A 56,609-nucleotide genomic window follows, 5' to 3' on the forward strand; every position below is an offset into this window, starting at 1 on the left:
GCACGAAGATCAAGGCGGAGCTCGTCGGCGTCGACAAGAAGACCGATCTTGCGGTGTTGAAGTTCAAGCCGCCGAAGACGCTGGTCTCGGTGAAGTTCGGCGACTCCGACAAGCTGCGTCTCGGCGACTGGGTGGTCGCGATTGGCAACCCCTTCAGCCTCGGCGGCACGGTGACGGCCGGCATCGTCTCGGCCAAGAACCGCGACATCTCGTCGGGCCCCTATGACAGCTATATCCAGACCGACGCCGCCATTAACCGCGGCAATTCCGGTGGCCCGCTGTTCAACCTCGAAGGCGAGGTCATCGGCGTCAACACGCTGATCATCTCGCCCTCTGGCGGCTCGATCGGCATCGGCTTCGCCGTACCGTCGAAGACGGTGGCTGGTGTCGTCGACCAGCTTCGCCAGTTCGGTGAACTGCGCCGCGGCTGGCTCGGTGTGCGCATCCAGAGCGTGACGGACGAGATCGCGGAGAGCCTCAACATCAAGCCGGCGCGCGGCGCGCTGGTCGCAGGCGTCGACGAGAAGGGCCCGGCCAAGCCCGCCGGCATCGAGCCCGGCGACGTCGTCGTCAAGTTCGACGGCAAGGACATCAAGGACCCGAAGGATCTCTCCCGTGTCGTCGCCGATACGGCAGTCGACAAGGAGGTCGACGTCGTCGTCATCCGCAAGGGCCAGGAGGAGACCAAGCGCGTCAAGCTCGGCCGCTTGCAGGATCCCGACAAGGTCCAGGCCGCAGTGAAGACCGACGAGCCGGTGCCGGAGAAGCCGGTGACGCAGAAGGCGCTTGGCCTTGATCTGGCGACGCTGAACAAGGACCTGCGCGCCCGCTACAAGATCAAGGACACCGTCAAGGGCGCGGTCGTCACCAATGTCGACGCCAATTCCGACGCTGCCGAGAAGCGGCTCTCCGCCGGCGACGTCATCGTCGAGGTGGCGCAGGAGGCCGTCAGCAGTGGCGCCGACGTCCAGAAGCGCATCGACCAGCTCAAGAAGGACGGCAAGAAGTCGGTGCTGCTGCTCGTCTCCAACGGTGATGGCGAGTTGCGCTTCGTGGCGCTGAGCGTGCAGTAATATTGCTGTCATTCCGGGGCGATGCGAAGCATCGAGCCCGGAATCTCGAGGTTCCGGGTTCGGTCCTGCGGACCGCCCCGGAACGACGCGCGCTTCAGGTCTCCACAAACTCCTCGCGCCGGTACCCTTGCGCATAGAGCAGCGCGGTGAGATCGCCGTGGTCGATCCGCGCGGCCGCCGCAGCTGCCACGGCAGGCTTGGCGTGGTAGGCGACACCCAGCCCTGCAGCCTGGATCATCGCGAGATCATTGGCGCCATCGCCGACGGCCAGCGTATCGATCTCGTCGAGATCGAACGACTCCATCAGGTCGACCAGCGTCGCGAGTTTCGCCGCGCGACCCAAGATCGGTTCCTTCACTTCGCCGGTGAACTTGCCGTCGCGCACGATCAGCTCGTTGGCGCGGTTCTCCTGGAAGCCGATCTTGGCGGCGACCGCACTCGTGAACAGCGTGAAGCCGCCGGAGACGAGACAGGTATAGGCGCCGTGCGCGCGCATGGTCGCGATCAGTTCGCGGCCGCCCGGCGTCAGCGTGATGTGCTTGGCGAGGACATCGTCGACGACGCCGACGGGCAGGTCCTTCAGCAGCGCGACACGCTCGCGCAGGGCGGGTTCGAACTCGATCTCGCCGCGCATCGCGCGCTCGGTGATGCCTGCGACATGCGCCTTGAGTCCGACGACATCGGCGAGCTCGTCGATGCATTCCTGGCCGATCATGGTGGAATCCATGTCGGCGAGAAAAAGTCTCTTGCGCCGGAAGCCGACAGGCTGCACGACGATGTCGATCGGCAGGTCGCCGCGGAGCTCGCGCAACCGTTGTTCAATGGCGTGACGATCGCCTTCGAGGTTATCCTGCGCGCCGAAGGGGATATCGACCGCGACGCCGTCGAACAGCCAATGCGCGGGCGCGGCCGAGGGAAGCACGGCGCGCGCGCCGTCGACGATGGTAGAGTCGAGCGCGGGACTATCGGGGTTGCAGATCAGCGTGGCGACGAGGGACATTTGAGGTTTTCGTGGGCGAGGGGCAAGTGAGCAAGGCCGTGCTTATCGCAGGCCCGACCGCCAGCGGCAAGTCGGCGCTGGCGCTTGAGCTTGCGCTGAGCGCTGGCGGTGTCGTGATCAACGCCGATTCCATGCAGGTCTATCGCGATTTGCGTGTCATCACGGCGCGCCCCACGCGGGACGACGAGGCGCAGGTCCCGCACCGTCTCTATGGCCATGTCGACGCGGCCGTGAATTTTTCGGCCGGCGCCTGGCTCGCGGATGCGGCGGTAGAGCTGACCGAGGCGAGGGCGCAAGGCCGCCTGCCGATCTTCATCGGCGGCACCGGGCTCTATTTCAAGGCGCTGACGAGTGGTCTCTCGACGGTGCCGCCGGTCCCGCCGGAGGTGCGCGAGGGCGTGCGCGCGCGGCTCGAGCAGGGCGGCGTCGAGGCGCTGCATGCGGAACTCGTACGGCGCGATCCGGCCGCTGCCGGACGGCTGAATGTGCGCGACCGCACCCGCATCGCACGCGCTCTGGAAGTCGTCGAGGCGACCGGCCGCTCGCTGCTCGACTGGCATCGCGAAGGCCAGCCGCCGCTGTTGCCGAAAGACAGTTTCAGCGCGCTGTTTCTCGCTCCCGATCGCGATGAACTCTACGCCCGGATCGATGCCCGGTTCGACGCCATGCTCGGCGCCGGCGCGCTCCAAGAGGTCGAGCAGCTCGCCGCGCGCGATCTCGATCCGCTGGTGCCGGCGATGAAGGCCCATGGCGTGCCCGTGCTGATCCGGCACCTCCGCGGCGAGATCAGCCTCGACGAGGCGGCGGAGATCGGCCGGGCGGACACCCGCCACTACGCCAAGCGCCAGTTCACCTGGTTCCGGCACCAATTGCCCGAGTTCGAATGGGTGAAGCCGGAGCAGGCAAGGGGGTGGCTTGCCGCTGCCGTGAGGGCTGCGCGGGAGCACGATTGAGCCTCTCGCCGTCATTCCGGGGCGCCCGAAGGGCGAACCCGGAATCTCGAGATTCCGGGTTCTCGCTTCGCGAGCCCCGGAATGACGTCAGAGTGGGGCGAATGACGACCTTTTGCGCGTCAGCCGCAAGTTCCCTCTCGCCGAACCGCGGGAACGCCGCTACACTTCCTGAAATCGCGCGAAAACGGCCGCATTGCCTTGACATCCGGGCTTTGGCCGCTATGGTTCGCGCAACCTTTGGGAAGTCGGGCCGACCTCATGCGTAACATTATTACCAAACTCCTTATCGTCGTCGTACCCAGGCGCATCGCCGGGGATGGCTAGCGGCCATCCAAAACCGAGCGGTGCGCATGGGGCCTCTTGGGGCCCTTTTTTATTTCCCGAACCAGACCTCAAAGAAGCCGCTGACAACAGCGCATCCGGAGCAAGACAATGACCGAGAACAGCCACGATCCGAACCAGATGACCGGCGCCGCGATGATCGTGCGCGCGCTCATCGATCACGGCGTGACGGATCTTTTCGGCTATCCCGGCGGCGCGGTGCTTCCGATCTATGACGAGATTTTCCAGCAGAGCGAGATCCAGCACATCCTGGTCCGGCATGAGCAGGGCGCGGGCCACGCCGCCGAAGGCTACGCGCGCTCGACCGGCAAGCCGGGCGTCGTGCTGGTGACCTCCGGGCCGGGCGCAACCAACATGGTGACGCCGCTGACGGATGCGCTGATGGACTCGATCCCGCTGGTCTGCATCACCGGCCAGGTGCCCACCCATCTGATCGGCAACGACGCGTTCCAGGAATGCGACACCGTCGGCATCACGCGGCCCTGCACCAAGCACAACTGGCTGGTGCGCGACGTCAACGATCTCGCCAAGGTGTTGCACGAGGCGTTCTATGTCGCCACCTCGGGCCGGCCTGGCCCGGTGCTGGTCGACGTGCCGAAGGATGTGCAGTTCGCGACCGGCACCTACCATCCGCCGCGCAAGTCCGACGTGCACGTCTCCTACGCGCCGCGCGTCAAGGGCGACGCGATGCAGATCCGCAAAGCCGTTTCGCTGCTCGCCAATGCCAAGCGCCCGGTGATCTATTCCGGCGGTGGCGTGATCAATTCCGGGCTCGAGGCCTCAAAACTGTTGCGCGAGCTGGTCGAGGTCACCGGCTTCCCGATCACCTCGACGCTGATGGGCCTGGGCGCCTATCCGGCGTCGGGCAAGAACTGGCTCGGCATGCTCGGCATGCACGGCACTTACGAAGCCAACATGACCATGCATGACTGCGACGTCATGCTGTGCGTCGGCGCGCGCTTCGACGACCGCATCACCGGTCGGGTCGATGCGTTCTCCCCCAACTCGAAGAAGATCCACATCGACATCGATCCGTCCTCGATCAATAAGAACATCCGCGTCGATATTCCGATCATCGGAGACTGCGGCAACATCCTCGGCGACATCCTCCAGGTGTTCAAGGCGGAGGCGAAGAAGCCCGACATCAAGCCGTGGTGGCAACAGATCGCGCAATGGCGTGCGCGCAATTCGCTGTACTTCAAGAAGAACAACGACGTCATCCTGCCGCAGCACGCGATCCAGCGCCTGTTCGAGCTGACGCGCGGCAAGGACGTCTACATCACCACCGAGGTCGGCCAGCACCAGATGTGGGCGGCGCAGTTCTTCGGCTTCGAGGAGCCGCATCGCTGGATGACGTCGGGCGGTCTCGGCACCATGGGTTATGGCCTGCCGGCCGCGGTTGGCGTGCAGGTGGCCCACCCGGACAGCCTCGTCATCGACATCGCGGGTGATGCCTCGGTGCAGATGACGATCCAGGAGATGTCGACGGCCGTGCAGTACGAGCTGCCGATCAAGATCTTCATCCTGAACAACCAGTACATGGGCATGGTGCGGCAGTGGCAGCAGCTGCTGCACGGCAACCGGCTGTCGCATTCCTACTCGGAAGCGCTGCCGGACTTCGTCAAGCTCGCGGAAGCCTATGGCGGCGTCGGCATCCAGGCGCACAAGCCCGCCGATCTCGACGGCGCGATCAAGGAGATGATCTCCGTCAAGCGCCCGGTGCTGTTCGACTGCCGCGTCGCGGCGCTCGAGAACTGCTTCCCAATGATCCCCTCCGGCAAGGCGCACAACGAGATGCTGTTGCCGGAGCAGGCCAATGACGAGGCCACCGCGACCGCGTTCGCCGGCGGCAAGGCGCTGGTGTGATGCGATGTTCGACCTGAAGGAGCTCGAGCGCGCACATGAGATCGTGGGGCAGGCGGTGCCGGCGACGCCGGCACACGCCTGGCCGCTGCTGGCGGAGCGGCTCGGGACGGCGGTGATCGTCAAGCATGAGAACCACACGCCGACCGCCGCGTTCAAGGTGCGCGGGGGGCTCGTCTATTTCGACCGTCTGAAGCGCGAGAGGCCGGGCACCGTCGGACTGATCTCGGCCACGCGCGGCAATCACGGTCAGAGCCTGGCATTTGCCGGACGCCGCTATCGACTGCCCGTGACGATCTATGTCCCGCACGGCAATTCGGTCGAGCAGAATCGCGCGATCCGCGGATTTGGCGCCGAGCTCGTCGAGCACGGCGAAGATTTCCAGGCGGCGCGCGAGGAGGCCTATCGTTGCGCGGCGACCAATGGACTCGAAATCGTGCCGGCGTTCCATCCCGATCTCGTTCTGGGCGTCGCGACCTACGCCCTCGAATTGTTGCGAAAGGCGCCGGATATCGACGTGCTCTACGTTCCGATCGGGCAGGGCTCGGGCATTTGCGGCTGCATCCTCGCGCGTGATCTGCTTGGGCTGAAGACCGAAATCGTTGGTGTGCAGTCCACCGAAGCGCCCTCTTACGCACTGTCGTTTGCGGCCGGGGCGGTCGTGACGACCAAAACCAGCAATACGCGCGCCGACGGCGTGGCGACGCGGATTCCCGATGCCGACGCCGTCGCCATCATCTGCAAGGGCGCCTCCCGTGTCGTGCAGGTCACGGACAACGAAATCGCCTCGGCGATGCGGGCCTACTGGACCGATACGCACAATCTCGCGGAAGGTGCCGGCGCCGCCGCGCTTGCCGCGGCACTGCAAGAAAAGAGCAAGTTGCAGGGCCGGCGCGTCGGTCTCGTGCTTTCCGGCGGCAATATCGATTTCGACCGGTTCCGCCATTGGGTCGGGACGGATGCGCCGATCGCCCAACCGGCGGTGGCTTGACCAGGATTTGAGGGGACGACAATGAACCAGCCTGCATCCGCTTATTTCCTCGAGGACCGCCACGATCCCAACGAGACGCACACGCTGTCCGTGCTCGTGCAGAACGAGCCGGGTGTGCTCGCGCGCGTCATCGGCCTGTTCTCGGGACGCGGCTACAACATCGAGAGCCTCACGGTCTCGGAGACGGAGAGCCAGAAGCATCTCTCGCGCATCACCATCGTCACGACAGGCACGCCGATGGTGATCCAGCAGATCAAGCACCAGCTCGATCGCATGATCCCGGTCTATCGCGTGGTCGACATGACGCAGACCCGGCGCTCGATCGAGCGCGAGCTCGCGATGGTGAAGGTGCGCGGGGAGGGCGAGCATCGCGTCGAGGCGCTGCGGCTGGCGGACGCCTTTCGTGCTCGCGTGATCGACGCCACCACCGAGAGCTTTGTGTTCGAGATCACCGGCAATACGGACAAGATCAACCAGTTTATCGACCTGATGCGTCCCATCGGCCTTGTCGAGGTGTCGCGTACCGGCGTTGCCGCGATCGGTCGCGGGCCTGAAGGGATGTGAACCATGCTGGCGCGCGACTGGTACTACAACGAACGCAACCGGATGGGCATCGCGCCCGCGGTCGCTTCGATCTACGACAACCACGATGACGCCGATCTGCGCGCGCGCGCCGCGCTGAAGATGCTCGGCGTACAGCGCGGCTGGCGCATCGCCGACATCGGCTGCGGCAACGGCGTGCTCGCGACCGAGGCCGCGTTGATGGGTGCCGAGGTCGATGCCATCGACATCTCGCCGGCGATGCTGGCGCTCGCCGAGATCTATGCCCGCGACCGCAAGGCGCCTGTGCGCACGCAGTCGGCGGGCCTGCTCAGCTTCTCCTATCAGCCGGACTCCTATGACCTGATCGTCAGCGAATTCACGCTGCATCACCTGCCGGATTTCTGGAAGGCGGTGGCGCTGTCGCGCATCTATCGCGCGCTGAAGCCGGGCGCGAGCTTCTATTTGCGCGACATCGTCTTCGTCTCGATGCCGGATGCGGCCGAGCGCGACGTCGAGCAATGGGCCGACTTTCAGATCAAGAACCACGATTTTACGCGCGAGAGTGTCGTCACGCATATGCGCGACGAATACTCCACCTTCGGCTGGGTCATGGAGCGGATGCTGACCGACGTCGGCTTCACGCTGGTCTCGGCCGACTACCACGCCCCCATGCACGGCACCTATCTGCTGCGCAAACCCAACCCCTCCACGTAAGCGCCGGCGAGCAAGGCTGAACGACAAGAACACGCAAGCAGAGCAGAGCCCGAAGAAGAACACAATGAAGCCGGCCGACATCCTCATCGCCGTCATGGTGGCGATCGTCTGGGGACTTGCCTTCGTGGCGAGCCGGCTGGCGCTCGACGAATTGTCACCGGAGCTGATGACGGCGCTGCGCTTTTCGATTGCCGCGGTGCCCTGTCTGTTCATCCGCAAGCCAAAGATCGCCTGGCCGCTCCTGATCGCGATCAGCTTCACGCTGTTCCTCGGCCAGTTCCTGTCGCAGGCCTATGGCATCGCCCATGGCGTGCCGGTGGGACTCACGAGCGTCGTCGTGCAGAGCCAGGCGCTGTTCACCATCGGCTTCGCCGTGCTTGCCTTCGGCGAGCGGCCTGCTCCGGTGCAGACGCTCGGCATTGCCGTTGCCGCGGTCGGCCTTCTCTTGATCTGCGGCACCGTCGGCTATGATTTCAGCGTCGGCGCCTTTGCGGTGCTGATGATCTCGCCGATCTCTTTCGCGATCGGCAATCTCCTGCTGCGTGGCGCCCGCGGCGTGCCGATGTTCGACCTGTTCGCCTGGCTGTGCCTGACGTCGGCGGTGCCGCTGTTCGCGCTGGCGCTGATCGCCAATGGTCCCGCGCCGACCTGGCAAGCGCTGACGCAGATGTCGCTGACGTCAGCCCTCTGCATGCTGGCGCTCGGCGGCGTCTCGACCAGCATCGCCTATTGGCTGTGGGGCCGGCTGCTGCGTGACTATCCGGCTGCGCAGATCGTGCCGTTCGCGTTGCTGGTGCCCTTCGTCGGCTCGGCCGCCTCCAGCATCGTGTTCGGCGAGCGGTTCGGACCCTTGCGGTTCGCTGGCATGCTGACCGTGATCGGTGGTATCGCGGTGATGCTGCTGGCCAAGCGCCCGCAAGTCCTGCCTAAGACAGCGTGAGGTGAAGATGTCGCTCCTCTATGCCTTTATTGTCTTTGCGGTCGTGATGTACTTCACCCCCGGACCGAACAACATCATGCTGCTGTCGTCGGGCCTGACCTACGGCTTCCGCCGCACCATTCCGCACATCGCCGGAATCACCATCGGCTTTGCGTTCATGGTCGCAACCGTCGGCCTGGGGCTGGGGACGGTCTTCCTGGCCTATCCGATCCTCCAGACCATCCTGAAATATGCGGGCGCCGCCTATTTGGTCTATCTGGCCGCCGCGATCGCCCTTTCCGGCCCGGCCAAGCCGGGCGAGGAGACGGGCAGGGGCCCGATGACCTTCTGGGGCGCGGCCATGTTCCAGTGGATCAACGCCAAGGGCTGGGTGATCGTGATTGGCACCATAACCGCCTACGCGGCGATTGCCCAATTTCCCATCAATATCGCCATCCAGACCGTGATCAGCCTGATCGTCGGCACGGTCTCGACCGTGGTCTGGGCATTGTTCGGGAGCGCGCTCCGGCCGGTCCTGACCTCCGAGCGGCTGGTCCGCGCCTTCAATATCCTGATGGCGGTCCTGCTGCTTGCCTCCCTCTACCCCGTTTTCATGGATGCATGATGTCGCGGATTTCCATGCAGAAACGGGTTTCCTTCGGGGAGGAAAATGCTCTAGACAGCCTCCGAAATCCGCAAATCTCACCTTCGGACACCTGACCATTGGCCGATTTTCGGCCCTGAATGAGGAAACGACTATGCGTGTTTATTACGATCGCGACGCCGACCTGAACCTGATCAAGGGCAAGAAGGTCGCCATCGTCGGCTATGGCAGCCAGGGCCACGCCCATGCGCTCAACCTGAAGGACTCCGGCGTCAAGGAGGTGGCGATTGCGCTGCGCAAGGGCTCGGCCTCGGCCAAGAAGGCGGAGAACGCCGGCTTCAAGGTGATGGAAGTCGCCGAAGCCGCCAAATGGGCCGACCTCGTCATGATGCTGACCCCGGACGAGCTCCAGGGCGATATCTACCGCGAGCACCTGCACGACAACATGAAGAAGGGCGCGGCGCTGGTCTTCGCGCACGGCCTCAACGTCCACTTCAACCTGCTCGACCCGCGCGCCGACCTCGACGTGCTGATGATCGCCCCGAAGGGCCCCGGCCACACCGTGCGTTCGGAGTATCAGCGCGGTGGCGGCGTGCCCTGCCTGATCGCGATCGCCAAGGACGTCTCGGGCAACGCCCATGACCTCGGCCTGTCCTACGCTTCGGCGGTCGGCGGCGGCCGCGCCGGCATCATCGAAACCACCTTCAAGGAAGAGTGCGAGACCGACCTGTTTGGCGAGCAGGTGGTGCTCTGCGGCGGCCTGGTCGAGCTGATCAAGGGCGGCTACGAGACCCTGGTCGAGGCCGGCTACGCGCCGGAGATGGCCTATTTCGAGTGCCTGCACGAGGTGAAGCTGATCGTCGACCTGATCTATGAAGGCGGCATCGCCAACATGAACTACTCGATCTCCAACACCGCCGAGTACGGCGAATATGTCACCGGTCCGCGCATCATCACTGATGAGACCAAGAAGGAGATGAAGCGGGTTCTCAACGACATCCAGTCCGGCAAGTTCTCGCGCGACTGGATGCTCGAGAACAAGGTCAACCAGACCTCGTTCAAGGCGACCCGCGCCAAGCTTGCCCAGCACCCGATCGAGGAAGTCGGCGCGAAGCTCCGCGACATGATGCCCTGGATCAAGAAGGGCGCGCTGGTCGACAAGAGCAAGAACTGAGGTTTGCGTTCCCCGGATGCAGCGCAGCACGAAGTGATGCGCTGCTGATCCGGGGTCCATGGGTCCCGGCTCTGCGGCGCATCGCTGACGCGCTGCGTCGCGTCCGGGACACGAGAGCTGGATAACCGACGCGCTCCCGCGCCAAACCAAATCTTAAACCTTCGCGACTACAACCGCAGCGAGATCGCAGCACGCGGTCTCGCTCTTTCCTCCAGCGCCAAGCGCTGGTGCTTCATGCAAATTCTTCGACGTTGATGCGCCGCCTGAAGACCAAGAACTGACGCTTAAAGCACATTCTTGATCTCGCGCGATTTCTGAGGCCTTCGCCTCACCCCCCGAATCCTCAAAAATCCAGCGACTTCAGAGTCTAAGATTCGGCTCTTCATCCGCACTGTGATCATTCGCGCGCATGCACGAAGACCGCTTCGCGTGGCACATCGTCTTAAGAGTTGACGTCAGATCGATATTCTTGCCGGCCATCGCAGATGCGAGCAACGGGCTCCTAGCCTGCGGCGATCGACTTTGGGTGCGAGCTCGGCCAGAGGCACGCTGCCACCTCCCCGTAGGCGGGAGAGGGAGCGCACCTCCGCCGTGGCTAGCTGAATGCCTACATCCCAAAACCCAAGCCCCACGTTAGCCGCCGCGCCGCTGAAGCCCGGCCCTACCACCACGGCGACCTCCGCCTGGTGCTGATCGACGCTGCGCTGCAACTGGCGGCCGAGGGCGTCGCCGGCATCGCGAGGGCCACGCGCAGCGGATGACGCTCCCCAATCCTCATGGTGAGGAGGCGCATAGCGCCGTCTCGAACCATAGAGGTCCGGCTGCTGCCAGTCCGGGCCTCGCCCTTCGAAACGCCCGCTTCGCGGGCTCCTCAGGGCGAGGGACTTGGAGTTTGGATCGGGACGCGGCGTGGGCCCCGTTCGCCGCCCGCTAACATTAAGCGAAGGTCGGACGGCGCGGCGCGTTGCCTGCCCATGTCTGTTCCGTTACAGTTTTGTGACACGGCGCTCTCCGGCGGCGCCGGACGCCCTGGCCGCCAGCAGGCTGGCCAGACGGCTTGGCATCACCGCGCCGGATCGTGTTCAGCGTGTCGTCGATGGCGTCCGCGCCCAACCCAGGTCCTTCCACCGCCACCGCCGTGCTGGCGAGCGTTGCCGCGATCGGCATCTGGCGTCTGCTCGCCGTCGCCGCGCCGCATCTGGCCGCGCTCGCGCTGATGTACGAGACCGAGACCGATTTCGGCTCGCGCCTCGGCTTCGCGCTTGCCTGGGGCATCCTCAATTTCTTCTGGATCACGCTGCTCCGGCGCCCCGCGCTGTCGGGCGCGCTGTCGCTGACCATGGTCGTGGTGCTCGTGCTGTTGTCGCAGCTCAAGCACCACGTGGTGCAGATGACGGTCAACTTCATCGACCTGATGATGATCGACCGCGACACCGTCGCCTTCCTGTTCACGATCTTCCCGAACCTGCGCTGGTCGGTGATCGGGGTCTGCCTCATCATCCTGCCGCTGATGTACGCGCTGTGGTGGCTCGATCCGTTCCGCATCCGCCGCCTGCCGGCGTTCGCCTGCAAGCTCGCCTGCCTCGCCGCGCTGGTCGGCTATTCCCTTTATCATCCGGACGAAGCCTGGCGCGGCTATTACGACGACGGCTATCTCTCAAAATTCTTTCGCTCCGGCGTCACCGCGGTCTCAGACTTCGTGCAATACGGCTTCATGGAGTCGGCCGCGTCCACCGGCGAGCATCTCAACATGCCGCTGGTCGATGCCTGCCACCCCGCGGGGCGGCGGCCGAACATCATCATGATCCATGATGAATCCAGTTTCGACATCCGCGCCGCGCAAGGCATCAAGGTGCCGCCCGGCTATGGCAGTCACTTCAAATCCTGGGACGGCAAGCAGCGCACCTTCCTCGCCGAGAGCAATGGCGGACCGAGCTGGTTCACCGAATACAACGTGCTCGCCGGCCTGTCGTCGCGCTCCTTCGGCCGTTTCGCCTATTTCGTGACGCGCATCGCCTCGGGGCGCGTCGAGCGCGGGCTGCCGCTCAGCTTGCGCCGCTGCGGCTATGACACGATGTCGCTCTATCCGGCCTACGGCGCCTTCATGAGCGCGCGCAGCTTCCAGATCACGACCGGCATCGAGCGCTTCTATGATGCGAAGGACCTCGGCGCGAAGGACGTCGAGCCGGACTCTTTCTTCTACGACAAGGCGCTCGAGCTGATGGGCGAGCGGCCGCCGAACAAGCCGCTGTTCAGCTTCATCTATCTCGGCGCCAATCATTTTCCCTGGGAGACACGCTTCCGTCCCGACCTGATGCCGGGCTGGCGCGCGCCGGGCAACACATCGTCGATCGACGAATATCTGCGCCGGCAGGCGATGAGCGCCGAGCAGTACCAGGCCTTTCTGGCCGGCCTGAAGAAGAGATTTCCGAACGAGCCGTTCCTGATCGTGCGCTATGGCGATCATCAGCCGGAATTCGCGCCGCAGATCCTCGAGCCCGGGCTCGACGAAGGCAGTCTCGGCAAGAAGCTCGACGACTATGATCCGCGTCTCTACGCCACCTACTATGCGATCGACGCCATCAATTTCGAGCCGGTGAGAAGCGACGCCGTGATGGACACGATTGACGGAGCCTATTTGCCGCTGGTGATCCAGGAAGCCGCCGGTATCCCGCTCGATCCGTCCTTCGCCGCGCAGAAGGACGTCATGCTACGCTGCAAGGGCATCTTCTATGGCTGCAAGGACGGCCAGGAAGCGCGACGGCTCAATCGCCTGCTGATCAACGCCGGCATGATCCACGGACTATAGCGTGACGCGCGCGGGTCTCTATCGCTTGCCGACTTTCTCCCACAGCCACTTTGCCACGACGTCGGGTGACGAGTTCGCATCGTTGCCGCTGGCGCGCAGATTGGCTTCGCGCATGTCGGCGATGTCGATCCGATCGATCAGCGGCTTCAGCGCGGCCTTGAGCCGCTCGTCGCCGGCACGCTTGGGAGCGAGCAGCAGAATGGCATCGTAGGGCGGGATCGCGTTCTTGGGGTCGTCGAGCGCCACGAGATCGTATTTCGCGATCAGGCCGTCGCTGGTGTAGCCCGCGATGACGTCGACCTCGCCGCTTGCGACCGCCGCATACATGAAATCGGGCTGCATCTGCCGCTGAGCTCGGAATGTGAGCCCGTAGGCATCGCGCAACGCCGCCCATTCCGGGCGCGAGAAGAACTCGTAGTCGGCGGCGATCGAGAGGTCTGCCGTATGCGCGGCGAGATCGGCGACGGAGTGGATACCAAGCGCCTCGGCGCGCTTGCGCGGCATCACCAGCGCATAGGCGTTCTCGAAGCCGAGCTCGCCGAGCAGCGTGATATTCTGCTTGGCGAGTGCCGTCTTCAGCTCGTCGATCAGCTCCTTGCGCGGCTTGATATCCGTGCGGTGCAACTGGTTGGCCCAGAGCGTGCCGGAATAGTCGACATAGAGATCGATGTCGCCGACCTTCAGTGCCTCGAAGGCGACGTTCGAGCCGAGGCCCGAGCGCGTCGTCGCCGGCAGGCCAGCCGCCGCCAGGCGATCCCGGATCAGGGCCGATAGCACATATTGCTCGGCGAACGTCTTGGCGCCGACGACGTAAGCGGGCGACGAGCGTCCGAGCGAGGGCACGAGCGTCGCGGCGACCAGCGCCGCAATCCCGACGCCGCCAAGCGTCGTGCGCAGGCGGCTGCGATTGCGCAAGCCGGTTTCGATCAGGCCGAGCAGTTGATCCACCGCGAGCGCCAGCACGGCCGAGGCAACGCAGCCGAACAGCACGAACACCCAGTTCTGGGTTTGCAGGCCGGCGAAGATGTAGTTGCCGAGGCTGGTCTGCCCGATCGGCGTAGACAAGGTCGCCGTGCCGATCACCCAGACGGCGGCGGTGCGGATGCCCGCCATCATCACCGGCAGCGCCAGCGGTAGTTCAACCGTCAGCAGCGATTGCCGCGGCGTCATGCCGACGCCTTGGGCGGCTTCGAGCAAGGCGGGATCGATGCCGTTCAACCCGGTGATGCCATTGCGCAGCACCGGCAGCATGGAATAGAGCGCCAGCGCCAGCATCGCCGGCAGGAAGCCGAAGGCGGAGAAGGTGACGCCGAACCAGGAGAGCGTCACGGAGGCCGCAAGCAGCAGGAGCGGATAGAACAGCGCGAGCAGCGCCAGCCCCGGCACGGTCTGCACGATGCTCGCGAGTGCGAGCAATATGTTGCGCGCGACCGGTCGGTTGCGGCAGAGGATCGCGAGCGGCAGGCTGACGATGAGCCCAAGCGCGAGTGCGGCCAGGCTCACCCGCACATGATTGCCGAGATAGTCCGGCAGATGCGACAGCGCCTCGCCCCAGCGCGGATCGGAGATCAGGCTCATGCCGCACCACCCTGCGGCAGCCGTTCGTTCAGTCGCGCGACCTGGCGCCGGGGCGTGCGCAACAACTCCAGCACATACGCGTCGCCGCTTCGGCCGAGCTCCGCCGGCGTGCCTTGCGCGAGCAGTTGTCCGGCGCGCATCACCGCAATGCGGTCGGCAAGCAAGATCGCTTCCGTCATGTCATGGGTAATCATGACCGTGGTCAGGCCAAGTTCTCGATGCAGCGCGCGATAGTCTTCGCCGAGCGCGTCGCGGGTCAAGGGATCCAGCGCGCCGAACGGCTCGTCCATCAGCACGATGCGCGGACGCGCCGCGAGCGCCCGCGCCACCCCGACGCGCTGGCGCTGTCCGCCGGACAGGTCTTGCGGCAATCGATCGCGATGCTGGATACGGTCGAGCCGCACCAGGTCGAGCAGCTCGTCCACGCGTGCGGCAATCTCTCCCTGCGGGATGCCCAAAAGCTTCGGCGTGACGCCGATATTGTCCGCGACGCTCAGATGCGGAAACAGCCCGCCGCTCTGGAAGACGTAGCCGATGCGCCGTCGCAGCGCGACCGGGTCGACGCGGCTGATATCCTCGCCCTCGACCGTGATCGTGCCACGGTCGGCCTCGATCAGCCGGTTGGTCAGCCGCAGCAGGGTGGTCTTGCCCGAGCCGGAGCCGCCGACGATGGCCAGAAACTCGCCCTCGGCGACGTCGAGCGAAACGCCGTCCACGGCCACGACCGGGCCGAAGTTCTTCGCGACATGCGCGTAGCCGATCACGGGTTTGGAGGCCATCGGTACCGACCCAGCCTTGCACTCCCGCAAGGGGAGATTGATGGAGGCGACCCCGCATGCGTACCACGCTTGGCCGCTCGATTGAACTTGCCGGCGCAAGCGGCTAAGGCATCCCTCAAGTGCTGGGAGGAATTCGGCAGATGACAACGCCCACGGCGGTGGCGCTCGAGGATACGAAAGTCGCATTCCGGCTGGGGGACGGGCGCGTCTATACGGCTGTTGAGCAGGCGCAGCTCACGGTCGGCCAGGGCGAGTTCGTCGCCATTGTCGGCCCGACCGGCTGCGGCAAATCTACACTGCTCAACGTCGCCGCGGGGCTGCTGAAGCCTGCCGCCGGCAGCGCCAAGGTGTTCGACCGGCCGCTCGCCGGGCTGAACCAGGACGCCGGCTATTTGTTCCAGGCCGATGCGCTGTTCCCCTGGAAAACGGCCATCGACAACGTTGCGATCGGCCTCGAGATCAAGGGTACGCCCCGCGCCGAGGCGCTCGCACGCGCGCAAAAATGGCTGACCTCGGTCGGGCTCGGCGCGTTCGCGGGCCGCTATCCGCACATGCTCTCCGGCGGCCAGCGCAAGCGCGTGGCGCTGGCGCAGGTGCTCATCCGAGATCCAAAAATCCTGCTGATGGATGAGCCGTTCGGCCCGCTCGATGCCCAGACCAGGCAGGTCATGGGCAATCTCCTGCTCGAACTCTGGAGCGCCGACCGCAAGGCGGTGCTGTTCGTCACCCATGACCTCGAGGAGGCGATCGCACTCGCCGACCGCGTCGTGATCATGTCGGCGGGGCCGTCCTCGCGCATCATCGGCGATTGGCGCGTCGAGCTGGCACGCCCGCGCGACATTTTCGAGGTGCGGCTGGACAAGGAGTTCCATGCGCTCCATCGCGAGATCTGGAGCGTTCTCAAGGACGAGGTGATGAAGGGCTACGCACAATCCACCCAGGCGGAGGCGGTCTGATGTCGCGCCTCACGCTGCTCTCGCTGCAATTGCTGGTCGCCGTGGTCGCGATCGTGCTGTGGCAGGTGCTCTCCACCGTTCCGGTGTTCGGAAAGATCCTGCTGCCGCCGTTCTTCTTCTCCAACCCGGCCGACGTGTTCAGCCAGATCGTCAAATGGTTCGCGAGCGGCGTGATCTGGAAGCATCTCTGGATCACGCTCTGGGAGTCGATTCTCGCTTTCGTGATCGGCTCGCTCGGCGGCGTGCTGGTCGGCTTCTGGTTCGCGCGGCAGCCGCTGGTCGCCGCCGTGTTCGATCCCTACGTCAAGATGGTCAATGCCCTGCCGCGCGTGGTGCTCGCGCCGATCTTCGCGCTGTGGCTCGGCCTCGGCATCTGGTCGAAGGTCGCGCTCGGCGTGACGCTGGTGTTCTTCATCGTGTTCTTCAACGTCTATCAGGGCGTCAAGGAGGTCAGCCGCACGGTGCTGGACAATGGCCGCATGCTCGGCATGAGCGAGCAGCAGTTGATGCGGCACGTCTATTGGCCCTCGGCGCTGTCGTGGATGTTCTCCTCGCTGCACACCTCCGTCGGCTTTGCCGTGGTCGGCGCCGTCGTCGGCGAATATCTCGGCTCTGCCGCAGGCCTCGGCTACCTGATCCAGCAGGCCGAAGGCGTGTTCGACGTTGCCGGCGTGTTTGCCGGGATGTTCGTGCTGTCGGCCTTCGTCCTCCTGATCGACATGGGCGTGACGATGGTGGAGCGCCGGCTTCTCGTGTGGCGGCCGACGGCCGCGGACGGGCGAGGCTAGGGATGGTGCGATCGTTGCCGGACCCGCGCAGGGATGCGGGCCCGGACAAGTGTATGAGCCTTTCCAGCTCAGTCCAGAAGCTTGGTGTCGTCGGGCGCCTGCGGCGGTGTCTTGATCGCGATCGCCTTGACCTGGCCGCTGATCGGCTTGGTGCCGCCATGCGGCATCCCCTTGGGAATGATCACGAGGTCGCCCGGCTTCACCGTCACCTCCTTGTCGCCGAGCCAGATCGTCCCGGTCCCATCCAGGATATACTGGATCTCGTTGGTGTTGGGATGCAAATGCTTGGGCACGTTGCCGACCTGGATCGAGACGGTGGCGCCGTCTGCGGCCATGAACATCTTGGAGCGGTAGCCGACACTGTTCGCCGGCCCGAGCGCATCGCCCTCCATCTCGCCGGTGTGGATGAGTTGCGCGGTGATGTTTTCGGCAGCCCACGCCGGCTGCAGCAGGTAGGTCACGCCGCACCCTGCGGCGAAGGCGGCGGCGAGCGAGACGGCGGTTGCGATGCGGTTCATGGATGATTCTCCCGACAAAGGGTTGTTGTTATGCCGTCATGCTATTGCGCCGAAAGTCCGATGACCAGTGTCTTGGCCAGCGCTTCTCAAGCCAGTCCCGCTGCTCTAATGTGCCGCCAGCCGAATGGAGGAAACCAATGAAGAACACGATTGCCAGGCTCGCGGGCGCGCTGCTCGCGCTCACGCTCACCACCGGCTTCGCGGCAGCGCAGAGCAAGGTCACCATCGCGATCGGCGGCGGCTCCTGCCTGTGCTATCTGCCCACGGTGCTGGCCAAGCAGCTCGGTGAGTACGAGAAAGCCGGCGTCAATGTCGATCTCGTCGACCTCAAGGGCGGCTCCGATGCGCTCAAGGCCGTGCTCGGCGGCAGCGCGGACGTCGTCTCCGGTTATTTCGACCATTGCGTCAACCTCGCCGCCAAGAAGCAGGAGCTGCAATCCTTCGTGGTCTATGACCGCTATCCCGGCCTTGTGCTGGTGGTCGCACCTTCGCATACCAACGAGATCAAGTCGGTGAAGGATCTCGCTGGCAAGAAGGTTGGCGTCAGCGCGCCCGGCTCCTCCACCGACTTCTTCCTGAAATATCTCCTGAAGAAGAATGGCCTCGATCCCGCCGGCACCGCCGTGATCGGCGTCGGCTTAGGTGCGACCGCGGTCGCGGCCATGGAGCAGGGCCAGATCGATGCGGCCGTGATGCTCGATCCCTCCGTCACCGTGCTCCAGGGCAGTCACAAGGATCTGCGCATCCTCAGCGACACCCGCACGCAGAAGGATACGCTCGAGACTTTTGGCGGCGAATATCCGGGCGGCGCATTGTACTCGACCGCGGCCTGGGTCGCTTCCCACGAGAAGGAGACGCAGGCGCTCACCAATGCGATGCTGAACACGCTCGCCTGGATCCATTCGCACTCGCCGGAGGACATCATGGCGAAGATGCCGGAAGAGACGGTCGGCAAGAACAAGGAGCTCTATCTCGCCGCGCTGAAGAACACGATCCCGATGTTCTCGGAGACCGGCAAGATGGACCCGAAGGGCGCGGACGCCGTGCTCGCGGTGTTCAGCGTCGGCTCGCCCGAGGTTGCGAACGCCAAGATCGACGTGAGCAAGACCTTCACCAACAAGTTCGTCGAGCAGGCCAAGAAGACCACGGGGATGAATTCCAAATAGTGCTGCCAGGCAATTGACGTGAAGCGCCGATATGCAGGCATTCATGACGTCCCCGAGCATTCACCGCGTCACGACGCTTGATCTCAGCGTGCGATCGCAGGCTTGGCCGTTCGCGCAAGAACGGCGCGCCGAGATCGCGGCGCATTTTGCCGAGCAGCAGCGCGAGCGACCGCAGATCTGGAATGGCCCCATTCTGCTCGGGCGCGATCCCGTGCTGTCCGGCGGCCATCTCTCTGCGCGGTATTTCGAGGCCGATTTCGCCAGTTTCCTCGCCTGGCGCGATTGGGGTTTTCCCGACAAGGCCGTGTTCAACGGCTTTGGCATGGGCGCGCTGCGAACGTCCGATGGCGCCTTCGTTATGGGCGAGATGGGCCAGCACACCTCGAACGCCGGCCGTATCTATTTTCCATCCGGCACGCCGGATCCCGCCGACGTCACGGACGGTGTCCTCGACATCCCCGGCAGCGTCGTCCGTGAGATCGAGGAGGAGACGGGGTTGAAGCCCGAGGACTACCGGGCGGAAGCGGACTGGCATTGCGTGATGACGGGACACGCGATTGCAATGATCCGGATTCTCGATCTCGACATGCCCGGCGAGATGGCGCGCGCCCGGATCGAGGCCAATCTCGCGGCGCAGGCCGAACCCGAATTGTCGGCCATTCACCTGGTCCGCGGGGTCAGCGATCTGACGCCGACCATGCCGCGCTTCGTCACGGCCTTTATCGAGCAGCAATTCGCCGCGCGCTGACGCGTTAAGCCCGCGACGCTATTCGGCTTGACATCGCATCTCCCAGCCCATGTGATGGGCAAAAAGTAAAAGCAAAAAGACTGCAATGCACAATCGTCCAGGGAGGTTTTGATGCGCATGCGCATGGCTGCCCGCTTGGTACGTCACTTAATTCGTGGGCTTATGGTCGTGATCGCGGCGTCGGGTCTGGTGGCATCCGCCCAGGCTCAGGACAAGAAGATCAAGATCGGCGTGATTTTTGACCTGACCGGACCGCTCGCCGGCGGCGGGTCAGAGCTCGAATATCTCGGCACCAAGATCGTTCTCGACCAGTTCGCAAAGACCGGCGTCGAGGGCTACAAGGTCGAGGCCGTCTACGCCGACGCGCAGAGCAAGCCCGACGTCGCCATCAACGAATCCGTCCGCCTGCTCGAGCAGGAAAAGGTCGACATGGTGCTCGGCTTCTTCTCTTCCGCGCAGTGCGTGCCGGTCGCGGCCCGCGTCGAACAGTTGAAGAAGTTCATGTGGATGACGACCTGCATCTCGTCCGCCGTGTTCGCCGACAAGAACTACAAATACGTGTTTCGCCCGCAAGCGAGCGGCGACCAGTTCGGCATGATGACGATGGACTTCATCGCGCAGAACTCGAAGGAGAAGTTCGGCAAGGAGCCGAAGGACCTGCGCGTCGCCATCATCCACGAGGACGGCGCCTACGGCGTCGACGTAGCCAAGGGCAACGAGGCCGGCGCCAGGAAGGCCGGCTTCAACGTCGTGCTGAAGGAGGGATATTCGGCGACCGCGCCCGACCTTTCCTCGCTGGTCACGAAGCTCAAGCGCGCCAAGCCCGACGTGATTTTCCACACCGGCTACAATCCCGACATCACGCTCCTGCTTCGTCAGGCGCGCGAGCAGGGCCTGAAGTTCGGCGCGCTGATGGGGCATGGTGCGGGCTACGGCGTCTATGAGAAGCTGAAGGAGGGCATGGGCGCCGATGCCAGCTACATCTTCAACACCGATCCGATCTCGATCTGGCTCGCCAACCAGAAGACCATGGACCCGAAGCTAGGGCCGGTCATCAAGATGGTCGGCGAGGAGTTCGACAAGATCAAGCCGGGCGTTGCCATCCGTTCCGCCCATGTCGGCATCGGCGCCTCCAACACCTACGTGTTCATGGCCGACGTGTTGCCGCGCGCGATCAAGAAATATGGCGGCGTCGATCCGGACGCGCTGCGCAAGGCTTCGCTCGACACCGACATCCCTGAAGGCGGCACCATGCTCGGCTTCGGCGTCAAGTTCTACGGCGAGGGAACGCCGGTGGCGGGCCAGAACGAGCGCTCGTTCCCCGTCGTGATCCAGTATCTCGACGACAAATCCTATGTGGTGTGGCCCAAGAGTCAGGCGCAGCGCGAGGCCGTGCTGCCGCTGCCGAAGGGCACCACTTACAGCAACCAGTAGCGTGAGGCGCGGCGGAGGGATGCGGTGCTGGAAGTTCGCGGGCTGGTGAAACGTTTTGGCGGCTTCACGGCCGTCAATAACGTTGCCTTCAAGGTCGATCAGGGCGAGATCCTCGGCCTCATCGGACCCAACGGCTCGGGCAAGAGCACGATCTTCAACATGCTCTCCGGCACGCTCGCCCCGACCGCCGGCTCGATCCTGTTCGCAGGATCGGAGATCGCAGGCCTGGCGCCGCACCGGATCATCAACCGGGGCATCGGCCGCACCTTCCAGATCCCGCGGCCGTTCCGCCGCCTGACCATATTCGAGAACGTGGCGCTCGCAGGCTTCTACGGCCAGGGCCGCCACAGCCGCGCCAAAGCGGAAGAGGCCGCCGAGCGCGCGCTCGCCATGGTCGGGCTGCCGACCGATCGGCATGCGAGCGTCGATGGCCTCGGTGCCGCAGGGCTCAAGAAGCTCGAACTGGCAAAGGCGCTCGCCACGGGACCAAAGCTGCTGCTCGCCGATGAAAGCCTCGGCGGCCTTGATGAAGCCGAGATGGACCAGGCCGCCGACATGCTGCGAAAGATCCGCGACGATCTCGGCATCACCATCATCTGGGTCGAGCATATCATGGGCGTGTTGATGCGCGTGGTCGATCGCGTGATGGTGCTCGATCACGGCGAGAAGATTTCGGAGGGGCTGCCGAGCGCAGTCGCCAGCGACGTGCGGGTTATCGAGGTCTATCTCGGCACCGATGCCGAGACCACGCAAGCCGCGGCCGCCGAAGCGCGCCGCCGCGCCGGAGGGTAGGCCATGCTGGAGCTTCGATCCGTCGATGCCGGCTATGGCAGCTTCCAGGCGTTGTTCGGCGTCAATCTCGAGGTCAAGGCCGGCGAGGCGGTCGGCGTGATCTGCCCGAACGGCGCCGGCAAGACCACGCTGATGCGGGTGATCTCGGGCCTGATCCGGCCCGCGCGCGGATCAATCAAAATGGAGGGCGTCGATGTCCTGACGACGCCGGCGCACCGCATCGTCAGTCTCGGCATCGCGCATGTGCCGGAGAACCGGCGGCTATTCCCGCAACTCTCGGTCGACGACAATCTCAAGATGGGTGCCTTCACGAAGGAGGCGCGTCACAAATATGCCGAGCGCCTCGAGATCGTCTTCAAGCTGTTTCCACGCCTGAAGGAGCGCCGCCATCAGATGGCCGGCACCATGTCCGGCGGCGAGCAGCAGATGTGCGCGATCGGGCGCGCGCTGATGTCGGATCCAAAACTCCTGCTGCTTGACGAGCCCTCGGCGGGTCTTGCGCCGGTCGTGGTGCAGCAGGTGTTCGAACTCGTGAAACGGATTCGCGCAAGCGGCCTCACGGTACTGATCGTCGAGCAGAACGTGCAACAGGTGCTGCGTGTGGTCGACCGCGCCTATCTGATCGAGGCAGGGTCCATCCGCAGCTCGGGCACGTCGGCCGAGATGCTGGCGAGCGACACGGTCAAGGAAGCTTATCTCGGGGTATGAGGGGCGGGCAGGCGCATGCAGGCATTTCTTGATATCTTCGACATCTACCTGCTGGAGGCCGTGATCAACGGCATCCTTCTTGGCGGTGTGCTGGCGCTGCTTGCGCTCGGACTCAACCTGATTTTCGGCGTCATCGACGTGACCTGGATCTGCTACGCCGAGCTCGTGATGATCGGCATGTACGCCATGTACTTCATGGTCCAGTATTACGGCATCAGCTATTTCATTGCCGCGCCTTTCACCATCCTTCTGGTCGCGCTGCTTGGCGCGGCACTGCACTATCTCGTGATCGCGCCGCTGCTGACCGCACCGCCGATCAACCAGTTACTCGCGACCGGTGGTGTGCTGTTCGTGCTCCAGAGCTTCGCCACTGTCGCCTTCGGCATCGATTTCCGCAATCTCGGCATCCGCCTGCCTGTGCTCGCGCTCGGCGATATGAATTTCAGCTATGCCCGGCTGTTGTCCTTCATCGCAGCGCTGGTCGGAATGGTTGCGGTCTATCTGTTCATGACGCGTACTTTCACCGGCACGGCGATCCGCGCCATCTCCCAGGATCGGCAGATCATGGCGCTGATGGGCGTCGATACGAAGAGGATGTACATCATCACCTCCGCGCTTGGCGGGGCGCTGGCCGGCCTCGCCGCCTGCCTCCTGGTGCTGCAATACGACGTGCATCCCTTCGTCGGCCTGTCGTTCGGGCCGATCACCTTTCTGATCTGCGTGCTCGGCGGCCTCGGCAATTTCATCGGCGGCTTCATCGCCGCCTTCGTGTTCGCCGAGATCATCTCGCTCGGCGGCCTGTTCTCCGACCTCGAATGGGGCTACGTGCTGGCGTTCGCCTTCTTCATCGTCATGATGTTCATCCGGCCCGCCGGCCTGCTCTCGAGGCGCCGATGATGAGACAGGCGCATCTCGCCGCATGGGCAGTCGGGCTTGCAGCGCTCGTTGCGCTGCCATTCGCCTATCGCGATCCCTATCACCTGCACATATTGGTGCTGATCCTGATCTGGTCGTTCGCCTACACATCCTGGTCGATGATGGGACGGTTCGGCCTGGTGTCGCTCGGCCATGGCGGCTTCATGGGGATCGGCGCCTATGTCACGGCGCTGTTGTGGAATCATCTGGGTGTGTCGCCCTGGATCGGCATTCCCGTCAGCATGGTCGCGGCCGGCACGCTGGCGCTCATCGTCGGCTATCCCTGCTTCCGCTTCCGGATCACCGGGCACTATTTCGTTCTGGTGACCCTGGCGCTGTCAGGCATCGTGCTCCAGGTCATTACCGCCACGCGCGACTGGACCGGCGGCTCGCTCGGCTATACGCCCAATCGCGCGGCCGGTAACAGGGTTTGGGCGCTCCAGTTCGATGACAAGACGACCTGGTATCTGGTTGCGCTTGCGGTCTGGCTCGCAGGACTCGTGGTCTGGCACTTGGTCGATCGCAGCATGAGCCGCTTCGCGCTGGAGGCGATCTCGGAGGATGAGGACGCCGCGGCCGCCGCCGGCGTCGACGTCACCGCGGAGAAGCTGAAGATCACGTTGATCAGCGCCTTGATGACGGCGTTAGCCGGCGCGATCTACTGCCAGTACCAGATGTTCATCACGCCCGACACGGTGAGCGGCATCGCGGTGTCGCTCCAGATGGTGTTCGCGGCCATCGTCGGCGGCTTGTTCGTCTCGCTGGGGCCGACGGTCGGCGCCATCATCACCATCCTGCTCGCCGAATCCTTGCGCATCGGATTTGGAACCAAGGCCGTCGGCTGGGACAACCTCGTCTATGGCGTGCTGCTCGTCCTCTTCATCATATTCCTCCCCAAGGGCATTCTTGGTAGCCTGCTCGAACGATTGAAGCCGCAACGCAAACCGTCTCCGGGCTCATGAACAAGAAACCTTCCAAAACACTCGCCGCAGGGCTCGCCGGGTTCATCAACCCATTCCGCTACGATGGTTCGGGCACGTTTCACCTGAAGGACCACAAGACGAACGAGAAGGGCGATCTCGACAAGGACGAGGGACAGAAGATCCTCGAAGCCAACAAGCAGCACCTCGCGGACTTCCAGGAGAAACTCTACGCGCAGGACCGCTGGTCGGTCCTGATCATTTTCCAGGGGATGGATGCGTCCGGCAAGGACAGCGCGATCAAGGCGCTGTTCGAAGGTATCAACCCGCAGGGTTGCGAGGTCCGCGCGTTCAAGCAGCCGACCAGCCATGAGCTCGACCATGACTTCCTCTGGCGCCACGTGGTCGCACTGCCGTCGCGCGGCCATATCGGCATTTTCAACCGGTCCCATTACGAGGAATGCCTGGTGACGCGCGTGCATCCGGAGATCCTCGCCAAGGAGAAGCTGCCGACCGGGCTCGTCACCAGGAACATCTGGCGCGAGCGGTTCGAGGACATTTCCGCCTTCGAGCGCTACCTCGCGCGCAACGGCACCGTGGTGCTGAAATTCTTCCTCAACCTGTCCAGGGAGGAGCAGCGCCAGCGTTTCCTCGACCGGCTGGAGGACCGCTCCAAGCAGTGGAAATTCTCGATGGACGACATCAAGGAGCGTGCGCTGTGGCCGCGCTACCAGGCGGTGTATCAGGACATCGTCCGGCACACCGCGACCACCCATGCACCCTGGTACGTCGTGCCCGCCGACCACAAATGGTTCGCGCGTGTCGTCATCGGCTCCGTCATCGTCGCCGCGCTCGAGCGGCTTGATCTGCAATTTCCTCGCGCCGACAGGGCCTCGCTGCGTGAGTTCAAGGCGGTGCAGCAGGCTCTCGAGGGCGAAGCGAGGGGAGGAAGGAAGGGCGCAAGGTGACGGGCAACGGCAGCAAGAACGTCAAGAACGTCAACTTCGCGATCCAGGGCGGCGGGGCGCATGGCGCATTTGTGTGGGGCGTGCTCGATCTCGTGCTGGAGGACGGCCGCCTCGCGATCGAGGCGATCAGCGCGACCAGCGCCGGCGCGATGAATGCGGTGGCGATGGCCTCTGGCATGGCGGCCGGCGGCGCCGATGCTGCGCGGGAGAATCTGCACCAGTTCTGGTACGAGGTATCGCGCATGGACATGGTGTACGACCTGTTCTCGCCGCTCAATCAGTTGATTCAGGCGCTCAAGCTGCCGCCGGAGTATCATCCGGTGCACTCCTTCGTCCACACCCTGACCCATACGGTGCCGCCGAACGTCCTCAACCCCTTCCACTTCAATCCGCTGCGCGCGCTGTTGCAGCGGGTCGTCGATTTCGACCGGCTGAATTCCTCGGCGGAGGCGCCGCAGCTCTTCCTCAACGCCACCAATGTGCGGACCGGCAAGATCAAGGTATTCCAGACGCCGCTCTTGAGCGTGGACGCCGTGCTCGCCTCGGCCTGCCTGCCGCCCTATTTCCAGGCTGTCGAGATCGACGGCGAGCATTATTGGGACGGCGGCTATCTTGGCAATCCCGCGATCTTTCCGCTGATCTATCGCAAGGGCAGCCACGACGTCATCATCGTGCAGGTGACCGCGATCCGGCGCGACGAGTTGCCGGCGAGCGCGGCCGACGTGCTCCACCGCATCAACGAGATCAGCTTCAATTCGTCATTGATGCGCGAGATGCGCGCGATCGCTTTCGCGACGAAGCTGATCGACAATGGCGAGCTCGACAAGGACACGCACAGCCGCATGTACATGCACTGGATCGGCAATGACCAGCTGATGTCGCAGCTCGGAACCGCGACGCAATTCCACCCGGAATGGAGTCTGCTGTGCCGGTTGCGCGACGAAGGCCGCGAGGCGGCGCGAAGCTGGCTCGACAGGCACTTTGGCCAGATCGGCAACGCCTCGACGGTCGATCTGACCGAGATGTTTCTCTGAAGCTGGATTGTCCCGAGGCGGCGTCGGCTCACGACCGAACAGTCTGGCAAAGCCATAACGGAGCCAGGGCGATCCCAAGATGGGCAATGATAGAATTATCGCCCTGATTTGCCCGACGTGTCAACTGATTTCGTAAAATACGAAGTGTCTCGCCGGCGACCGCGGGCTACTTTGCATGGGGTTGTTTTCGATGTTTTGGTTGGGAGCGACGTCCCGGCGAAGCCTTCGTCGCCGGGGCCGATAGATGCCCTGCGGTCTCAGACCGAACTCCGATCAATAGCCGCGGCCCCACCAGTAGCAGAAGCGCTCGACGTTGGCGGCAAGGCCGTTCTCGTAGTTTGCCCACTTCTCGTATTTCGGCAGCTTGACCTCCTTCATCGCGGTGTCGAAGCATTTGCCGGCGTCGGCCGCCTTCTTCACCTCGGCGGAGAGATCTTCCATGTAGGCGATGTCGTCCTCTACGTCCTTCTTGGTGCCGAGGCGTCCGCCGGCATTGGGGTGACCGGGAATCAACCTGTCCCAGTTCAGCGAGGCGAGCTTCTTCAGCGAGGCGATATATTCCAGCGGCGAGGCGTTGTCCGGGATGTTGCGGAACTGGATGCTCTCGATCGGCGCGAAATCGACGACGAAGACCAGCTTCTCCTTCGGCAGCCGCATCACCAATGAATTGTCCGAATGGTTGCGGCCGACATAGACCAGCTCCAGCGTGGTGCCGCCGAGCCTGATGGTCTTCTTGTCGTCGACGACCTGGTCAGGCATCACGACATCTGCCAGCAGCGCGTTCTGTTTCTTCAAGTCGAGCCAGCGCTCCTTCAACCGCCGGTGCGCGATGAAGATGGCGCCGAGGTCCTTGAACGCCCGGCCGCCGGCGGCGTGGTCGTAGTGATGGTGGCTGTAGATGACGTATTTGATCGGCTTGTCGGTGACGGCCTTGATGGCGTCGATATAGGGTTTTGCGGGACGCTCATACGAGATCGGATCGGTGGCGATCACGCCCTGCGAGGTCACGACGAACATCGACTGGTGACCGCCGTAGCGGAAGATGTAGACGTTCTCGGTGCCCTCGACCTTCTTGGTCGAGACCTGCGGGGGATTTTGCGCCCATGCGGAGCCACATGCGGTGAGGATCGTGGTGATGACGGCCAGACGATGGACTATTTTCATCGGTGATGTTCCGGGTGGGAGGTAGCGCGGGACTGCAGTTGACTTCGTCGATACAAACGCTGGCGGAACCGTTTTATTCCGATCTCGGAACACGCGCGTCGGGGCTTCACATTTGCCGGCAGAGCCATTGATCCCGCTTGACAGTTTTATGGCGCGGGAGGAGCATGCCGGTGGTCGCCCAGCGCGACGCGTAACGTCCATGTCATGAGCAAGGGGAGGTCTATGACACCACCTCCGCAGATCCAGCCGCGTTAAGTGCGACGGAGCTCGTTCGGACTATCGCATAGCGGCAAAATCCGCGAACGGCACGCCGGGTCAAGGTGAAGTGGGCCGCATCAGTGAGGCATGGCCCCTTACCTTCCCGGCGGTGTAGTTTTAGCACCAGCGCACTGTGTCGGTGATGATGATGCGGTCTCGTGATTGCATTGTGTCCACGCCCTTGTGCATGCTCGAACAAATCACTGAGCCATCGATGATAGACCGGCTGCCTGTCGCGCAGATTGCCGCGATCGTGCAGTGGACGTCCGCTGTGGTGCGGTTCCCGATTCATGCGACGCAACAAAGCCAAGAGAAAGTCGCCGCGACGGCAAACTTCCGACACAGGACCGGGGCGAATAGCGATGATCCGACATGACTCGTACACAAAGGCGGTGCCGGTTCTGACACCGCCTTAGCTATTTCTGGGAACTCATCGTGTCGCAAAGGCTGTCTTCGGCGCTTCTCGCTGCCTGCATCTTCCTCGCGATCTCAGCTCTATCCGGTGCACGCGCCGAACCGGCGCCGCCCGCGACCGGCAGTGCTGCAATGCTCTCCCCGGAGCAGGCCCGGCGCGCGCTGGACACGCTGCAGGACGATCAGAAGCGTGCCCGGATGATCGACACGCTGCGCGCGATCGCTAGTGTGTCGGATCAGCCGCAGGCCACAACGCCCGCGCCCGAGCAGAAGTCCTCCGCTTCGCTGTCAGCCGACGGCCTCGGCGCGCAGCTCCTGCTGACTGTCTCGGAAGAGATCGGCGAGATCTCGCGTCAGGTCGCCGACATGGCGCGGACACTTACGCATTTTCCGGCGTTCTACTACTGGATCGTGCGGACGGCGAATGACCCCGCCGCCTACAATCTGCTGATCGAGATCGCGTGGAAGCTGGCGCTGGTGTTCGGCTGTGCCTTCTGCGCCGAATGGCTGATTTTTCGCCTGATCAGGCGTCCGGTCGCATTCCTGGAAGCGCGCGTGCCGCAGGCTCCGCACCTGCCCACGCAGGCGCTCCCCATCGTCGATCCGTCGTCCGTAGCCGCCGAGCCTGAGCTGCATCGCCGCCGCGCCAGTCTGGCCCGGGCCTGGCAGCTCCTGCTCCGTCTGCCCTTCGTGCTCGGCCGGCTCGCGATCGAATTGGTCCCGGTGTTCGCCTTTGTCGGCACCGCCACGACGTTGCTCGGTACCGAGATTGGTGAGCCGGCAACCGTTCGCCTCGTCATCCTCGCCGTCATCAATGCTTATGCCTTCTCGCGAGGACTCATCTGTCTTGTCCGGGTGCTGGCGGGGCCCTTCGGCCTCTTTCCGGTTCGCGCCGAGACCGCGGCCTATATCGAGATCTGGGCGCGGCGCATCGTCGGCGTCGGCGTGTCCGGCATCGCCTTTGCCAACGTGGCGCTGCTGCTCGGCTTGCATCGGGTCGGCTATGCGGCCTTGCTGCGCATGGTCATGCTGATCGTGCATCTCTTCATCGTGGTCATCATCCTGCAATGCCGCCGCCAGGTCGCCGAGGCCATTCGGGCGCCTGCCGGCCGGCAGGGTCTTGCGGCAAGGATACGCAGTCGCGTTGCCAGCATTTGGCATTATCTTGCTATTGCACTCGATCTGGCCCTGTGGGCCGTCTGGGCGCTCAACATCCGTGACGGCTATTCGCTGCTGCTCCAATATTTCGTCGGTACCATCGCGGTTGCGCTGATCACGCGCGTCGCCATCATGGTGACGCTGAGCCTGATCGATCGTGGCTTCCGCATCAATCCGGAGATCCTCCAGCGCTTTCCCGGCCTCGAGATCCGCGCCAACCGCTATCTGCCCCTGCTGCGCAAGATCGTCTCGGGCATCATCGCCTTTATCGGATTCGTGGCCGTGCTGGAGGTCTGGGGCGTGGATGCCGTCGTCTGGTTCTATGGCGGACAGATCGGCAGCCGGCTCATCTCCGCGGTGGTGACGATCGGCATCGCCGCGGTGATCGCGGCGGCGATCTGGGAGGCCAGCAACGCGCTGATGGACCGGCAGGTCAATGTCCTGTCGCGCGACGGCCACTACGCCCGCGCGGCGCGTCTGCGCACGTTCCAGCCGATGCTGCGGACGGCGTTGCTCTGCCTGATTGCGACGGTCGTCGGTCTCACCGCGCTCAGCGAGATCGGCGTCAATGTCGCGCCGCTCCTGGCGGGGGCCGGCATCGTCGGCATCGCCATCGGCTTGGGCTCGCAAAAGCTGGTGCAGGATCTCATCACCGGCCTGTTCCTCCTCCTCGAGAATACGGTCCAAGTCGGCGACACCGTCAGCGTCTCCGGGCTGACGGGCGTGGTCGAAAACGTCTCGATCCGCACCATTCGCCTGCGCACCGGCGACGGATCCGTGCACATCGTGCCGTTCAGCGCGGTGACCACCATCACCAATTCAAGCCGTGGCGCGGGCAATGCATCCGTCAGCGTCAATGTCGCCTACAAGGAGGATACCGATCGCGCCGGACAAATCCTCAAGGATATCGTCGATGAAATGCGCCGGGAGCCGGAATTTCGCGCCGCGATCCGCGGCGATCTCGAGCTTTGGGGCATCGACAAGGTGGATGGTTCGATGGTGTCGATCGTCGGCCAGATCCGCTGTACCGACAGCGGCCGTTGGCCGGTTCAACGCGAGTTCAATCGCCGCATGAAGCTGCGCTTCCAGGAAAATGGAATTGAGATTGCTTCCTCCGCCCAAACCATCCTGACGCAGATCGCCGCGCCGGCCGACACGGCCTCGAACCTGACCTTACGACGGGCGACCGGCTGATTTTCGTCCTTGCCTCCTGAACGGCGACATCGTTCACTTCTCTCCACAAACATGCCCGCGGTCAACGGTGGGTGGAAGCGGGAGGCCGGGGAATGATGGGTGGATTGTCGGCCGGATTGCGCGGGTGCGTCACTGCGATTTGCGCATTGATCGGACTTGTCGCGTCTGCCGCACCAGGGACGACCCAGCCGTTCCCGTCGCGGCCCATCACACTGGTGGTGCCGTTTGCGGCGGGCGGGCCGACCGACACGCTGGCGCGGATTCTCGCCGAGCGGATGGCGGCCGATCTTCACGCAACGATCGTGGTGGAGAATGTGGTCGGCGCGTCCGGCAGCATCGCAGGCGCGCGCGTGGCGCGGGCAGCCCCTGACGGCACCACGATCACCATCGGTCATTGGGGCACGCATGTGCTGAACGGAGCGGTCTACAAGCTCAGCTACGACGTGCTTGCCGATTTCGAACCGATCGCGCTGGTTGCGAGCGGGCCGCAGCTCATCGTCGGCAGGAAGACTCTCGAGGCCGGCAATCTCAAGGAGCTGATCGCCTGGCTGAAGGACAATCCGAACAAGGCGTCAGCCGGGACGGCCGGCGCCGGTTCCGGCGCGCATGTCGCCGGCGTGTTCTTCAAGACGAGGACCGGCACGGAATTCCAGTTCGTGCCCTATCGGGGCGCCGGGCCGGCCATGATCGACCTCGTGGCCGGGCAGATCGACCTGATGTTCGATCAGGCGTCGAATTCGTTGCCGCAGATCAAGAACGGCACGATCAAGGCGTTTGCGGTGACCTCGCCGACGCGACTTGCCTCCGCGCCCGACATTCCGACGGTCGACGAAGCGGGCCTCCCCGGCCTCTACATTTCCTACTGGCACGGATTATGGGCGCCGAAGAACACGCCCAGGGACGTCGTCGAGCGGCTCAACGCGGCCATCGTTGCCGCGCTCGCCGATCCCACCGTCCGTCAGCGCTTCGCGGAGCTCGGTCAGGAGATCCCGCCGCGCGAGCAGCAGGCTCCGGCCGCACTCACAGCGTTCCAGAAAGCCGAGACCGACAAGTGGTGGCGCATCGTGAAGATCGCCGACATCAAGGCGGAATAGGGCTCGGCGTTAACTCTTGTGGCTGGCCTGATGCAGCAGCGGCAGCCTGCGTCATTCTTCATCACACGCGCGTCGCTGCGGTGCGAGATCACAATCAGGGCTTGACCTGTAACGTCCTTGATCTCAATCGAGGGGTGGCCGACAATGTTTGTTCTCACATAAGAAACTCTTGGGGGAATTCGTGAATAGACCTGACCGGGTCAGCGCCCACTCAACGCCTTCCAGCTCGCCGCGTGGCATGACGCTGCTCCGCGATCCCTTGCTCAACAAGGGCACCGCTTTCACCGAACAGGAGCGTGCCGCGCTCGGCCTGCGAGGCCTGTTGCCGCCTTGCGTGCTGACGATGGAGGACCAGGCGGAGCGCGTCTTGATCAATCTGCGCAATCTGCCGAGCGATCTCGAGAAGTATGTTGCGCTCAACGCGTTGCATGATCGCAACGAGGCGCTGTTCTTTCGCGTCGTCTGCGACAATATCGATGAGATCCAGCCGCTGATCTACACCCCGACGGTCGGGCTCGCCTGCCAGAAATACGGCCTGATCTTCCAGCGTCCACGCGGCATGTTCATCTCCTCGCGCGACCGCGGCCAGATTGCCGAGCTCCTGAAGAACTGGCCTTATCCGGCGAAGCTGATCGTGGTGACCGATGGCGAACGGATTCTCGGTCTCGGCGACCTCGGTGCCAACGGCATGGGCATCCCGGTCGGCAAGCTCTCGCTCTATTCGGCCTGCGCCGGCGTGCATCCGGAGCAGTGTCTGCCGATCGTGCTCGACGTCGGCACCAACAATGAGGAGCTGCTGCGCGATCCCTATTATCTCGGTTTGCGCGAACGACGCCTGACGGGCGAAGCCTATGACAGTTTCGTCGACGAGTTCATGCAGGCCGCGCGCAAGACGTTTCCGGGCGTGCTGATCCAGTTCGAGGATTTTGCCAACCACTCCGCGTTCAAGCTTCTGCACAAATACCGGGACGAGGTCTGCGTCTTCAACGACGACATCCAGGGCACGGCGGCGGTGGCGCTTGCCGGCCTGTTCTCGGCTCTGCGCGTCAGCGGCGGCAAGCTCAGGGATCAACGCATCCTGTTCCTGGGCGCGGGCGAGGCGGCGACCGGCATCGCCGATCTCGTGGTCTCGGCGATGATGGCGGAGGGCGCCTCCGAAGCCGAAGCGCTGGGGCGCAACTGGCTGGTGGATTCCCGCGGCCTCGTCGTCAAGGGGCGGGCCGGCCTGTCCGGTCACAAGCTGCGCTACGCCCACGACCATGGGCAGATCGCCGACTTCCCCGCGGCGATCGAAACGCTGAAGCCGACCGCGATCATCGGCGTGGCGGCGGTCGGTGGGGCGTTCACGCCGGACGTCCTCAAGGCGATGGCGAAACTCAACGCGCGTCCGATCGTGTTCGCGCTCTCCAACCCGACCTCGAAGGCGGAGTGCTCGGCCGAGGATGCCTATCGCTACACCGAGGGCCGCGCGCTGTTCGCCTGCGGCAGTCCCTATGACCCGGTGACGCTCAACGGCAGAACCTTCGTCCCGCGCCAGGGCAACAACTCCTACATCTTCCCGGGCGTCGGCCTCGGCGTGATCGCCAGCCGGTCGCGCCTCGTGACCGACGAGATGTTCATGGCCGCCGCGCATTCGCTCGCCGATTGTGTCGGCAGGGACGATCTCGACCAGGGCAGCCTTTATCCGGCGCTGCCGCGCATCCGCGAGGTCTCGGCCAAGATCGCCGCCGCGGTCGCCCAGGTTGCCTATCAGCGCGGCCTTGCGGAAGGGCCGGCGCCAAATGACGTGATGGGCCTCGTCCGGTCGCTGATGTACGAGCCGCACTACTGACGGCGCCGCCGCCCGCCCCGGCGACCGGATCGGTCAGCACCACGGCACTATCTGAGGTGGAAACGCCGTTGCGCGGTGCGGCCGCATATGCGACGATCTGTAGCGTTACAATAAACCTTCAGCCGCAAGGTCACACATCATGGACGATCGTTTGCCCGAACTGGGCGACCTCGAGCGCGAGGTCATGCAATTGGTTTGGGCTCACGGGCCGGTGACGGCCGAGGTCGTGCGTGAACGGCTGCCGCGTCGTCTCAAGGAATCGACAGTCCGCACCGTCCTGCGCCGGCTGGAAGAGAAAGGCTACGCGCGGCACACTGTGGACGGACGCACCTATGTCTACCAGGCGGTCGAGCCCCGCGCGCGCGTCGCGGCGAAGGCGGTCCAGCGCATCGTCGACTGGTTCTGCAACGGCTCGATCGAGGAGGTGCTGGTCGGCATGGTCGATAATGCGATGCTCGATCAGCAACAGTTGCGCACGCTGGCTGACCAGGTGGCCAAGGCGAAAAAGGTAAGGGGAGTGAAGAAGGAATGATCGCAACTCTGGCAGAGGCGGCGCTGCGCTCCTTTGTACTGGGAGGCGTCGTCTGGTTTGGTCTTTATCTCTTTCGCGTGCGCAATCCGCACGTGCACATGACGGCGTGGGTCGTCGTGCTGCTGGCCTCGCTCGCGATGCCGTTCGTGATGCACTGGCCAACGCTCACCATCACCCGCCTGCCATTGCCGGTGGCAGCGCCGGACGACGTCTGGCCGGCTGAAGCGCAGCTGGCCGAGTCCTTGCCGCCCTTGTTGTCCGCCGAGCACGGCGCAGCCCTGGCGCCGCTGGCGAAAAGCGCGGTGCCGATCAACTGGTGGGCCATCGCCACGGTGACCTATGCCGGCGTCGCCGGCTTCCTGCTGCTGCGGCTCCTCGTTGGCCTTTGGCTGACCTTTCGTCTCGCGCGGGCTGCGAAGCCGATGGGCGGCCCCCGGGTGGTCAATGCCGAGGTGCGCGTCAGCCGCGACGTCGGCGGTCCCGTCACCTTCGGGTCGACCATTCTCGTGCCGCCGCAGTTTCTTGACTGGGACGCGCGGAAGCGGCTCGCCGTGCTCGCCCATGAGGGCGCGCATGTCGCCAATCGTGACTTCTACGTTCTGCTGCTCGCCTCGCTCAACCGCGCCGTGTTCTGGTTCAGCCCCTTCTCGTGGTGGCAGCTCGCGCATCTCGCCGAGCTTGCCGAGATCATCAGCGACGTCCAGGCGATCGAGGCGATCGACGACAGGCTGTCCTACGCGGAAATCCTGCTCGACGTCGCAACCTCTGTGAAGCCGCGTCCGATGGAGCTCGCGATGGCGCGGGCATCGACTGTGCGCGCCCGCGTCGAGCGCATCATTGCAGCAGCGGCCATGCCCGCTGCGGTCGGCTGGCGCAAGCGTGTCTGGATCGCGGCCATGATCGTGCCCGCCGTGATCGTCTCGACCGGCATGATCGCCTATCGCACGCCGGAGGCGAGCCCGACCGTGGAGGATGTCGGGGAGGCCGGCAGCGCCCAGCGCTACCGCGCGTTCGTCAATTTCTACGCGCTTGGCCCGACGTCGGTATTCGCCATCTTCCGCGACGGCGACGAGTTGTTTGGGCAGTGGACCGGGCAGCGCAAGCTGCGACTGACGGAGCGGGATGGTCTCGCATCCTATGTCGCCTCGTTCGGCAACATCACGTTCCCGGTCGATGCGGAGCGCCGGTCCTCGGAGCTGATGATGCGGGTGAACGGTCGCGACGTCCGCGCCACCCGCGTCGCCGAGATGCCGGCTCCGGCCGCCGATACAGCCACGCTCGACCAGTATGTCGGCTGGTACAAGGTCGCATCCAATCGGGTGCTGACCGTCAAGCGCGATGGTAACCGGCTGTTGGTGCACGAAACCGGCCGGCCCGCCTTTGCCCTGATGGCCGAAGGCGCCGACGCGTTCTCGATCAGGGGCGACGATCTCGTGGTCTTCCTGCGCGACGATCAGGCCCAGGTGGCGCGGGTCCTCCTGCACAGCGCCGCGTCAGGCCCGCGCCTGGCGGGGCGCATCGATGAGGCCGTCGCAGGCAGCATCGAGGCCGACTTCCTGCGGCGGATCGCGGAAGTTCCGGAGCGGTTCAGGGAACAGGTCCCGGCGCCGGGCAGCAAGGACATGATCCTTCGCGGGATCGAAGATTTGCGCCGCGGCACGCCGAACTACGACTCCATGAGCGCGTCGCTGGCCGCAAAGATCCATCGGCAGGTCGGTGAATTGCACGCGACGTTCCTGGCGCTCGGCGCGGTGGAATCGATCTTCTTCCGCGGCGTCGGCCCCGGCGGCTATGACATCTATGGCGCGAAGTTCGAGAACGGCACGGCCGAGTTTCGCCTGCTGATCGACCCGGACGGCAAGGCCGGTGACGTCATCTTCCGTCCCGATGGCAACGACGAGTTCGGCGGCATCGTCGCCTGTTCGGAACAAGCCGCCGTTCGCGGCCAGGCCGGCACCTCGCCGATCAGGATCATGTTCTACAACGACACCGGCGACGACATTCAGGTCTTCAACCTGGATGCGGATGGCAATCGGCGCGTGCAGACGACCATCGGAAGCAGCATGACGTCGTCCTTCCTCACCACGGTCAATAGTCCGTGGGTGATTGCCGACCGTTCCGGACAATGTCGCGAAATCCTGCTGCCGGGACGCCAGACGCGTTTCTACAACGTCGACGCGCCGCATCCCGGGGCACGGCTCGGGCGCGTGGCGCGGCGGAACATGCCGATCGCCAACGGCGAGGAGATGCTGCGGCAGTACATCGAGAGCGTCGGCAAGGGCCGTCCGGACTATGACCACATGACCACGGAGGTCGCCGAGCAGACGCGTCAGCAGCTTCCGTTCGACCAGGCGATCCTGACGCGGCTCGGTGCGCTGCGCGCGATGTCGTTCCGCGGCGTCACCGCGCTCGACAGCGACATCTACATCGCGCAGTTCGCCAACGGCTCGGCGGAATGGCGGATCGGGGTCAAGAACGGCACCATCACGAAAATCGCGCTGGGGCCGAACTTCTAGGAACGCAGCATGCGAGTTGGGTCAAGGGGGATAGCGATGCCGGAGGGGGTTTGCGCTTGCGACCACGCGACATGGCAAAAATCGGCCAGCTCGTCCTCGCGGGCGGCCGGTGGAACGGTCGCCAGATAGTTTCGAAGGCATGGATCGACGCCTCGATGACACCGCAGCTGAAAGCCACGGGTCCCTATTTCTACGGCTATCTCTGGTGGCTGGGTCGCTCCCAGATCAATGGACGTGAGGTCCACTGGGTTGGCGCGCTCGGTCGAGGCGGGCAGTCGATCCGCATCGTTCCGGAGCTCGATCTCGTCGTCGTGGTGACTGCGGGATACTACCAGGACTACAGTCCGCAAGCGTTTCAATTGCAAAACGGCGTTTTCAGAGATGTCTTGCGGGTGATTTCGCCTACGGGCTGAACGCCTTGATTTGCGGGGCGAGGTTGATGAGCACCCGTCGCGGGCCGCTCAATCGGAGCTTGCGGTCGATAGATGCAAATGCTACGATCTGTAGCATTACGGGGCGTCGTGGTCGGCCGAGCCGACTTGGCGCGAAGGTTCGGTTGGCTGACATATCGGGCACCCGCCATGAGCAATTCTGCAAAGGCTGAAGCCGTGCTGGCGCTCCATCGCTTCGGCATGGGGCCGCGACCGGGGTCGATTGCCGCGATCGAGGCCGACCCACGCGCAGCGCTGATCGCCGAGCTCGACCGGCCGTTGCTGCTGGCAGCCGCAGCGAGCCTGCCCTCCAGCGCCAAGGCCTACCGCACGGTTGCAGACGCCAACGCCAAGCGTGCGGCGCGGGCCAAGCAGGAAGCCAAGAAACAGCAGATGGCCGCGGCTCCCGTCATGGCCGAGGGCCAGGACGCCAGCCAAGGAAATAACCAGACGCAGAAGCAGGGACAGACCCAAGGACAAAGCCAAGGTCAGGGCGCGGAAGCTGCCGCGATGGCGGCCAAGAAGGCCGCCGACGCCGTTCCCGATCCAGGACGGCCGATCTATCTCGAGGAAGCAAAGGTGCGCACGGAGGCTGCGCTGGCCGCCGAAATCGGCTTTGCTGAGCGTCTGGTGTGGTTCTGGTCCAACCACTTCTGCATCTCCGCAAACAAGATCCAGAGCATGTCGGGTGCCTATGAGCGCGAGGCCGTTCGTCCGCACGTGCTCGGCCGCTTCAACGATCTCCTGCAGGCCGCCGAAGGCCATCCGGCCATGCTGTTCTATCTCGACAATCTCGGTTCGATGGGCGCGAACTCGATCGCCGGCATCAACCGCAGCCGCGGCCTGAACGAGAATTTTGCGCGCGAGATCATGGAGCTGCACACGCTCGGTGTGCGCAGCGGCTACACGCAGGACGATATCATCGGCTTCGCCAACGTTCTGACGGGCTGGACCCTGATTCCGCCCGGCAACGATCCCGAGCGAGGCGGTGAATTCAGCTTCAACCCGCGGCTGCATGAGCCCGGCGGGCAGACCGTGCTCGGCAAGCTCTACGACCAGGATGGCGTCGAGCAGGGGCGCGCCGTGCTCCGCGACCTCGCGGCCCATCCTGCGACGGCAACGCATGTCGCGACCAAGCTCGCGCGCCACTTCATTGCCGCGATGCCGCCGCCTGCGCTGGTCGAGCAGATGGCGAAGACGTTTCGCGAGACTGACGGCGACCTCAAGGAAGTCGCCAAGACGATGGTGTCCTCGCCCGAGGCGTGGAGCGAGCCGCCGTCCAAGCTCAAGCGTCCCGGCGAATGGGGCCTGGGCATGGTGCGCGCGACCGGCATCACTCAGGTCGATCCGACGCGCTACACGGGGGGATTGGAGCTCCTCGGCGAGGCGCTGTGGCGGCCGTCGGCGCCGAAGGGCTATCCCGACGACGAGGCGAGCTGGATCGACGGCGTGGGCCGGCGGCTCGACATTGCTAACAATTTCGCCGAACGCGTCGCAGGCCAAGCCGATCCGCAGGACATCATCGAGACTGTATTCGCGTCGCAGGTGTCGTCCGAGGTGAAACAGGCGGTCAATCGCGCCGAAAGCCGGCAACAGGCGCTCGCGCTCCTGTTCATGTCGGCGGACTTCCAGAGGAGGTGAGGATGAGCTTCGCCAACCACCTGCCGACACGGCGTGAGCTGCTGATCGGCTCGGGCGCGCTGTTTGCGTGGAGCCAGATGCCGAAGCTCGCACGCGCGGAAGGGCGCGATCCGCGCCTGCTCGTCATCATCTTGAGGGGTGCGCTCGACGGTCTCGGCGCGGTCGCGCCGGTCGGCGATCCCGACTGGATCTCCTTGCGCGGCGAGCGCGCTCTGGTGCTCGACGGCAAGACGCCGGCGCTGCCGCTCGATCCCTTCTTCGCGCTCAATCCGGCGATGCCCAACCTGCATCGGCTGTACAAGAGCCAGCAGGCGCTGATCGTGCACGCCACGGCGACGCCCTATCGCGAGCGTTCGCATTTCGACGGCCAGGACGTTCTCGAGAGCGGAATCGCAAAACCCGGCGCGATCGGCTCCGGCTGGCTCAATCGGGCGCTGGTCGCGCTGGAATCGGGCGGTCGTGTCGATCCGCGCGGCAGCCGTGCGCTCGGCGTCGGTGCGGTGACGCCGCTGGTTGTGCGCGGCTCGGCACCCGTGATGACATGGGTGCCGCAAAAGCTTTTGTCGGCGAGCGAGGATACGCAGAATCGCCTGCTCGATCTCTATCAGCACACTGATCCCAAGCTTGCGGCCGTGCTTCAAGCGCGCATGAAGCTTGCCTCGCTCGGAGGCCCTGCGGGCATGGGCGATCCGATGTCGGAGGATCCGACTCTGATGCCACCCGGCATTGCGCGCGTGCGCGCCTATTTTGCGGAAGCCGCCGGCACCGCCGCGCGCTATCTCGCAAAGCACGACGGCCCGCGCGTTGGCGCCATGGGCTTCGTCGGATGGGATACGCATATCGCCGAGGGTGCTGCCTCGGGTCAGCTCTTCAACCTGCTCGGCGCACTCGACGGCGCGCTCGCCTCGATCGAGACCAATATGGGCGAGGCCTGGCACGACACCGTCGTCGCCGTCGTCACCGAGTTCGGCCGCACCGCGCGGATCAACGGCACGGAAGGAACCGACCATGGCACAGGCACGGTCGCATTCCTCACCGGCGGTGCGCTCAAGGGCGGCCGCGTGATCGCGGACTGGCCGGGATTGAAGCCGGCACAACTATTCGAGGATCGCGATCTGAAGCCGACGACGGATCTGCGCGCCGTGCTGAAGGGACTGCTGCGCGACCATCTGCGTGTCGAGGACACCGTGCTTGCCAGCACCGTGTTTCCCGACAGCGCCGATGTTACGCCGATGAGTGGACTTGTCGGTAGCGGATGAGGCGAGACGCGCGAGGTGCGCGGAATCACGATTGAGGTCGCGATGTGCTTCCTGACCCAGCGGGAGATCGAGTTTCTGGCCGGCTTGCAACGGCGATGGCGCAAGCTTTATTGGCGTGAGCTCGTGCGGCTTCTCACGGACAGCGCAGCGCGCGAAGCGCACGCCGCTTTCTGGCGAGAGTCCCACGGTTGATGCGCCCGATCGGAGGCGCTGCGTCTTGATTCGAGAGCGCGACAAACTGTGGTGGAATCGCAACAGCTCGGATGAAACTGCATCCAGCCGCAGCCCGGCTTTTTTTCCGACAAGGTTCTGCCTCCATTGACCGACGGACTAGGGGCCGGTCGGAGGCGTAATCATGTCTCGCTTCGCATGTGCCAGAACCGTTCACCAGAACGGCGCAAGCCAAGGTTCCCCGCGTGGGCAGGCTGCTCGACTTGTCCTCGCCGTTATCGGCGCAGCATCGCTCGCTGCCTGTGCGCAATCCCCGGTGGCGCGGCAGAAAGCCGAATTCGCAACTGCAAGCCGGCAAGCCATGACCGAGCACCGTCACGAGACCCGCAGGCTCGCGGGCGTCTACGCCCGGCCGCGGCATCACGCGCCGACCCGCGCGGTCGAGGCGCGCACGGCCTCGCAGGGCGTCGCAAGCTTCTACTCGGACGACCAGGAGACCGCGAGCGGCGAGAAGTTCGACAAGCACGAACTCACCGCCGCCCATCCTACGCTGCCGTTCGGTACGCGCCTGCGCGTGACCAACGTCTCCACCGGCCGCTCGGTGACGGTCCGCATCAATGACCGCGGACCCTATGTCCGCGGGCGCGTCGTCGACGTCTCCTATTCGGCCGCGGAGGCGCTCGGCATGGTCAACAAGGGCGTCGCCAATGTGAAGCTCGACGTGGTGCAGTAACCGCCGCGTCGCAGGAGTCTGGCTCTGCGACGTCGCACCCGCATACCGCGCTTAACCGGCTGTTAGTCTCGCTGAAGCAACATGGCGGACTAGACAAATTTCGACGGTTCGGGGAGGGCGCGTGAACACGATCCAGTATCTTGAGGACCAGGCTGCGCGTGCCGAGCGGCTGGCGAAACGGATCACGGATACGCCCACGGTCGAGAAACTGTTGTCCTTCGCAGGCGATCGTCGCCGCGAGATAGAGGCGATGGCCGGCAGGCGCCGGCCGGCCTGATCATCCCGCAATCCGCGCGCGAAATGCCGCGTGCAGGCCGGGCGGTGTGCAGGAGCTCGCGCAGATGTTGCGCTCGACGAAGTCCCGCAGATGGTCGGGCAGGTCGGTGCCATCGATGTCGGAGCGGGATTGGATTTCGTGGGCGACGTCGGCCGAGATATCCTTGACCCAGTGCTCGAGCGTGTTGAACGAAATGACCCGCACGGGATCGCGGAAGCAGCCGGCGATGAACTCGCCGATCGTCTGGTCGAGATCCGCGCGCTCGATGCGGATTTCCCTGGTGCCGCTGATCCGGTCGATCACGACGAACAGTGTTTGATCCGCGCCATAGGGCACATCGAGGGATAACGGGACGGCTTCAAGCATCTTGGCACCCACGCCTTAGCTTCGCATCACCGTCAACGGGAAAAAGCAGAAGAATGTTCCTCGCGATCTCGTTCGTTGTCGCTCGGCGTCAGAGAAACTCCCGCAACCGGGACAGCTCGGCGATGTGCTCGGGCGAGAGAATCTCCGTCACCAGCGGCGGTTGTGGCGCCGTATGGATCTGATAGAGGTGCCGGGTTGCCTGCGGCTTGTCCATGAAGGCCGTGATGCATCGGTCCAGCGTGTCTTCGAGCACGAGGTAGGTCTCCCGGTCCTCGCGCCGCTGGTTTCCGAGTGAGGGCCATTTGCGCAAGCGCGCGGTTGCGCCGAAGTTCACTTTGGACTCGGAAGACATCTGTCCCTGTTACGCGCTCACGCAAAAAGAACCCCAGCACGCATAGTCGCGTGCCGGGGCCAACACCTATCGCTGCATCTCAATGCCACGCGCTCACAACGCGCGCGGCCAAGCTTCGTTCCCGTCGACGAAACCATTTTTGACCGCATCCACGTCGCCAGAGCCGCGACACCGGAAGTCAGCTCGCGGCGGCCGCGATCTTGTGCGCGGGCCGCGCGTGATCGCGGCTTGCGCCATGGCCGCGCCGTGCCTCCGGTGGAAGGCCGGCGAAGCGGCGCAAGGCCTCCGCCATCTGTAGCCGTCCGCTGACGCCCGTGACCACCACGTCGACCATGGCGAAGGACGAATGGAAATGGCCGCGCGCCTGCAACTGGTCGACCGGAACGCCTGCGGCTGCGAGCGCGTCCGCATAGGCGATGCCTTCGTCGCGCAAAGGATCGAACTCGCAGGTCACCACGAACGCCGGCGGCAGGCCGGCGACCCTGCCGCGCAGCGGCGAGACTCGCGGATCGGTGCGCTCGGCGGGCGAGCAGTAGATGTCCCAGAACCAGTACATCAGCGAGCGCGTCAGGAAATAGCCGACTGCATTCTCCTCATAGGACGGACGGTCGAATGTGCAGTCGGTGACCGGGCACACCAGAAGCTGGCCTGAGATCTGCGGGCCTCCACGATCGCGCGCGAGTTGGCAGGTGACGGCGGCGATATTGCCGCCGGCACTCCAGCCCGCGACCAGCACCGGGCCCGGCGTGCCGCCGAGCTCTGCCGCATGCGCCGCGACCCAGCGCGTCGCCGCATAGCCGTCCTCGGCTGCCGCCGGGAAGCGGTGCTCCGGCGCATGCCGATAGCCGACGCTGACGAAGATCATGCCCGCGCGCCGGCACATGTCGCGGCAGAACGGATCGTCGGACTGTTCGTCGCCGAGCACCCAGCCGCCGCCGTGGAAATAGACCACGATCGGGTGCGGCCCCGGCGTCGCCGGCCGATAGAGGCGATAGGGCAGCGGACCATCAGCGCCCTCCAACGTGCCGTCGACGACCTCGCCGACCAGCCGACCTGCGGGGCGGGCCTTGTTGAACTCGTCGACGAAGGCGCGCGCACCCAGCGCGCCCATCGATTCGATCGGCGGAAGGTTCAGCTGCGCCAGCATGCCCAGCACGATGCGCACGTCCGGCTGCAGGCGCACGATCTCGCCGTCATTGCACTGCGCGGCGACGTTGGGCCCGGTGAGCCTGAAGCCGAGCATGCCGCGGGCAACGATCTCGTCGCAGATGCTGCGGTAGGGGCCGACGCCGCCGGTATAGGGCATCAGGCCCTGCACCTTGCCTGGAACGTTGGCGCCCGTGTACCAGGTGTTGGCGAGCCGATGCAGCGTCAGCATCGAGCAGTCGGCCATGTGCTGACCCCATCCGGCCTGCGCCGTCTCGGTCGCCTCGATGGTGGTGAAGCCGGCGTCGCGAAGTGCGGCCAGGCGCTCGACCACCCAATCGACATGCTGCTCGATGGATACGGCCATGTTCGACAGCACCGACGGACTGCCGGGTCCTGTGATCATGAAGAAGTTGGGGAAGCCCGCAACCGTCAGGCCGAGATATGTCTGCGGTCCGTCCGCCCAGAGGCCGGACAGTGACTTGCCGTCGCGGCCGGTGATCGGATGCACGGCCCGGATCGCCCCGGTCATGGCATCGAAGCCGGTCGCGAACACGATAACATCCACCTCGAAGCTGCGCTTGTCGGTGGTGATGCCGTTGGCGGTGATCGCCTTGATCGGCTCCTGCCGCAGATTCACCAGCGTCACGTTGGGCCGGTTGTAGGTCGCGTAGTAGTTGGTATCGAGGCAGGGCCGCTTGGCGCCGAACGGATGGTCGTGCGGCATCAGGGCCGCGGCGGTTTCGGGATCCGTCACGACGTTGCGGATCTTCTCGCGGATCAGGTCGCAGATCAGCGCGTTGCCGTCGACGTCGACGGCCTGATCGGCCCAGAGCTGGGTGAGGATGTAGACCAGATCGCCCTTGCCCCAAGCCTCTTCGAAGCGGGCGCGGCGTTCGGCGTCGCTGAGCTGCCAGCTCACGGAGGTCTGTTGCGGATAGGGCACGCCTGCCATCGACCAGCGGGCCTGCTCGCGATAGGCGGCGCGGTCGCCTTGCAAGAGGCCGAGCCGGTCCGCCGGCGCGGGACCGTTATGGGCGGGCAGCGCGAAATTCGGCGTGCGCTGGAACACGGTCAGCTGTGCCGCCTGTTCGGCAATCATTGGGATTGACTGGATGCCCGAGGAGCCCGTGCCGATCACGGCGACGCGCTTGCCCGCGAGATTGACACCGTCATGCGGCCAGCGCCCGGTGAAATAGACCTCGCCCTTGAAATCCTTGACGCCGTCGATTTCAGGCGGCTTTGGCGCGGAGAGACAGCCGGTTGCCATGATGTAGTGGCGGCAGGAGACGGCTAGGCCGTTGCTGGTCGTGAGCTGCCAGCGTCCGGCCGCCTCGTCCCAGCGCGCTTCAGTGACCTTGGTCTCGAAGCGGATGTCGCGCCGCAGGTCGTAGCGATCGGCCACGAAGCCGAGATAGCGCAGGATTTCCGGCTGGGTTGCGTATTTCTCCGACCAGGTCCAGGCCATCTCGAGATCCGGATCGAACGTATAGCTGTAGTCGATGGTCTGAATGTCGCAACGTGCGCCGGGATAGCGATTCCAGTACCAGGTGCCGCCGACGTTGTCGGCCTCCTCCAGCGCGACTGTTGTCAGGCCCGCCTTGCGCAGCCGATGGAGAAGATAAAGACCGGCAAAGCCTGCGCCGACAACGGCGACGTCCACGTGTTGGACTTTCCGGGTGGCCTCCGAAGCACGTGCTGCAACCATTGCCTCAGCCATGCGATTATCCTCCCGAGTATTTTGCTTTGTCGACAGGCTATCGCCGCAGCGTTGGTTTGTCATCAGCGCAAGCTCAATCTTGGGTAGCGGGAGGCGTATGCGCTGCATGCGTAACGTACGCCGCGCCGCAGCAACCGGCGTGAGCGCTTGATTTTTCGACGCAATCACGCTGTTGTTCCATCGGTGCCGAGTTCCGTGCATTGCTCTAGGAGAACAAGGTTCTCGAGGCGCTTAAAGACCAAGGCTCTCACGAAACGTCATGAAGAAGCTGAGCGAGCGAACCAAGGCGAACATGGACGTGGTGTTGGAGGAAACCTGTCGTCAACTGCCGTATGGCGGCGACCACGACAGCCGCAGGTTCATTGCCGAGCGCCTGATCAAGGCGGCGGAAGCCGGCCATTCGACGCTCGGCGAGCTCGGCATCGTCGCGCGCCGCGCGCTCGCGGAGCTGACCGGCAAGGATGGTCGGGGCAAGGATGGTCAGGGATAATGCCGGCCGTGGATGAGACAGCCCGGACCCGAGCGCCAGGTCCGGCTGCCGCAGTCTTGCGCGTACGGAAGCTCCGAATGTCCCGAACGCGCCAGACGGCCTGCTTCAGGCCTCGCTTGCACTGCGAGCGATGAACTCGGCCACACGGGCGCGCGGGATCCTATGCTCGGCAAGCAACTGCGCCGCAGGGCTTCGCGTCTCCGGAAATATGCCGATCAGCATGTTCGCGCCGGTCACAGCAGTGCGGCCCAACTCATGCGCATGGATTTCCGCGCGCTGTTCGGCGCGTTCGAATGCAGCGGTAGGCTTGGCCTCCCTGCCATCCTGGGCGACGATGTTGTTGAGCCCGCGATCGACATAGGCCTTGAGGCTCGCTCTCATGGCGTCGATGTCTGCGTTGCAGGCCTGCATCACGGCGGAGGCGTCGGCATCGTCGAGCAGCGCGAGCAGGAGATGCTCCAGCGTGGCGTATTGATGGTGCCGTTCCGTGGCATAGCCGAGAGCGCGGAGCTTCGTTGCCTGGAGCGCCGGCGACAGCGGGCGTCCAAAATCCATGAAGGCGTCGACTTGCTTCAGCCGCGCCACAGGATCGAGCGTTGCCAGCAGGTTCTGCTTGTCGCCCATCGGCAATCGCAGGCGCGTTGCGATGATGTCGGCGACGCGGCCGGGATCGCGGGTCTGTTCGAGCACGGGCCAAACCCCGGGTATGCGGATGTCACGGGCTGCCGCGTAGCGTTCGAAGCGCTTGACCGCGCGGAGGATCAGTTCGGGAGCGTCGGGGATCGGCCCCTCGCCGAGGGCGGCAACTTCCGCCTCGAACGCACCGCTCGTGGTGACGAAGCGGTGGATCAGGACGCGGCGGTTGACCTGCGTCAGCACCTTCAGCGTCCCATCAGGAAGCGATTCAAGCTCGAGCAGCTGGGCGATGACGCCGATCGTATGGACATCCCCGTCTCCAGGCTCGTCGGTGCCTGACTCCTTCTGGATCGCCAGCACCACCTCGCGCTGTCGTTCGAACGCATGGTCGAGCGCCTGCATGGTCTTCGGGCGTCCGACGAACAAGGGATAGGTCGCGGTCGGGAAGGGGACCAGGTCGCGCAGTGGAACCGCGGGGTAGCTTGCGATTCCGTTTTGAGGTCCTGTTGCCTGCGCCGTTGCGGGCGGCGTCCTGCCGTCGCGTCGATCGGCCTGGAGCATTGCAGACATGGTGTTCCAGTCGGCGACGCCGAACATCCTGGAGACCAGCTCCAGGCTCTCGCCGTGACTTATGCTGATGGCCTTGATCTGAAGGGAGTCGCGCAGGGTCTGCGCCATAGCCTTGGCATCGCGAAAATCGCGCATCTATCTCGTCCTTTGCAATGAGCGAACCAGGCGTGTCAGGTGGTTGCGTTGCTGACCCGGTCGCTCGGGCAAAGGGAGGCCGAAAAAGGCTTCGATACGTTCACCGTCCCCTGGAGGGTGCAACCGGCAGGTCGTATCAACCGGACGAAAAAGTGGCCCAAAGCGTGCTCGCTGTCAATCGTACCGACGCCTGGATGAGGCTTGCCTCACCGCGTCAGGCAGACGTAAAAGTATTGGACGCACTTACTGCGCATTGAGATTTCGCCGATGCGGTCCTTGCTGGCGCTCGCTACGGCTTCGATGGTCCTGGGACAGGTCGGCTTGGCCGCGGCCCAGCAGGCCGTGCAATTTCCGTTTGCCCTGACGCATGAAGGCCAGATGCTCGGCGCTGTCGAAGGCGAGGTGGCTTCTTTCAAGGGACTGGCGTATGCGGCCGCACCACTCGGGCTGCTCCGATGGCGCGCGCCAGAGGCGCTTCCCGAGAGCTCGGAGATGCGGACCGCCTACGATTTTGGTCCGGCGTGCCTGCAGCCTGCGATGCCGCATGCGAGCGAGGATTGTCTCACGCTGAACGTCTTCCGGCCCTTCGGCGTCGATGGACCGCTGCCGGTGATGGTTTTCTTCCATGACGGCGGCTTCGTCACGGGCACGGCGAATGATCCCATGTTCGACGGCGCGAAGCTTGCGCAGTCCGGCACCATCGTCGTGACTTTGAATTATCGTCTCGGGGTGTTCGGCTGGCTTGCGCATCCCTCGCTCGCCGTGAATGCGCCCGACGGCGCAAGCGCCAATTACGGCATGATGGACCAGATCGCGGCGCTGCGCTGGGTTCATGACAATGCCGCCGCGTTCGGCGGCGATCCCAACAACGTCACGTTGTTCGGTTCGGGCTCCGGCGCGACCTCGATTGCCCTTCTGATGCTTTGCCGAGAGGCGCGCGAGTTGTTTCACAAGGCGATCCTGCAATCGCTGCCCGCGCGTCAAGGCGTGCCGTCGCTGCAAGAGGCTGAGGCCGTTGGGCAACGCGTGTTCTCCCTGGTCGCGCGCGACAGGAGCACGTCCGATCCGCGTGCGTCGGATACGAGAATGCTGCTCGCCGCCGAAACCCTGCTGTTCGCCAAATCCGCGCGCAGCTTCGGTCCGGTGCTGGACGGAAAGCTCGTGACGGAAGACATCGCGAGCGGCTTCGGTGCGGCGCATGAAAGCCGCATCCCGCTGATCATCGGCTCGAACGAGGACGAGACGAGTTTTGCCGGCGAGCCCGATCTGAAGGAGGAGCTCCGCCTCGTCGGTGAATCCGCCGATCGATTGAAGGCGCTCTATCCCGGCATGTCCGGCAAGCCTGCGGAGCTTGCCGCCCGGCTCTACACGGACAGAGTCTTCACCGAGCCCGCGCGATTCCTCGCGCGTCTGCACGCGGCGAGCGGCGCGCCGACCTACCGCTATCGCTTCTCCTACATGGGTGAAGCCCAGCGTGCGAACGGCGATGGCGGTCACGGAGGGGAGCTGCAATTCGTATTCGGCGCCCAAGGCGTGCCGGGCGCGAGCCCCTTCACGCGCGCCGACCGCGAGCTTGCAGGTCAGTTGCGCGGCTACTGGACCAATTTCGCGAGGACCGGCGACCCCAACGCGCCGGGCCTGCCGCGTTGGGACACAAGCTCGCAAGGTGAGCGCTTGCTGCTGATCTCAAATGACGGAATAGCTAGCCGCGACGATCCCCTGTCGGGGCCGCTCGATCATCTCGAACGACGGAGCCCCCGGGGGTGAGCGGCGGGCGGGCCCTTTTCAGGTAGAAGGCTCGCGTGCTTGCTGCGCCTTCCGCCCGAAGCCTTCGCGACCGTCCGGCAAAATGTCGAAAACAACCCCATGCAAAGTAGCCGAGGCCGCCGGGCATGACTTCGTATTTGCCGAAATAAATTGACACGTCGGGCAAATCACCGGTACAAGTCCATCATCGCAGCACGTGGGATGGATGGCGGCTTGTCGGCGAACCGCGTCAATCCGCCTGGCGAAAGGATTACGCCGCGAGTTCGACGCGGGGCGCGGCCGTCAGCTTCTCTTCTTCCAGGAAGTCCATCGCGCCGTCCTTCTCGACGGCGTAGCACTGCCGGCCTTCCCTTGACATGTAGGCGGCGCGGACGACCCCGCGGCGGCCCTTGTCACTGTTGACGACATCCCCCAGCGCAAACTTTGCCATCATGCTTCCCGCAAAAAAAACCAACCGGTCGAGTGCTTCGACCGGCTGCGGATTTTGGAAGGCAAATCGTTAACGACTTGCTAACCATGTGCTTTTCCCTATGCTCGCCGCCGAAAAGCGCGCGCGTTAGACCGCGCCTGTTACGAGAGAGATGAGCCGACGCGATGACCCGATTTCCGACCTTCTTCCTGTCGCATGGCGGCGGACCCTGGCCGTTCATGGACGACAGGCGGGTGCAATATGCCAAGACCGCGCAGGAGTTCAGCCGGCTCCCGCAACGGCTGCCGTCACGGCCGAAGGCGGTGCTCGTCATCACCGGTCATTGGGAGACGGAGCAGTTCACGGTCTCGACCTCGGCGCATCCGCCGATGGTCTACGACTACTATGGTTTCCCCGAGCATACCTATCACCTCAAATATCCGGCGCCGGGCGAACCGGCCCTGGCCGCGCGGGTGAAGGAGCTTCTGGGTCGCGCTGACGTCGATTGCCGCGAGGACGCCAATCAGGGCTTCGATCACGGCACCTTCGTGCCGCTCGGCCTGATGTATCCGAACGCCGATATGCCGATCGTGCTGTTGTCGCTGAAATCGACCTACGATCCGGCCGAGCATATCAAGGTGGGCCAGGCGTTGGCCGCACTCCGCGATGAGGGCGTTCTGATCGTCGGCAGCGGTCTCACCTACCACAACATGCGCGGCTTCGGACGCGCGGAATCGAAGCCCGTGTCGTACGAGTTCGAGGCCTATCTGAATGAGGCGATCGGCCAGCCGGACGCTGCGCGGCGCAATGCCATGCTGATCGACTGGCAGAACGCGCCGAGCGCGCGGCTTGCGCATCCGCGTGAGGACCATCTGTTGCCGCTGATGGTTGCCGCCGGTGCGGCTGCGAGCGACGCGGGGCACCGTCTGTTCGTCGACGAGGTCGCGAGCGTCGCGATGGCGTCGTACGAGTTCGGCGGCTGAATATCTGCATCCTTCTGCCTTCTCCCCTGGTGGGAGAAGCATAGATTGTTCTTCTATTGCTATTTCAACGCATCACCAGATCGGTGTCCCTATAGTGTCCTTCCGAGCCGCGCCTTCGGACGCTTGATTGTATCACGCGCCAAGGCGGCCAGAACGTCACTGAGTGGGCTCGAATTTGCTGAATAAGGCGTCGTACTCATTATCGAAGAGCGCCGCCAGATTGCGGACAACCTCCGGATGCCGGTCATTGTAGTAAGCTGCATACGCCCATCGCCGCCGCTCCGGGTCATGCACTTTTCCCGAAATGAAGGGGTGCACCCCTACCGCGTCCAACACACCCATGGCGGTCTCGAATTCGTGTATCGACATTATCGAGTACGGCATCTCGTCGAGCCACTCTGTTGGCAGGCCGGTCCGCAAAAAGACCTCCCTGACAAGAGCATCTAACCGCACCGGCAACTCATGGCCGAAAAAGTACCACTCTTCCAGAGTGACGATTAACGGGTAGATGCGTCGTTCTGGTTGGTACGTAAGCTGGGGGTACAAGCCCAATCGATAGTCAGCGATTGTACGATAGAGTTGCACAACAGCGCCTGCGAGTTTCTGTATGTCTTGCTGAAGCGCACCAAGATCGGCCAAACCAGATTTAGACGCCCAAGTAAGTCGCTTCGTTTTGCATTCAATGAACAACGCGCTTTCGTCGCCCTCTTGGACGATCCAGTCCGTGGTGTCTTTCCGGCTCTTACCAAGATGAAATTCTGCCTCGGGATGCACCTTCATCTGCTCATTCAATATCCGGGCGGACAACACGGTGCCAACATAATCCTGAAATGACTGACCAAAGTCGTACGAAAATCCCTGTTGATCTCTTAGCGAATAGTACAAACCTGACGTGAAGCGCCAAAAAAACAGGGTCGGCACGGGACAAGCGAACTCTTCCTGCCCGACGTCGCTCAGACCGATCAACGGAAACTCTCGGAGAGACGAATAGGAGTACGCAAATCCCTCATCCAGCGCGTGTTCGGACCTGATACGGTTTCGAAGCTCACCAATGCTTAGCGACGTAAACTTCAAAAATTGGTCGATATGGCGCCTAGAGGCTGTTAGGGACTGATTAACCATAGAGGTTGAGGTTTGCGGGATGTCGATTCCCCGCGAGCCTTATCCTTCTGACGTTTCCGATGATGAGTGGGCGCTTGTTGCGCCCTATCTGACACTTTTGCCTGAGGACTCCTCGCAGCGGACGCACGCGCTTCGCGAGGTTTTCAACGGCCTGCGCTACATCGTGAAGACCGGCGCGCCCTGGCGCTGGATGCCGAACGATTTGCCACCGTGGGAGATCGTTTATCAACAGGCGCAGCGGTGGTTGCGCGCGGGTTGTTTTGAGGCCCTGGCCGAGGATCTGCGCGTCATCCTGCGCCTTGCGGCTGGACGACCTGCGCAGCCGACCGCCGCCATCATCGACAGTCGAACTCTGCGCTCGACACCCGAGAGTGGCGCCCGCGGCGCCTACGACGGAGCCAAACGCAAGAAAGGGTCGAAGCTACATCTGGCCGTCGATACGCTCGGCCATCTTCTGGCGCTACATGTCACGCCCGCCAACAGCGACGATCGCGCCGAGATTGGCCGGATCGCCAAGGCGATTCAGGCAGAGACTGGCCAGAGCGTTGAAGTCGCCTTCGTTGACCAAGGCTACACAGGCGACAAGCCTGCAACGGCGGCTGCAGAACACGGGATTGCCCTCGAGGTCATCAAGCTGTCGGAGGCCAAACGAGGCTTCGTGCTGCTCCCAAGGCGATGGGTCGTCGAACGATCCTTCGCGTGGGCCACACGCTTCCGAAGACTTGTCAAAGACTACGAGCGATGTGCTCAGACCCTCGCCGACCTTCACCTCATCGCCTTCGCATGCATCATGCTCAAAAACGTCGCTAAACTCGCTGCTGGTTCATAACAGCCTCTAGTAAGTTCGGGAATTTCAATCTTGATGTCCTTAACCACAAACGGGCGATCGAGAAACATCCCAAGATATGCCATTCCAATCATGAAAATATGCTCAACTGTCAAACCAACCGCACGCACCGCATGCGCAGCGATGTTCGCGGTGTTGAACAGCTTGTAGTACCTGATGATATAGCGCCAATTGGGGTATTGTTGCTGCCACACAAACTGACGATGCGACACTCGCATCATTTCTAGATGAATTTTCTTCGGACCGACCAAGCACGCATAAATATCCCCCTCCAGCTCTCTCAATCCATTAGCGACCTCGGCAAGAGTTGACCATTGACGCAGTCGTCTTGCTTCGAGATTGGTATCGTGACCATGCTGGATGACTTCGCGCGCGATCTGCTCCAAGGTCCATTCGGCCAGCAAAGCCTGTGGCATTGACGCGGCCAATAAGGCAGGCTCGACTTCAATGTCACTTGGGATTTTGAAATCTGGCAACTGCAAATATTGAGCATAGGCCCAAATCGCGTAAAAGCTATCTCGGTAAGCCAGTTGGGCAATGCGCTTTTGTATCGATCCGTAAATTCTCGCTATCCTTCTAATCGACGGCGCGCGAGATTTTCGGTCTGCAAGCGACTTGCGCAGCTTCAGCGCACGGCGCTGTCGATGCATAAGCCGCTTTCTATATCGAGAGCTTAGCCGCTTCATTGCCTCTGCTCAGGTGCATCCTTCGTCCGAAAGCCTCTGTTGAAAGCGGAAGGCATGCGCGGTGCCAGGGTGCCATCGACCGAAATTTTCATTCGTCCAATCAAGTTCGCCTTCGAAAAGCGATTGAATAGCTGAGCGTCGGGCGGTCCATTTGCAACCTCTGCAGCATCACCACCGATCAAGCCGCCATCCTCGCGCTCTTCCGCGTGGTCAATCGCTACGTGGGCAACTTGCAGCCGATGCCCGGCGTCTTCTCTGACTATCCAGCGCCCGTGATCCGCAACACGCAGGCCGGGACCGAGATGACGCTGATGCGTTGGGGCAACTTTGGCCGAACAAGGCAACGCGGGTGAGCAATTGCGAGGTTAAATGGAATAGGGCCGCCAGAGAGGCGGCCCAGTTCATAAGCGTTCTATTCAACGGCCACGTATATGAACTTTGGTCCTTCTGGCCCCTGAATGTAAATCGTGCTCCCCTCACTCATGTTTGGATTGAAGGTAGCGCCATAGACGGCCACTTGGCTTGGACGAAAACCGAGATCGATCCGAACTCCAGCTGCGTTAGGATCTAGCTTACCTTCACCGCACGCAACTCGCCGCTGTTGACCAGAGCCGCTCTTTTCTAGAGCTCTAACGCGTTGCTCCAGCTCTTCGATATATTTGCAAAAGTCATTCACGCCAGCCATTCTAAAGTTTCCCCCTATTTGGCCAATGGTCCATACTAGGTTGAGCCAACGCAATATGACAACTGGAAACTAGAGGCGAGAGACGTTGATCTCCTTGCCGCGCAACCGCCGCCCCGACGATATTGCACGTCGGGGCCCTTCAAGATCATCAGGCCGGTTACATCCGCCTCGCCGAAGTAATTGCGCCGCCCAATCTGCCGGTTAATCCGAGTTTGGCATCAGTTCGTTCCCAATCCGGAACGCGGTGATGCAGAATGTCGCGAGCGTTGCACATTTACAACCCGCACAGCCATTCCTGATACTAAGCTGGTCGATCGAGACGACCGAAAAGATATTGCATATTTTACTTCAAAAACGATCAGGGGGCGAAAATGTACGATGTCTATCGCAATCACAAATGCGACTTGCTCGTCCTTAGCAATGGCTCGGCGATACCTGTGTCCTACTCTGGAAATAAGTGGCGGAAGAGCAGAAAGAGAATTCTCAAAGTCAGCGACGAGATCAGGTCAGCCGTTCAGAGGCAAGGGTATTACGTCCGTAGCTTGCGCGCCATCAAGCAAGGGATGGTCTAGGTCGGGTGCGTTGACGGTCGCCTCCTCACGCCCTTCCGCGTGGTCCCTTTCAAAGTTGCTTCGATGGAGGAGGCGCGGCCTGTAACAGCCATCCACTTCAGCACTCATCTGCTTTTTTCGGTGCCCGAGTGACGGCCGTCTCCAGCTCCACGGCGGTACGGAATACAATCCGAGCGAAAGCGACCCGCGGCTTGAAGTATCGGATCAGGTGGTGAGACCCGGTCGCGGTGCGCGCCTGTGTCTCAATTCCCACACTGCGACTAAAAAGGCGTCAGTTTGTCGCCTTTCGAACAGACGGGCCGGTGCCGACCGCTCAATCCTGTCAGCGTTCTCTGTACTAGATTTGGGGGATCGCTGGCGAGAATGGAACGCTCCCTGATTACTGACATGCCGCGCGACAAATATGTCGAGCGCTGCAAGCAACGAGCCTTTGCCTATCTCGATCAAGGCGATTTTAGGAAAGCAGCCGCCTTGTTTGTTGCCGATATGCGCGCCCGTCCCGATTGCGAACTGCCACACCACTTGGCAATGCTCGGCGTTTCGCTGTTGATAAGTGACGATGCACTCGGCTGGAGGGCGCTGATCGAAGGATTGAGGTGATTGTCTTCTGCCAGCCTTCCAAGGGGTATGGATCAAGCTGGCTCAGGGTGAAGAACCGCAACCATCCGGAGATGAGCTGCGTGATGTTGATGCCATGCGATGAAGCGGGTGGGTCTGTCGATGAACTTTTCAAACTCGAAAGACGAAAGTTTGTTGTGGCTTTGGGAAAGTGTCCAACGACAAGTGCTCGCGGACCGCGCGGGCGGTGGACGCTCCCGCTGTGTTGGTGACAGCCTGCGCGCATACGCTGAATTGCTTCGTTCGGAATTGAACGAACGGGAGCTGAAATACACGCCGATCGATTGGTTATGAATAAAGTGCGCTGCGACAAGACGCGGGATGAATAATATTCGGGGGCAACAATGTGTCGACCTACTTGGCTACCTTCTCCACGGGTATTCGCAACATTGCTATCGCCGGCCGGCGCGATCACGCGCAGCCACCCGTAAATTTCTCAAGTGTTGACGGCTAGGCGCACTGGTTAAGTGGTGCGCGTAGTTTTGAGCGCCCCGACATGAAAACGCCAAAACCAAAGCAATGGGCCAAGCAGGATGTCCGACGATTGGTCAGGCTGGCCCGGCAGGGAGTTGGCGCATCGAAGATAGCCATCGAGTTGGGCCGCTACGCCGGATCAGTGAGGCGAATGGCGCGAACGATGGGAGTACTGTTGAAGAAGTAGCCGTCGTGGGAACGCCCCGCTGGACTGTTGAAGCCAGAACTTTGGTCTTAGGCAGCCCCGTAGATTTCCCAAGTGTATTGCCGTCTCAGATCGGGTAGCGCTCCTTGCCATGCGAGCCCATACTAACACCCATCGACCTCCTGCCTGCGAGAAGTGCGAGCGCGAGATGACGCACCTCGGAGAATTGCCTCCGATTGGAGACCGCAAAGCCGTGCGGGTCTACAGGTGTGTTCCCTGCCAGCGGATAGCCTCTACGCCTGCTCTGGATTAGGTGGGGCGCGGCTACTTGCGGGGATGGCGATCCTCATCAAGAACATACCGACAGCAAATATGGCGCGTTGCATCCTGAATACGCGGAGTGCGTTGACCAGTCGCGTTGCGCCGCTGGTCTCCAGTTACTTGAGTATCTGTTGTTCTGCTTCGTGAGCGTGCTGGAACGTGAGGCCCACGCACGCGGTGAGAGAGCTGGCTCCGCAAATTCGGACAGTAGCTTGAGTGGATTTTCTGCCTGAGAGCGGCGAGGCTTCTTGCCGCGAATCAGGAGCGAAGATGACGAAGAGGAGTCGCCGGACGCATTCTCCGGCATTCAAGGCAAAGGTGGCTTTGGCGGCCGTGAAGGGGGAGAAGACGTTGGCCGAGCTGGCGCAATTGTTTGATGTCCATCCGAACCAGATCACGACCTGGAAGACCCAACTCCTGGAAGGCGCCGCCGGAGTGTTTGGGCAGGACAACGGACCGGCCGAGGCGCCGGTCGATTTGAAGGCGTTACATGCCAAGATCGGCGAGCTTGCGTTGGAGAACGATTTTTTGTCCGGCGCGCTCACCAAGGCGGGCCTGCTGAGCGCAAAGCGATGATCGACCGCGACCATGATCTGTCTGTCGTGCGCCAGGCGAAGGTCCTGAACCTTGCCCGCAGTACGGTTTACTATGAACCTCGGCCGGTTTCGGCCGAGGACCTTGTCTTGATGCGCCGGCTCGATGAGCTGCACCTCGATTATCCCTTCGCAGGGGCGCGCATGCTGCGATCGCTGTTGCAGCGTGAGGGCATGCAGATTGGCCGCCGCCACGTCGCGACGCTGATGAAGCGCATGGGGATCGAGGCGATCTATCGCCGTCCGAACACGAGCAAGCCCGCACCGGGCCACAAGATCTACCCGTACCTATTGCGCGGATTGAAGATCGAGCGGCCGAACCAGGTCTGGGCAATGGACATCAGCTACATTCCGATGCGACGTGGATTCGTCTACCTCGCGGCGGTCGTCGATGTGTTCAGCCGACGGGTGTTGGTCCATCGCGTATCGATCACGATGGAGACGATATTCTGCGTCGAAGCGCTCCAGGAGGCGTTGGCGAAGCACGGCAGGCCCGAGATCTTCAACACGGATCAGGGTAGCCAGTTCACCAGCCTCGACTTCACCGGCGTGCTGCTGGACGCGAACATCGCCATCAGCATGGACGGCAAGGGTGCCTGGCGCGACAACGTGTTCGTCGAGCGGCTGTGGCGCACTGTCAAATACGAGGAAGTCTATCTGCGTGCTTACGACAGCGTGCTCGAGGCGCGAGCATCGATTTCCAAATATCTGGCGTTCTACAACCGAGGACGTCCTCACTCGAGCCTTGACGAACGCACGCCCGACGAGGCTTACTTCGGCGCGCAAACGATGGTGACGGCCGCATGATCGTCGCCAACGATTTTGCTGCGGCTCTGGTCGGGCTTACGCCCTCCCGACGCCACAGCAAAATCGTAAAGCCCCGCCTTCAGCATAACCCGGCAGGAATCCACTTAATTTTCGCGGGGCGCTGTCCAAACAACCGGGGCCAGCTCTGAGAACCTGTGTGTCGGTGAGTGCCACTGTATGGTGGAAGCCGCCACTCTTAGCAA

Annotated in this window: 51 protein-coding genes and 2 pseudogenes (1 of these 53 cut by a window edge); 40 read left to right on the forward strand and 13 right to left on the reverse strand. The window is 63.5% G+C overall.

Annotated elements, in window-relative coordinates:
* A protein-coding gene (locus NLM33_RS39525; protein ID WP_254103791.1) for a Do family serine endopeptidase crosses the window boundary here: on the forward strand, window positions 1-1,073 show its 3' portion. It extends 442 nt beyond the left edge of the window; the window shows 1,073 of its 1,515 coding nt (coding positions 443-1,515); its start codon lies off the left edge, out of view; its stop codon occupies window positions 1,071-1,073.
* Between the two features lie 94 nt (window positions 1,074-1,167).
* On the opposite strand, the gene serB is transcribed toward NLM33_RS39525, so the two are convergent.
* On the reverse strand, window positions 1,168-2,073 hold the full coding sequence (gene serB, locus NLM33_RS39530; RefSeq protein WP_254103792.1) for a phosphoserine phosphatase SerB: 906 nt from the start codon (window positions 2,071-2,073) through the stop codon (window positions 1,168-1,170).
* 11 nt (window positions 2,074-2,084) lie between these two features.
* On the opposite strand from serB, the gene miaA reads away from it, so the two are divergent.
* The 9 genes from miaA (at window position 2,085) to NLM33_RS39575 (ending at window position 12,985) form a co-directional block, all read left to right on the forward strand.
* Window positions 2,085-3,026: a tRNA (adenosine(37)-N6)-dimethylallyltransferase MiaA gene (miaA, locus tag NLM33_RS39535; RefSeq protein WP_254103793.1), complete on the forward strand. Its 942-nt coding sequence runs from the start codon at window positions 2,085-2,087 to the stop codon at window positions 3,024-3,026.
* 432 nt (window positions 3,027-3,458) lie between these two features.
* Window positions 3,459-5,234: an acetolactate synthase 3 large subunit gene (locus tag NLM33_RS39540; protein WP_254103794.1), complete on the forward strand. Its 1,776-nt coding sequence runs from the start codon at window positions 3,459-3,461 to the stop codon at window positions 5,232-5,234.
* A gap of 4 nt (window positions 5,235-5,238) precedes the next feature.
* Window positions 5,239-6,222 (forward strand): threonine dehydratase, encoded by a 984-nt coding sequence (locus NLM33_RS39545; protein ID WP_254103795.1) that lies wholly within the window; start codon window positions 5,239-5,241, stop codon window positions 6,220-6,222.
* 21 nt (window positions 6,223-6,243) lie between these two features.
* Window positions 6,244-6,786, forward strand: a complete 543-nt coding sequence (gene ilvN / locus NLM33_RS39550; protein ID WP_254103796.1) for an acetolactate synthase small subunit — start codon at window positions 6,244-6,246, stop codon at window positions 6,784-6,786.
* Between the two features lie 3 nt (window positions 6,787-6,789).
* On the forward strand, window positions 6,790-7,479 hold the full coding sequence (locus NLM33_RS39555; protein ID WP_254103797.1) for a class I SAM-dependent methyltransferase: 690 nt from the start codon (window positions 6,790-6,792) through the stop codon (window positions 7,477-7,479).
* Window positions 7,480-7,543: 64 nt separating this feature from the next.
* Complete coding sequence (locus NLM33_RS39560; RefSeq protein WP_254103798.1) at window positions 7,544-8,419, forward strand: EamA family transporter; 876 nt, start codon at window positions 7,544-7,546, stop codon at window positions 8,417-8,419.
* A gap of 7 nt (window positions 8,420-8,426) precedes the next feature.
* The gene (locus NLM33_RS39565) at window positions 8,427-9,023 is read left to right on the forward strand and encodes a LysE family translocator (RefSeq protein WP_371930045.1); all 597 of its coding nucleotides are present in this window, start codon (window positions 8,427-8,429) and stop codon (window positions 9,021-9,023) included.
* A gap of 133 nt (window positions 9,024-9,156) precedes the next feature.
* Window positions 9,157-10,176, forward strand: coding sequence for a ketol-acid reductoisomerase (gene ilvC, locus NLM33_RS39570; RefSeq protein WP_254103800.1), 1,020 nt, complete (start codon window positions 9,157-9,159; stop codon window positions 10,174-10,176).
* A 1,096-nt stretch (window positions 10,177-11,272) separates the two neighbouring features.
* Window positions 11,273-12,985 (forward strand): sulfatase-like hydrolase/transferase, encoded by a 1,713-nt coding sequence (locus tag NLM33_RS39575; RefSeq protein ID WP_254106110.1) that lies wholly within the window; start codon window positions 11,273-11,275, stop codon window positions 12,983-12,985.
* 18 nt (window positions 12,986-13,003) lie between these two features.
* On the opposite strand, the gene NLM33_RS39580 is transcribed toward NLM33_RS39575, so the two are convergent.
* Complete coding sequence (locus NLM33_RS39580) at window positions 13,004-14,563, reverse strand: ABC transporter permease/substrate-binding protein (protein WP_254103801.1); 1,560 nt, start codon at window positions 14,561-14,563, stop codon at window positions 13,004-13,006.
* Window positions 14,560-15,342, reverse strand: coding sequence for an ABC transporter ATP-binding protein (locus NLM33_RS39585; protein WP_254103802.1), 783 nt, complete (start codon window positions 15,340-15,342; stop codon window positions 14,560-14,562). Before NLM33_RS39585 ends, NLM33_RS39580 begins: the two co-directional genes overlap by 4 nt.
* A 140-nt stretch (window positions 15,343-15,482) precedes the next feature.
* Here NLM33_RS39585 and NLM33_RS39590 point away from each other — a divergent pair, with 140 nt between their 5' ends.
* Complete coding sequence (locus NLM33_RS39590; protein WP_254103803.1) at window positions 15,483-16,298, forward strand: ABC transporter ATP-binding protein; 816 nt, start codon at window positions 15,483-15,485, stop codon at window positions 16,296-16,298.
* The gene (locus NLM33_RS39595) at window positions 16,298-17,086 is read left to right on the forward strand and encodes an ABC transporter permease (protein WP_254103804.1); all 789 of its coding nucleotides are present in this window, start codon (window positions 16,298-16,300) and stop codon (window positions 17,084-17,086) included. Before NLM33_RS39590 ends, NLM33_RS39595 begins: the two co-directional genes overlap by 1 nt.
* 68 nt (window positions 17,087-17,154) lie before the next feature.
* Here NLM33_RS39595 and NLM33_RS39600 read toward each other — a convergent pair whose 3' ends face one another.
* The gene (locus NLM33_RS39600; protein ID WP_254103806.1) at window positions 17,155-17,604 is read right to left on the reverse strand and encodes a cupin domain-containing protein; all 450 of its coding nucleotides are present in this window, start codon (window positions 17,602-17,604) and stop codon (window positions 17,155-17,157) included.
* Window positions 17,605-17,741: 137 nt separating this feature from the next.
* On the opposite strand from NLM33_RS39600, the gene NLM33_RS39605 reads away from it, so the two are divergent.
* The 9 genes and pseudogenes from NLM33_RS39605 to NLM33_RS39645 all read left to right on the forward strand — a co-directional run bounded on the left by NLM33_RS39605 (window position 17,742) and on the right by NLM33_RS39645 (window position 26,289).
* Window positions 17,742-18,770 (forward strand): ABC transporter substrate-binding protein, encoded by a 1,029-nt coding sequence (locus NLM33_RS39605; protein ID WP_254103808.1) that lies wholly within the window; start codon window positions 17,742-17,744, stop codon window positions 18,768-18,770.
* A gap of 43 nt (window positions 18,771-18,813) precedes the next feature.
* Window positions 18,814-19,518, forward strand: coding sequence for an NUDIX hydrolase (locus NLM33_RS39610; protein ID WP_254103809.1), 705 nt, complete (start codon window positions 18,814-18,816; stop codon window positions 19,516-19,518).
* 111 nt (window positions 19,519-19,629) lie between these two features.
* Entirely contained in the window at window positions 19,630-20,952 is a 1,323-nt protein-coding gene (locus NLM33_RS39615; protein ID WP_254103811.1) for an ABC transporter substrate-binding protein, read from the forward strand.
* Window positions 20,953-20,976: 24 nt separating this feature from the next.
* On the forward strand, window positions 20,977-21,744 hold the full coding sequence (locus NLM33_RS39620; protein ID WP_254103812.1) for an ABC transporter ATP-binding protein: 768 nt from the start codon (window positions 20,977-20,979) through the stop codon (window positions 21,742-21,744).
* A gap of 3 nt (window positions 21,745-21,747) precedes the next feature.
* The gene (locus NLM33_RS39625; protein WP_254103813.1) at window positions 21,748-22,452 is read left to right on the forward strand and encodes an ABC transporter ATP-binding protein; all 705 of its coding nucleotides are present in this window, start codon (window positions 21,748-21,750) and stop codon (window positions 22,450-22,452) included.
* 15 nt (window positions 22,453-22,467) lie between these two features.
* A complete protein-coding gene (locus NLM33_RS39630) occupies window positions 22,468-23,349 on the forward strand; it encodes a branched-chain amino acid ABC transporter permease (protein WP_254103815.1) in 882 nt (293 codons plus the stop codon).
* Window positions 23,346-24,354: pseudogene (locus NLM33_RS39635) on the forward strand (branched-chain amino acid ABC transporter permease); the annotation flags it as partial. The gene NLM33_RS39630 and the pseudogene NLM33_RS39635, both read left to right, overlap by 4 nt.
* A complete protein-coding gene (locus tag NLM33_RS39640; protein WP_254103817.1) occupies window positions 24,326-25,255 on the forward strand; it encodes a polyphosphate kinase 2 family protein in 930 nt (309 codons plus the stop codon). The pseudogene NLM33_RS39635 and the gene NLM33_RS39640, both read left to right, overlap by 29 nt.
* A complete protein-coding gene (locus NLM33_RS39645; RefSeq protein WP_254103819.1) occupies window positions 25,252-26,289 on the forward strand; it encodes a patatin-like phospholipase family protein in 1,038 nt (345 codons plus the stop codon). The genes NLM33_RS39640 and NLM33_RS39645 overlap by 4 nt, the downstream gene beginning before the upstream one ends.
* A gap of 273 nt (window positions 26,290-26,562) precedes the next feature.
* On the opposite strand, the gene NLM33_RS39650 is transcribed toward NLM33_RS39645, so the two are convergent.
* Window positions 26,563-27,453 (reverse strand): MBL fold metallo-hydrolase, encoded by an 891-nt coding sequence (locus NLM33_RS39650; protein WP_254103821.1) that lies wholly within the window; start codon window positions 27,451-27,453, stop codon window positions 26,563-26,565.
* Between the two features lie 693 nt (window positions 27,454-28,146).
* Between NLM33_RS39650 and NLM33_RS39655 the strand changes: the two genes are divergently transcribed.
* From NLM33_RS39655 to NLM33_RS39700, 10 genes are all read left to right on the forward strand, one after another.
* Complete coding sequence (locus tag NLM33_RS39655; RefSeq protein WP_254103823.1) at window positions 28,147-30,477, forward strand: mechanosensitive ion channel domain-containing protein; 2,331 nt, start codon at window positions 28,147-28,149, stop codon at window positions 30,475-30,477.
* Between the two features lie 95 nt (window positions 30,478-30,572).
* The gene (locus NLM33_RS39660; protein WP_254106111.1) at window positions 30,573-31,571 is read left to right on the forward strand and encodes a tripartite tricarboxylate transporter substrate-binding protein; all 999 of its coding nucleotides are present in this window, start codon (window positions 30,573-30,575) and stop codon (window positions 31,569-31,571) included.
* A gap of 181 nt (window positions 31,572-31,752) precedes the next feature.
* Window positions 31,753-33,402: an NAD-dependent malic enzyme gene (locus NLM33_RS39665; RefSeq protein ID WP_256570585.1), complete on the forward strand. Its 1,650-nt coding sequence runs from the start codon at window positions 31,753-31,755 to the stop codon at window positions 33,400-33,402.
* A gap of 139 nt (window positions 33,403-33,541) precedes the next feature.
* Window positions 33,542-33,934 carry a BlaI/MecI/CopY family transcriptional regulator gene (locus NLM33_RS39670; protein ID WP_027524466.1) on the forward strand — a complete coding sequence of 131 codons (393 nt, stop codon included), beginning with the start codon at window positions 33,542-33,544 and terminating at the stop codon, window positions 33,932-33,934.
* Complete coding sequence (locus tag NLM33_RS39675; RefSeq protein WP_254103825.1) at window positions 33,931-36,450, forward strand: M56 family metallopeptidase; 2,520 nt, start codon at window positions 33,931-33,933, stop codon at window positions 36,448-36,450. Before NLM33_RS39670 ends, NLM33_RS39675 begins: the two co-directional genes overlap by 4 nt.
* On the forward strand, window positions 36,390-36,863 hold the full coding sequence (locus NLM33_RS39680; protein WP_254103827.1) for a serine hydrolase: 474 nt from the start codon (window positions 36,390-36,392) through the stop codon (window positions 36,861-36,863). The genes NLM33_RS39675 and NLM33_RS39680 overlap by 61 nt, the downstream gene beginning before the upstream one ends.
* Before the next feature lie 168 nt (window positions 36,864-37,031).
* On the forward strand, window positions 37,032-38,522 hold the full coding sequence (locus NLM33_RS39685; protein ID WP_254103829.1) for a DUF1800 family protein: 1,491 nt from the start codon (window positions 37,032-37,034) through the stop codon (window positions 38,520-38,522).
* 2 nt (window positions 38,523-38,524) lie between these two features.
* Window positions 38,525-39,781, forward strand: a complete 1,257-nt coding sequence (locus NLM33_RS39690) for a DUF1501 domain-containing protein (RefSeq protein ID WP_254103831.1) — start codon at window positions 38,525-38,527, stop codon at window positions 39,779-39,781.
* A 355-nt stretch (window positions 39,782-40,136) separates the two neighbouring features.
* Window positions 40,137-40,685, forward strand: a complete 549-nt coding sequence (locus NLM33_RS39695; RefSeq protein ID WP_254103833.1) for a septal ring lytic transglycosylase RlpA family protein — start codon at window positions 40,137-40,139, stop codon at window positions 40,683-40,685.
* A gap of 121 nt (window positions 40,686-40,806) precedes the next feature.
* Window positions 40,807-40,962, forward strand: a complete 156-nt coding sequence (locus NLM33_RS39700; protein ID WP_254103834.1) for a hypothetical protein — start codon at window positions 40,807-40,809, stop codon at window positions 40,960-40,962.
* On the opposite strand, the gene NLM33_RS39705 is transcribed toward NLM33_RS39700, so the two are convergent.
* From NLM33_RS39705 to NLM33_RS39715, 3 genes are all read right to left on the reverse strand, one after another.
* A complete protein-coding gene (locus NLM33_RS39705; protein WP_254103836.1) occupies window positions 40,963-41,328 on the reverse strand; it encodes a hypothetical protein in 366 nt (121 codons plus the stop codon). It abuts the gene before it with no gap.
* Window positions 41,329-41,416: 88 nt separating this feature from the next.
* Window positions 41,417-41,680, reverse strand: a complete 264-nt coding sequence (locus tag NLM33_RS39710) for a hypothetical protein (protein ID WP_371930046.1) — start codon at window positions 41,678-41,680, stop codon at window positions 41,417-41,419.
* Window positions 41,681-41,858: 178 nt separating this feature from the next.
* Complete coding sequence (locus NLM33_RS39715; protein ID WP_254103840.1) at window positions 41,859-44,546, reverse strand: alpha/beta hydrolase fold domain-containing protein; 2,688 nt, start codon at window positions 44,544-44,546, stop codon at window positions 41,859-41,861.
* A gap of 259 nt (window positions 44,547-44,805) precedes the next feature.
* On the opposite strand from NLM33_RS39715, the gene NLM33_RS39720 reads away from it, so the two are divergent.
* Complete coding sequence (locus tag NLM33_RS39720; protein ID WP_254103842.1) at window positions 44,806-45,036, forward strand: hypothetical protein; 231 nt, start codon at window positions 44,806-44,808, stop codon at window positions 45,034-45,036.
* Between the two features lie 105 nt (window positions 45,037-45,141).
* Here the strand turns inward: NLM33_RS39720 and NLM33_RS39725 are convergent, their stop codons facing one another.
* Window positions 45,142-46,377, reverse strand: a complete 1,236-nt coding sequence (locus tag NLM33_RS39725; RefSeq protein ID WP_254103844.1) for an LON peptidase substrate-binding domain-containing protein — start codon at window positions 46,375-46,377, stop codon at window positions 45,142-45,144.
* Between the two features lie 267 nt (window positions 46,378-46,644).
* On the opposite strand from NLM33_RS39725, the gene NLM33_RS39730 reads away from it, so the two are divergent.
* Window positions 46,645-48,144, forward strand: a complete 1,500-nt coding sequence (locus NLM33_RS39730) for a carboxylesterase/lipase family protein (RefSeq protein WP_254103845.1) — start codon at window positions 46,645-46,647, stop codon at window positions 48,142-48,144.
* A gap of 250 nt (window positions 48,145-48,394) precedes the next feature.
* Here NLM33_RS39730 and NLM33_RS39735 read toward each other — a convergent pair whose 3' ends face one another.
* Window positions 48,395-48,574 (reverse strand): hypothetical protein, encoded by a 180-nt coding sequence (locus tag NLM33_RS39735; protein WP_254103846.1) that lies wholly within the window; start codon window positions 48,572-48,574, stop codon window positions 48,395-48,397.
* Window positions 48,575-48,738: 164 nt separating this feature from the next.
* Here NLM33_RS39735 and NLM33_RS39740 point away from each other — a divergent pair, with 164 nt between their 5' ends.
* Complete coding sequence (locus NLM33_RS39740; RefSeq protein WP_254103847.1) at window positions 48,739-49,536, forward strand: class III extradiol ring-cleavage dioxygenase; 798 nt, start codon at window positions 48,739-48,741, stop codon at window positions 49,534-49,536.
* 156 nt (window positions 49,537-49,692) lie between these two features.
* On the opposite strand, the gene NLM33_RS39745 is transcribed toward NLM33_RS39740, so the two are convergent.
* Window positions 49,693-50,502 carry a hypothetical protein gene (locus NLM33_RS39745; protein ID WP_254103849.1) on the reverse strand — a complete coding sequence of 270 codons (810 nt, stop codon included), beginning with the start codon at window positions 50,500-50,502 and terminating at the stop codon, window positions 49,693-49,695.
* A 175-nt stretch (window positions 50,503-50,677) separates the two neighbouring features.
* On the opposite strand from NLM33_RS39745, the gene NLM33_RS39750 reads away from it, so the two are divergent.
* Window positions 50,678-51,487 carry an IS5 family transposase gene (locus tag NLM33_RS39750; RefSeq protein WP_254103231.1) on the forward strand — a complete coding sequence of 270 codons (810 nt, stop codon included), beginning with the start codon at window positions 50,678-50,680 and terminating at the stop codon, window positions 51,485-51,487.
* On the opposite strand, the gene NLM33_RS39755 is transcribed toward NLM33_RS39750, so the two are convergent.
* Complete coding sequence (locus NLM33_RS39755; RefSeq protein ID WP_254103851.1) at window positions 51,424-52,155, reverse strand: hypothetical protein; 732 nt, start codon at window positions 52,153-52,155, stop codon at window positions 51,424-51,426. The two genes, NLM33_RS39750 and NLM33_RS39755, sit on opposite strands and share 64 nt — an antisense overlap.
* A 185-nt stretch (window positions 52,156-52,340) precedes the next feature.
* Here NLM33_RS39755 and NLM33_RS49935 point away from each other — a divergent pair.
* Window positions 52,341-52,514, forward strand: a pseudogene (locus tag NLM33_RS49935) (SOS response-associated peptidase); the annotation flags it as partial.
* Between the two features lie 89 nt (window positions 52,515-52,603).
* On the opposite strand, the gene NLM33_RS39760 reads toward NLM33_RS49935, so the two are convergent.
* Window positions 52,604-52,876: a hypothetical protein gene (locus tag NLM33_RS39760; RefSeq protein WP_254103853.1), complete on the reverse strand. Its 273-nt coding sequence runs from the start codon at window positions 52,874-52,876 to the stop codon at window positions 52,604-52,606.
* A gap of 371 nt (window positions 52,877-53,247) precedes the next feature.
* On the opposite strand from NLM33_RS39760, the gene NLM33_RS39765 reads away from it, so the two are divergent.
* The 4 genes from NLM33_RS39765 (at window position 53,248) to NLM33_RS39780 (ending at window position 56,406) form a co-directional block, all read left to right on the forward strand.
* A complete protein-coding gene (locus NLM33_RS39765) occupies window positions 53,248-53,448 on the forward strand; it encodes a hypothetical protein (RefSeq protein ID WP_254103855.1) in 201 nt (66 codons plus the stop codon).
* Between the two features lie 363 nt (window positions 53,449-53,811).
* Window positions 53,812-54,048 (forward strand): hypothetical protein, encoded by a 237-nt coding sequence (locus NLM33_RS39770; RefSeq protein ID WP_254103857.1) that lies wholly within the window; start codon window positions 53,812-53,814, stop codon window positions 54,046-54,048.
* Window positions 54,049-54,147: 99 nt separating this feature from the next.
* On the forward strand, window positions 54,148-54,360 hold the full coding sequence (locus tag NLM33_RS39775) for a hypothetical protein (RefSeq protein ID WP_254103858.1): 213 nt from the start codon (window positions 54,148-54,150) through the stop codon (window positions 54,358-54,360).
* A 916-nt stretch (window positions 54,361-55,276) separates the two neighbouring features.
* Window positions 55,277-56,406, forward strand: a protein-coding gene (locus tag NLM33_RS39780; RefSeq protein WP_254095161.1) for an IS3 family transposase whose coding sequence is annotated in 2 segments (ribosomal slippage) — window positions 55,277-55,529 and window positions 55,529-56,406 — 1,131 coding nt in all. Because the reading frame shifts where the segments join, the coding sequence is not laid out codon by codon here.
* The last annotated feature ends 203 nt before the right edge of the window (window positions 56,407-56,609 follow it).

It is taken from the genome of Bradyrhizobium sp. CCGUVB1N3 (genome assembly GCF_024199925.1).
Classification (GTDB): Bacteria; Pseudomonadota; Alphaproteobacteria; order Rhizobiales; family Xanthobacteraceae; genus Bradyrhizobium.

What these genes read in the sequence shown, in the direction of transcription:
- serB (WP_254103792.1), bottom strand. Translation starts at nt 2,073, where the DNA reads ATGTCCCTCGTCGCCACGCTGATCTGCAACCCCGATAGTCCCGCGCTC.
- NLM33_RS39540 (WP_254103794.1), top strand. Translation starts at nt 3,459, where the DNA reads ATGACCGAGAACAGCCACGATCCGAACCAGATGACCGGCGCCGCGATG.
- NLM33_RS39545 (WP_254103795.1), top strand. Translation starts at nt 5,239, where the DNA reads ATGTTCGACCTGAAGGAGCTCGAGCGCGCACATGAGATCGTGGGGCAG.
- ilvN (WP_254103796.1), top strand. Translation starts at nt 6,244, where the DNA reads ATGAACCAGCCTGCATCCGCTTATTTCCTCGAGGACCGCCACGATCCC.
- NLM33_RS39555 (WP_254103797.1), top strand. Translation starts at nt 6,790, where the DNA reads ATGCTGGCGCGCGACTGGTACTACAACGAACGCAACCGGATGGGCATC.
- NLM33_RS39560 (WP_254103798.1), top strand. Translation starts at nt 7,544, where the DNA reads ATGAAGCCGGCCGACATCCTCATCGCCGTCATGGTGGCGATCGTCTGG.
- NLM33_RS39565 (WP_371930045.1), top strand. Translation starts at nt 8,427, where the DNA reads ATGTCGCTCCTCTATGCCTTTATTGTCTTTGCGGTCGTGATGTACTTC.
- ilvC (WP_254103800.1), top strand. Translation starts at nt 9,157, where the DNA reads ATGCGTGTTTATTACGATCGCGACGCCGACCTGAACCTGATCAAGGGC.
- NLM33_RS39575 (WP_254106110.1), top strand. Translation starts at nt 11,273, where the DNA reads ATGGCGTCCGCGCCCAACCCAGGTCCTTCCACCGCCACCGCCGTGCTG.
- NLM33_RS39580 (WP_254103801.1), bottom strand. Translation starts at nt 14,563, where the DNA reads ATGAGCCTGATCTCCGATCCGCGCTGGGGCGAGGCGCTGTCGCATCTG.
- NLM33_RS39585 (WP_254103802.1), bottom strand. Translation starts at nt 15,342, where the DNA reads ATGGCCTCCAAACCCGTGATCGGCTACGCGCATGTCGCGAAGAACTTC.
- NLM33_RS39590 (WP_254103803.1), top strand. Translation starts at nt 15,483, where the DNA reads ATGACAACGCCCACGGCGGTGGCGCTCGAGGATACGAAAGTCGCATTC.
- NLM33_RS39595 (WP_254103804.1), top strand. Translation starts at nt 16,298, where the DNA reads ATGTCGCGCCTCACGCTGCTCTCGCTGCAATTGCTGGTCGCCGTGGTC.
- NLM33_RS39600 (WP_254103806.1), bottom strand. Translation starts at nt 17,604, where the DNA reads ATGAACCGCATCGCAACCGCCGTCTCGCTCGCCGCCGCCTTCGCCGCA.
- NLM33_RS39605 (WP_254103808.1), top strand. Translation starts at nt 17,742, where the DNA reads ATGAAGAACACGATTGCCAGGCTCGCGGGCGCGCTGCTCGCGCTCACG.
- NLM33_RS39610 (WP_254103809.1), top strand. Translation starts at nt 18,814, where the DNA reads ATGACGTCCCCGAGCATTCACCGCGTCACGACGCTTGATCTCAGCGTG.
- NLM33_RS39615 (WP_254103811.1), top strand. Translation starts at nt 19,630, where the DNA reads ATGCGCATGCGCATGGCTGCCCGCTTGGTACGTCACTTAATTCGTGGG.
- NLM33_RS39625 (WP_254103813.1), top strand. Translation starts at nt 21,748, where the DNA reads ATGCTGGAGCTTCGATCCGTCGATGCCGGCTATGGCAGCTTCCAGGCG.
- NLM33_RS39630 (WP_254103815.1), top strand. Translation starts at nt 22,468, where the DNA reads ATGCAGGCATTTCTTGATATCTTCGACATCTACCTGCTGGAGGCCGTG.
- NLM33_RS39640 (WP_254103817.1), top strand. Translation starts at nt 24,326, where the DNA reads ATGAACAAGAAACCTTCCAAAACACTCGCCGCAGGGCTCGCCGGGTTC.
- NLM33_RS39650 (WP_254103821.1), bottom strand. Translation starts at nt 27,453, where the DNA reads ATGAAAATAGTCCATCGTCTGGCCGTCATCACCACGATCCTCACCGCA.
- NLM33_RS39660 (WP_254106111.1), top strand. Translation starts at nt 30,573, where the DNA reads ATGGGTGGATTGTCGGCCGGATTGCGCGGGTGCGTCACTGCGATTTGC.
- NLM33_RS39670 (WP_027524466.1), top strand. Translation starts at nt 33,542, where the DNA reads ATGGACGATCGTTTGCCCGAACTGGGCGACCTCGAGCGCGAGGTCATG.
- NLM33_RS39675 (WP_254103825.1), top strand. Translation starts at nt 33,931, where the DNA reads ATGATCGCAACTCTGGCAGAGGCGGCGCTGCGCTCCTTTGTACTGGGA.
- NLM33_RS39680 (WP_254103827.1), top strand. Translation starts at nt 36,390, where the DNA reads ATGGCGGATCGGGGTCAAGAACGGCACCATCACGAAAATCGCGCTGGG.
- NLM33_RS39685 (WP_254103829.1), top strand. Translation starts at nt 37,032, where the DNA reads ATGAGCAATTCTGCAAAGGCTGAAGCCGTGCTGGCGCTCCATCGCTTC.
- NLM33_RS39690 (WP_254103831.1), top strand. Translation starts at nt 38,525, where the DNA reads ATGAGCTTCGCCAACCACCTGCCGACACGGCGTGAGCTGCTGATCGGC.
- NLM33_RS39695 (WP_254103833.1), top strand. Translation starts at nt 40,137, where the DNA reads ATGTCTCGCTTCGCATGTGCCAGAACCGTTCACCAGAACGGCGCAAGC.
- NLM33_RS39705 (WP_254103836.1), bottom strand. Translation starts at nt 41,328, where the DNA reads ATGCTTGAAGCCGTCCCGTTATCCCTCGATGTGCCCTATGGCGCGGAT.
- NLM33_RS39710 (WP_371930046.1), bottom strand. Translation starts at nt 41,680, where the DNA reads ATGTCTTCCGAGTCCAAAGTGAACTTCGGCGCAACCGCGCGCTTGCGC.
- NLM33_RS39715 (WP_254103840.1), bottom strand. Translation starts at nt 44,546, where the DNA reads ATGGCTGAGGCAATGGTTGCAGCACGTGCTTCGGAGGCCACCCGGAAA.
- NLM33_RS39720 (WP_254103842.1), top strand. Translation starts at nt 44,806, where the DNA reads ATGAAGAAGCTGAGCGAGCGAACCAAGGCGAACATGGACGTGGTGTTG.
- NLM33_RS39725 (WP_254103844.1), bottom strand. Translation starts at nt 46,377, where the DNA reads ATGCGCGATTTTCGCGATGCCAAGGCTATGGCGCAGACCCTGCGCGAC.
- NLM33_RS39730 (WP_254103845.1), top strand. Translation starts at nt 46,645, where the DNA reads ATGCGGTCCTTGCTGGCGCTCGCTACGGCTTCGATGGTCCTGGGACAG.
- NLM33_RS39735 (WP_254103846.1), bottom strand. Translation starts at nt 48,574, where the DNA reads ATGGCAAAGTTTGCGCTGGGGGATGTCGTCAACAGTGACAAGGGCCGC.
- NLM33_RS39740 (WP_254103847.1), top strand. Translation starts at nt 48,739, where the DNA reads ATGACCCGATTTCCGACCTTCTTCCTGTCGCATGGCGGCGGACCCTGG.
- NLM33_RS39750 (WP_254103231.1), top strand. Translation starts at nt 50,678, where the DNA reads ATGTCGATTCCCCGCGAGCCTTATCCTTCTGACGTTTCCGATGATGAG.
- NLM33_RS39755 (WP_254103851.1), bottom strand. Translation starts at nt 52,155, where the DNA reads ATGCATCGACAGCGCCGTGCGCTGAAGCTGCGCAAGTCGCTTGCAGAC.
- NLM33_RS39760 (WP_254103853.1), bottom strand. Translation starts at nt 52,876, where the DNA reads ATGGCTGGCGTGAATGACTTTTGCAAATATATCGAAGAGCTGGAGCAA.
- NLM33_RS39765 (WP_254103855.1), top strand. Translation starts at nt 53,248, where the DNA reads ATGTACGATGTCTATCGCAATCACAAATGCGACTTGCTCGTCCTTAGC.
- NLM33_RS39770 (WP_254103857.1), top strand. Translation starts at nt 53,812, where the DNA reads ATGGAACGCTCCCTGATTACTGACATGCCGCGCGACAAATATGTCGAG.
- NLM33_RS39775 (WP_254103858.1), top strand. Translation starts at nt 54,148, where the DNA reads ATGAAGCGGGTGGGTCTGTCGATGAACTTTTCAAACTCGAAAGACGAA.